The sequence below is a fragment of the Actinomadura sp. KC216 genome, from assembly GCF_004348535.1.
Lineage (GTDB): Bacteria > Actinomycetota > Actinomycetes > Streptosporangiales > Streptosporangiaceae > Spirillospora.
Window position 1 is genome coordinate 1 of record NZ_SMJX01000031.1, and the last position, 44,137, is coordinate 44,137.

At 72.9% G+C, this 44,137-nt stretch carries 33 protein-coding genes; 15 read left to right on the forward strand and 18 right to left on the reverse strand.

All coding sequences use genetic code 11. From position 1 onward, the window contains the following. Positions 1 to 747: patatin-like phospholipase family protein (locus E1264_RS08095; protein WP_132171204.1), on the forward strand; the 747-nt coding region annotated here is incomplete at its 5' end. On the opposite strand, the gene E1264_RS08100 is transcribed toward E1264_RS08095, so the two are convergent. From E1264_RS08100 to E1264_RS08110, 3 genes are read right to left on the reverse strand one after another with little or no spacing between them, the layout of a single operon-like run. Continuing rightward, positions 728 to 1,372: a response regulator transcription factor gene (locus tag E1264_RS08100; protein WP_132171206.1), complete on the reverse strand. Its 645-nt coding sequence runs from the start codon at positions 1,370 to 1,372 to the stop codon at positions 728 to 730. The genes E1264_RS08095 and E1264_RS08100 overlap by 20 nt on opposite strands. A gap of 1 nt (position 1,373) precedes the next feature. Beyond that, on the reverse strand, positions 1,374 to 2,552 hold the full coding sequence (locus E1264_RS08105) for a sensor histidine kinase (protein ID WP_132171207.1): 1,179 nt from the start codon (positions 2,550 to 2,552) through the stop codon (positions 1,374 to 1,376). 4 nt (positions 2,553 to 2,556) lie between these two features. Further along, positions 2,557 to 4,764, reverse strand: coding sequence for an MMPL family transporter (locus E1264_RS08110; protein WP_132171209.1), 2,208 nt, complete (start codon positions 4,762 to 4,764; stop codon positions 2,557 to 2,559). Between the two features lie 126 nt (positions 4,765 to 4,890). Here E1264_RS08110 and E1264_RS08115 point away from each other — a divergent pair, with 126 nt between their 5' ends. Beyond that, the gene (locus E1264_RS08115) at positions 4,891 to 5,379 is read left to right on the forward strand and encodes a MarR family transcriptional regulator (RefSeq protein ID WP_132171211.1); all 489 of its coding nucleotides are present in this window, start codon (positions 4,891 to 4,893) and stop codon (positions 5,377 to 5,379) included. A 21-nt stretch (positions 5,380 to 5,400) separates the two neighbouring features. Here E1264_RS08115 and E1264_RS08120 read toward each other — a convergent pair whose 3' ends face one another. From E1264_RS08120 to rsmA, 6 genes are all read right to left on the reverse strand, one after another. Further along, positions 5,401 to 7,200, reverse strand: a complete 1,800-nt coding sequence (locus E1264_RS08120) for an ABC-F family ATP-binding cassette domain-containing protein (protein ID WP_132171213.1) — start codon at positions 7,198 to 7,200, stop codon at positions 5,401 to 5,403. Positions 7,201 to 7,278: 78 nt separating this feature from the next. Next, positions 7,279 to 7,461 (reverse strand): hypothetical protein, encoded by a 183-nt coding sequence (locus E1264_RS08125; RefSeq protein WP_132171215.1) that lies wholly within the window; start codon positions 7,459 to 7,461, stop codon positions 7,279 to 7,281. 48 nt (positions 7,462 to 7,509) lie between these two features. After that, positions 7,510 to 7,701, reverse strand: a complete 192-nt coding sequence (locus E1264_RS08130; protein WP_132171217.1) for a hypothetical protein — start codon at positions 7,699 to 7,701, stop codon at positions 7,510 to 7,512. Between the two features lie 178 nt (positions 7,702 to 7,879). Next, positions 7,880 to 8,800 carry a 4-(cytidine 5'-diphospho)-2-C-methyl-D-erythritol kinase gene (locus E1264_RS08135; RefSeq protein ID WP_132171255.1) on the reverse strand — a complete coding sequence of 307 codons (921 nt, stop codon included), beginning with the start codon at positions 8,798 to 8,800 and terminating at the stop codon, positions 7,880 to 7,882. Positions 8,801 to 8,853: 53 nt separating this feature from the next. Beyond that, on the reverse strand, positions 8,854 to 10,128 hold the full coding sequence (locus E1264_RS08140) for a hypothetical protein (RefSeq protein WP_243710817.1): 1,275 nt from the start codon (positions 10,126 to 10,128) through the stop codon (positions 8,854 to 8,856). A gap of 49 nt (positions 10,129 to 10,177) precedes the next feature. Then, the gene (gene rsmA, locus E1264_RS08145) at positions 10,178 to 11,062 is read right to left on the reverse strand and encodes a 16S rRNA (adenine(1518)-N(6)/adenine(1519)-N(6))-dimethyltransferase RsmA (protein ID WP_132171219.1); all 885 of its coding nucleotides are present in this window, start codon (positions 11,060 to 11,062) and stop codon (positions 10,178 to 10,180) included. Between the two features lie 141 nt (positions 11,063 to 11,203). On the opposite strand from rsmA, the gene E1264_RS08150 reads away from it, so the two are divergent. Then, the gene (locus E1264_RS08150) at positions 11,204 to 12,193 is read left to right on the forward strand and encodes a hypothetical protein (protein WP_132171221.1); all 990 of its coding nucleotides are present in this window, start codon (positions 11,204 to 11,206) and stop codon (positions 12,191 to 12,193) included. Positions 12,194 to 12,202: 9 nt separating this feature from the next. On the opposite strand, the gene E1264_RS08155 is transcribed toward E1264_RS08150, so the two are convergent. Next, complete coding sequence (locus E1264_RS08155; RefSeq protein WP_132171223.1) at positions 12,203 to 13,027, reverse strand: TatD family hydrolase; 825 nt, start codon at positions 13,025 to 13,027, stop codon at positions 12,203 to 12,205. Continuing rightward, on the reverse strand, positions 13,024 to 14,826 hold the full coding sequence (gene metG, locus E1264_RS08160) for a methionine--tRNA ligase (RefSeq protein WP_132171225.1): 1,803 nt from the start codon (positions 14,824 to 14,826) through the stop codon (positions 13,024 to 13,026). Before metG ends, E1264_RS08155 begins: the two co-directional genes overlap by 4 nt. Positions 14,827 to 14,964: 138 nt before the next feature. Between metG and E1264_RS08165 the strand changes: the two genes are divergently transcribed. After that, entirely contained in the window at positions 14,965 to 16,641 is a 1,677-nt protein-coding gene (locus E1264_RS08165; protein ID WP_132171227.1) for a glycosyltransferase family 39 protein, read from the forward strand. Here the strand turns inward: E1264_RS08165 and E1264_RS08170 are convergent. Next, a complete protein-coding gene (locus E1264_RS08170) occupies positions 16,638 to 18,509 on the reverse strand; it encodes a hypothetical protein (RefSeq protein WP_207935787.1) in 1,872 nt (623 codons plus the stop codon). The genes E1264_RS08165 and E1264_RS08170 overlap by 4 nt on opposite strands. A gap of 159 nt (positions 18,510 to 18,668) precedes the next feature. Further along, positions 18,669 to 20,054 carry a glycosyltransferase family 2 protein gene (locus E1264_RS08175; RefSeq protein WP_243710818.1) on the reverse strand — a complete coding sequence of 462 codons (1,386 nt, stop codon included), beginning with the start codon at positions 20,052 to 20,054 and terminating at the stop codon, positions 18,669 to 18,671. A 407-nt stretch (positions 20,055 to 20,461) separates the two neighbouring features. Here E1264_RS08175 and E1264_RS08180 point away from each other — a divergent pair, with 407 nt between their 5' ends. Then, complete coding sequence (locus tag E1264_RS08180) at positions 20,462 to 22,225, forward strand: glycosyltransferase family 39 protein (RefSeq protein ID WP_243710819.1); 1,764 nt, start codon at positions 20,462 to 20,464, stop codon at positions 22,223 to 22,225. A gap of 17 nt (positions 22,226 to 22,242) precedes the next feature. Here E1264_RS08180 and E1264_RS08185 read toward each other — a convergent pair whose 3' ends face one another. Next, positions 22,243 to 22,545, reverse strand: coding sequence for a hypothetical protein (locus tag E1264_RS08185; RefSeq protein ID WP_207935788.1), 303 nt, complete (start codon positions 22,543 to 22,545; stop codon positions 22,243 to 22,245). A 42-nt stretch (positions 22,546 to 22,587) separates the two neighbouring features. Further along, entirely contained in the window at positions 22,588 to 23,427 is an 840-nt protein-coding gene (gene rsmI, locus E1264_RS08190) for a 16S rRNA (cytidine(1402)-2'-O)-methyltransferase (protein ID WP_132171263.1), read from the reverse strand. Between the two features lie 132 nt (positions 23,428 to 23,559). Between rsmI and E1264_RS08195 the strand changes: the two genes are divergently transcribed. Next, complete coding sequence (locus E1264_RS08195) at positions 23,560 to 25,275, forward strand: phospholipid carrier-dependent glycosyltransferase (protein ID WP_132171231.1); 1,716 nt, start codon at positions 23,560 to 23,562, stop codon at positions 25,273 to 25,275. A gap of 18 nt (positions 25,276 to 25,293) precedes the next feature. Here E1264_RS08195 and E1264_RS08200 read toward each other — a convergent pair whose 3' ends face one another. Beyond that, positions 25,294 to 26,499: an MFS transporter gene (locus tag E1264_RS08200; protein ID WP_132171233.1), complete on the reverse strand. Its 1,206-nt coding sequence runs from the start codon at positions 26,497 to 26,499 to the stop codon at positions 25,294 to 25,296. Positions 26,500 to 26,614: 115 nt separating this feature from the next. Between E1264_RS08200 and E1264_RS08205 the strand changes: the two genes are divergently transcribed. After that, positions 26,615 to 27,664, forward strand: a complete 1,050-nt coding sequence (locus tag E1264_RS08205; protein ID WP_207935789.1) for a LacI family DNA-binding transcriptional regulator — start codon at positions 26,615 to 26,617, stop codon at positions 27,662 to 27,664. A gap of 104 nt (positions 27,665 to 27,768) precedes the next feature. After that, positions 27,769 to 28,746 (forward strand): class A beta-lactamase, encoded by a 978-nt coding sequence (gene bla / locus E1264_RS08210; RefSeq protein ID WP_132171237.1) that lies wholly within the window; start codon positions 27,769 to 27,771, stop codon positions 28,744 to 28,746. A gap of 10 nt (positions 28,747 to 28,756) precedes the next feature. Here bla and E1264_RS08215 read toward each other — a convergent pair whose 3' ends face one another. Beyond that, positions 28,757 to 30,406, reverse strand: coding sequence for a penicillin-binding transpeptidase domain-containing protein (locus E1264_RS08215; RefSeq protein WP_132171239.1), 1,650 nt, complete (start codon positions 30,404 to 30,406; stop codon positions 28,757 to 28,759). A gap of 148 nt (positions 30,407 to 30,554) precedes the next feature. On the opposite strand from E1264_RS08215, the gene E1264_RS08220 reads away from it, so the two are divergent. The 4 genes from E1264_RS08220 to E1264_RS08235 all read left to right on the forward strand — a co-directional run bounded on the left by E1264_RS08220 (position 30,555) and on the right by E1264_RS08235 (position 37,109). Next, positions 30,555 to 31,529, forward strand: a complete 975-nt coding sequence (locus E1264_RS08220) for a LysR family transcriptional regulator (RefSeq protein ID WP_132171241.1) — start codon at positions 30,555 to 30,557, stop codon at positions 31,527 to 31,529. Continuing rightward, on the forward strand, positions 31,526 to 32,473 hold the full coding sequence (locus E1264_RS08225) for a serine hydrolase (RefSeq protein ID WP_132171243.1): 948 nt from the start codon (positions 31,526 to 31,528) through the stop codon (positions 32,471 to 32,473). The genes E1264_RS08220 and E1264_RS08225 overlap by 4 nt, the downstream gene beginning before the upstream one ends. Before the next feature lie 162 nt (positions 32,474 to 32,635). Continuing rightward, positions 32,636 to 35,455, forward strand: coding sequence for an AAA family ATPase (locus E1264_RS08230; protein ID WP_132171245.1), 2,820 nt, complete (start codon positions 32,636 to 32,638; stop codon positions 35,453 to 35,455). Positions 35,456 to 35,510: 55 nt separating this feature from the next. Further along, positions 35,511 to 37,109 carry a toprim domain-containing protein gene (locus E1264_RS08235; RefSeq protein WP_132171247.1) on the forward strand — a complete coding sequence of 533 codons (1,599 nt, stop codon included), beginning with the start codon at positions 35,511 to 35,513 and terminating at the stop codon, positions 37,107 to 37,109. Between the two features lie 18 nt (positions 37,110 to 37,127). Here the strand turns inward: E1264_RS08235 and E1264_RS08240 are convergent, their stop codons facing one another. Further along, a complete protein-coding gene (locus E1264_RS08240; protein ID WP_132171249.1) occupies positions 37,128 to 38,510 on the reverse strand; it encodes an amidase in 1,383 nt (460 codons plus the stop codon). Positions 38,511 to 39,114: 604 nt separating this feature from the next. On the opposite strand from E1264_RS08240, the gene E1264_RS08245 reads away from it, so the two are divergent. The 3 genes from E1264_RS08245 to E1264_RS08255 form a co-directional block, all read left to right on the forward strand. Further along, positions 39,115 to 41,535: a phosphoketolase family protein gene (locus E1264_RS08245; RefSeq protein WP_132171251.1), complete on the forward strand. Its 2,421-nt coding sequence runs from the start codon at positions 39,115 to 39,117 to the stop codon at positions 41,533 to 41,535. After that, positions 41,523 to 42,611, forward strand: a complete 1,089-nt coding sequence (locus E1264_RS08250) for an acetate/propionate family kinase (RefSeq protein WP_347813369.1) — start codon at positions 41,523 to 41,525, stop codon at positions 42,609 to 42,611. Before E1264_RS08245 ends, E1264_RS08250 begins: the two co-directional genes overlap by 13 nt. 333 nt (positions 42,612 to 42,944) lie before the next feature. Then, a partial coding sequence (locus E1264_RS08255) for an HNH endonuclease signature motif containing protein (protein ID WP_132171253.1) occupies positions 42,945 to 44,137 on the forward strand: 1,193 nt, incomplete at its 3' end.

Here is a 44,137-nt window from a genome sequence, read left to right on the forward strand (position 1 = left end):
GGGCTGCGCCGCGCGGGCCTGGATCCGGCCGCCGCGACGCCGATCGTCGGGACGTCCGCGGGCGCGATCGCCGGCGCGATGATCGCGACGGGGCGCGACCTCGCGGAGGTGGCGGAGCTGCCGCCCCGTGGCCGGGAGCGGCCGCCGTCGGACGCCTCGGTGATGGTCCGGGCGTTCGAGCTGACCGCGGACCCGGACCTGGACCCGGACGAGGTCAGGCGCCGCATCGGCCGGCTCGCGCTGGAGGCCGACACGCCGCCCGAGGAGCGTCATCTCGCCGGGATGCGGTACCTCGTCGGGACCGACGCCTGGCCCGGCCGGCGGGAAGGACGGCCGCGGCTGCTCGTCACCGCGGTGGACGTCGCGTCGGGCAGGCCGGTCGTGTGGGACGGGAGCGACGACGGCGTCCCGCTGACCGCGGCCGTCGCGGCGAGCAGCGCCGCGCCCGGGTTCGCCGAGCCGGTGACCATCGGGGGCCGCCGCTACATGGACGGCGCGTTCGGCGGCGGGTCCAACGCGCATCTCGCGGCGGGCGCGGGCGCGGTCGTGCTGGTGGAGCCGCTCCCCCAGATGTCGGACGGATCGGGGGCCGATGTCCGGATCGTCCCCGACGAGGGGGCGCGGGAGGCGTTCGGCGACGACGTCGGCGACATGGCGCGCTGGACGCCCGCCTACCGGGAGGGCCTCCGCCAGGCCCCTGCCGCGGCGGCACTGATCGGGTCGGCGATCAGGGGTCCGGCCGGGTGATGAGGCCGCGGTCGAGGGCGACGATGACGGCGTGGGTGCGGTCGCTGACGTCGAGCTTCGCGAAGACGCGCAGGAGGTGGGTCTTGACGGTCGCCTCGGCGATGACGAGGCGGCGGCCGATGTCGGCGTTGGACAGCCCGTCCGCGACGGCGTTGAGGACGTCGATCTCCCGCGCGGTCAGCGTCACCGGCGCGGGCCGCCGCATCCGGGCGACGAGCTTCTCCGCCACGCGGGGCGCGAGGACGGTCTCGCCGCGGGCCGCGGAGTGGATGGCCTCGACGAGCTGGTCGCGCGTGGTGTCCTTGAGGAGGTAGCCGATGGCGCCGGCCTCGATCGCGTGCTCGATGTCGGCGTCGGTGTCGTAGGTGGTGAGGACGAGGACGCGGGTCCCGGAGCCGCCCGCGACGATCCGCTCGGTGGCGGCGACGCCGTCCAGCACGGGCATGCGCAGGTCGAGGAGCGCCACGTCGGGACGGAGCCGCTCGGCGAGCTCGACGGCCTCGCGCCCGTCGCCCGCCTCGCCGACGATGTCGATGGTGGGCTCGGAGGCGAGCAGCGCGACGACGCCCGCGCGCATGACGGTGTGGTCGTCCACCACGATGATCCGGAGTCTGCCGTCGGTCATGTCATGCCTCTCCGGGACCGGGGTGCAGGGGGATGAAGGCGAGGACGCGGGTGCCGTCGCCGGGGGCGCTGGTGACGGTCAGCTCGCCGCCGAGTTCGGCGAGGCGGCGGCGCATGCCGTCCAGGCCGAACCCGGTGGCCGCGCCGACGACGAAGCCGCGGCCGTCGTCGATGATCTCCAGCTCGACGCCGTGCGGGTGCCGGTCGAGGACGACGCCGACCGTGGTCGCGGCGGCGTGCTTGCGGATGTTCGCCAGGGACTCCTGCGTGCAGCGCAGCAGCGCGATCCGGACCGTCCGGTCGCAGTCGACCTCGGGCAGGTCGGCGGTGACGGTGAGCCCGGTGTCCTCGGCGAACCGGTCGAGGGTGCGGCGCAGCGCCCCGGCGATCGGGGCGGGCGCCGACGCGTCCGGCGCGGCGGGACCGCCGGTGCCCGCGGCGACCAGCACGCGGGCCTCGGCGAGGTTCTCGCGGGCGGTCTGCTCGATCGAGAGGAGCTGCTGGGCGCTGCGGTCCGGGTCGGCGCCGAGCCCGTTCCTGGCCGCCTCCGCCAGGACGACGATGGACGCGAACCCCTGCGCGAGCGTGTCGTGGATCTCGCGGGCCAGGCGTTCCCGCTCCTCGGCGGCGCCCTGGCGGCGCTGCGCCTCGGCCAGCTGGAGTTGCGTGGTCTCCAGGTCGGCGGCGAGGAGGCGGGCGCGTTCGTCGCGCTGCCCGACGACCCGGTGCATCCACAGCCCGAACAGCACGCCGGCCGCGTAGCCGATGAGGGTGGCGATCACGTTGCCGGTGAGGATCTCGCCGCCGCGTCCCTGCTGGACGACGTTCCCGGCGACCGTGGCCGCGGCGGCGGCGCCGCTGAGGGCGACCGCGCGCCGCGGGCCTCCCGCGAAGATCCAGAAGTGCGGGAGCGACACGATCAGCAGGGAGGCGGCGCCGTTCATCAGGTAGGAGACGGCGCCGATCCCGAGGATGAGCACGCCGAGGAACGCGTACCGGCGGACGGCGGGGTCGCCGGGGAACGCTCCGGTGATCGGATAGGAGAGCGCGAGCACCGCCAGCAGCGCCAGCGTGGTGGATTTGGTGCCGTCCGGCTGATCCCACACGCCCATGGCCTGCGGGATCAGTCCGAGGGTCATCCAGAGGGCGGCGTACCACCGGCGGAGTGCCCGTTGCGCCATGCGGTCAGACTACTTTTTCCAGGGACGGCCCGGTGACCATGGGGTCATGCCCTCGGCGGGACGGCCGGGACGGCCACCAGCTCCTCTCGCCGAGGAGCAGCATGAGCGACGGCAGGATCACGATCCGGATGACGGCGGCGTCCAGCAGGACGGCCACCGCCAGCGCGAAGCCCATCTGCTTCATCTCCATGATGTGCAGGGCCACGAAGCTGCCGAACACGGTGACCATCACGAACGCGGCGCTGGTGACGACGCCCGCGGAGGCGCGGATCCCGCCGAGCACCGCGTCCCGCGTGGGCGCGCCCGCCAGCACGGCCTCCCTGATCCGGCTGATCACGAAGACCTGGTAGTCCATGGAGAGGCCGAACAGGATCACGAACAAGAACAGCGGCACGCGGGAGCCGATCGACCCGGTGGAGGTGAAGTCGAGCAGGCCCTCCGCCCACGTCCCCTGGAAGACGAGGGTGAGCAGGCCGAGCGCGGCGCCCGCGGACAGCAGGTTCAGCAGCACGCCGACGAGGCCGAGCGCGACGGAGCGGAACGCCCACACCGTCATCGCGAACGTCACCAGCAGCAGCGACCCGATGATCATGGGCATCCTGTTCTTCTGGTGCTCGGGATAGTCGGTGTAGCGGGCGACGTCGCCGGTGACGGCGGTCTCGACGCCGAGCCTTCCGACGGTGGCGGGCACGTGCTCGCCGCGGACCGCCGTCAGGGACGCCCGCGCCTCGTCCGTGCTGCCGTAGTGCGGGACGGCGAGTTCGAGGACGCTGATCCGGCCGTCCGGCGAGGTGCGCAGCTCGGACGCGCCGTGCAGGAGGGCGCCGGACGGGCCGCGGTCGCCGGACGCGCGGGCGGCGAGGTCGCGGAGCGCGGCGGCGACCTCGTCCGTCTGGCCGGGGTCGGCGCGGACGACGACCTGGTGCGTCGCCTTCAGCTCGGGGAACGCGGCGTTGAGCCGGTCGTAGGTCCGCATGGCCGGGATGTCGCGCGGGTGGGATTCGCGTCCCATGTCGGTGAGGTTGAGGTTCAGCAGCGGCGCGGCCAGGGCGAGCATCACGAGCAAGCCGACGATGAGCGTCGCGGCGGGACGGCGCTCGACGGGACGCAGCATCGCGGTAGTGATCCGCCCGCCGTCCTTCGACCTGAGGCGCCGGGCGGGCCTGCCGCGGCGGGCCCGGCGGGCGGCGCGGCGCTCCGCCCACTGGCCGAGCTTGGCGAGCAGCGCGGGCAGGACGGTCAGCGAGCTGACGACGGCGGCGAGCGTGACGACGATCGCGCCGGTCGCGATGGACGAGAAGATGACGTCGCCGGCGAGGTAGAGGGTGGCGCTGGAGACGGCGACCGCGAGCCCGGAGAGCACGACGGCGCGTCCCGATGTCGCCGCCGCGATCTCCACGACGGCCCGCGGGGAGAGCCGCCCGCCGGACCGGGCCCGCTCCTCCCGTTCCCGCTTGAGGTAGAAGAGCGTGTAGTCGACGCCGACGGCCATCCCGATCAGCAGGATGATGTTGGCGCTGACCCCGGCGTCCGGGAACACGTGCGAGGCGAGCATCGACAGGCCGATGGCCGCCGCGATCGACGTCAGCGCCAGCATGATCGGCACGACGGCCAGCGACACCGACCCGAACACCACCAGCAGCGTGATCAGCGTGATGGGCAGCGCGATGACCTCGGTGCGCGACAGGTCCTCGCCGCGCAGCTTCTCGATGCCCTTGCTGATGGACGGCCCGCCGGTCTCCTCCACCCGCACGCCGGGGTGCGCGGCCCGCACCTCGGCGGTCTGCGCGTGCAGCGGCTCGACGTGCTTCTTGCCTTCGAGCTCGGGGCCGCGCAGGGTGACCTCGACGCGGACGGCCGTCCCGTCGCCCGACCGGATCGGCGCGGACACCGACTCGACCTCGGGGAGGCGCTTCATCCTGGCCGCGGCGTCGCGGGCGGCGGCGCCGGCGGCGCGGGCGTCGAGCCCGGCCGTGCCGGGCTTCGCGGTGATCAGGATGTGCTCGACGGGCTTCTGCTGCAGCCCGCCCTCGGCGGCCATCGACTCGGCCCGGCCGGCCTCGCCGATCCGGAAGTCCGCGGAGGTGGCGGCGTTCCCGCCGACGCCGATCCCGATGCCGAGGCACACGACCACGAACAGGAACCACCCGGCGATCGCCCGCCAGGGGTGCCCGGCGCTCCACCGGGCCATCTTCACAGAGGGGTTCGTCATGCGGAAAATGCTCGTCGCGGGCACCCTTTCCGCATGAGGCCCGTCCGGCTGAACCTCGTGTCCACCGACCGGTGGACCCCGCCGCGGCATCCTCTCTCGATATCAAGATACAGGTAGGGTGGCGGGATGCAGGATGAGGTGGACAGGCTCGTCGCCGCGTGGCGCACCGAGCGTCCGGACCTGGACGTCCGGCCGCTGCAGGTCCTCAGCCGCGTGTCCCGGCTGGCCCGGCATCTCGACCGTGCCCGGCGCGGCGTGTTCGCCGACCACGACCTGGAGTCGTGGGAGTTCGACGTCCTCACGGCGCTGCGCCGCGCGGGCAGCCCCTACCAGCTCAGCCCGGGCCGGCTGCTGCGTGCCACGCTGGTCACCTCCGGCACGATGACCAACCGTATCGACCGGCTCGCGGCGGCCGGGCTCGTCGAGCGGCACCCCGACCCGCAGGACAAGCGCGGCGTCCAGGTCCGCCTCACCAAGGCGGGCATGACCCGGGTGGACGCCGCGATCGCCGACCTGCTCGAACGGGAGCAGGTCATCCTCGAAGGCCTCAGCCCCGCGCAGCACGACACCCTGGCCGACCTGCTCCGCATCCTCCTCATCCCGTTCGACGAGTAGCCCTGCCCATAGCCCTGACCGCTAGCCGATGTCCTCGGCGAGCATCAGCCATTCCTCCTCGACCGTGGCGGCCTCGGCCTGGATCTCCCTCAGCCGCCCGTCGAGTTCCTGGAGCTTGGCGTAGTCGGTGGCGTGCGCCGCGAGCTGCTCGTGCAGCTCGGCCTCCTGCCCGGCGAGCTTCTCCAGGCGGCGTTCGAGCCGGTCGAGCTCCTTGCGGGCCTTCCAGTCCTGCCCGCCCTTCGGCTTCGCGGCGGCTTTGGCGGCAGGTGCGGGCTGTGCCGCTGGGACGGCCGTGCCCTCCGCGCGTGCGGGTTTCGGGGCCGTTCCGGCGGCGCGGCGGTCGAGGTACTCGCCGACGCCGCCGGGCAGCATCGACACGCGCCCGTCGCCGAGGAGGGCCACGACGTGGTCGGTGACGCGCTCCAGGAAGTACCGGTCGTGGCTGACGACGACGAGCGTCCCGGGCCAGCCGTCCAGGAGGTCTTCGACCTCGGTGAGCGTCTCGATGTCGAGGTCGTTGGTGGGCTCGTCCAGGAGGAGGACGTTGGGCTCGGCCATCAGGAGCCGGAGGAGCTGGAGGCGGCGCCGCTCGCCGCCGGACAGGTCGCCGACCGGCGTCCACTGGCGCTCGCGCTGGAAGCCGAGGCGTTCGAGGAGCTGGCTCGCGGTCCAGTCGCGCTTGCCGACGGTGATGCGGCGGCGGATCTCCTCCACCGACTCCAGGACGCGCCGCGACGGGTCCAGGTCTTCGAGGTTCTGCGTCAGGTGCGCGAGCTGGACGGTCTTGCCCTGCACCACCGTCCCGGCCACCGGCGACACCGAGCCCTCCAGCAGGCGCAGCAGGGTGGACTTGCCGCTGCCGTTGACGCCGACGAGCCCGACGCGGTCCCCCGGGCCGAGCCGCCACGTCATCCGCTCGAAGATCGTGCGGGCGGCGCCGTTCCCGCCGACCTCGACGGTCACGTCCTCCACGTCGTAGACGGTCTTGCCGAGCCGCGCGGTCGCGAACCGGGTCAGCTCGACCGAGTCGCGCAGCGGCGGCTCGTCGGCGATCAGCGCCTGCGCGGCGTCCACCCGGAACTTCGGCTTGGACGTGCGGGCCTGCGGGCCGCGCCGCAGCCACGCCAGCTCCTTGCGGAGCAGGTTCTGCCGCTTCGCCTCGGTCGCGGCGGCGATCCGGGCGCGTTCGGCCTTCGCGAGGACGTAGGCGGAGTAGCCGCCCTCGTAGCGTTCGACGCTCCCGTCGACGACCTCCCACGTCCGGTCGGTGACCTCGTCCAGGAACCAGCGGTCGTGGGTGACGACGAGCAGCGCGGACTTGCGGCCCTTCAGGTGCCGGGCCAGCCAGTCGATGGCCTCGATGTCGAGGTGGTTGGTGGGCTCGTCCAGCAGCAGCAGGTCGGACTCGGGGACGAGGAGCCGCGCCAGCGCGACCCGGCGGCGCTCGCCGCCGGACATGCCCGCGAGCGGCGCGTCCAGGCCGAGATCGGCGAGCAGCCCGCCGAGGACGTCGCGGACGCGGACGTCGCCCGCCCACTCGTGCTCGGCGCGGTCGCCCAGCACGACGGACCGGACCGTCGCCTCCGCCGGGAACTCGTCCCGCTGGGCGAGGTGGCCGAGCCGGAGGCCGCGCGAATGCGTGACGCGCCCGGTGTCGGGCTCGGTCTCCCGCGCGAGGACGGACACGAGGGTGCTCTTGCCGCCCCCGTTGCGGCCGACGACGCCGACGCGGTCGCCCTCGTCCAGCCCGAGCGACACGGCGTCGAGCAGCGGCGTGGGCCCGTAGGCCTTGGCGACGTTCTCAAGGTTGATCAGATTCACGACGCCACCAAGCCTATTGGCCCCCGGAGCCCCCGCCGGACGCAGGCCCTCAGACGCGGGCCGTCAGGCGCGCCCCGGTCAGACGCCGGGCGGCGGGCCCTGGCCCGATGGCGGCGGGCCGTGTCCCGGGGCGCCGTAGCCGGGCGGCGGGACGTTCTGGTTCTTCCGGCTCGACGACACGGCGACGACGATCACCACGACGGCGACGACGATCAGGAGCATCAGCAGGAGGAACGCTCCCAGCAGGACGACCATCGACACGGAACAGGCCTCACAGGGGGATGTTCGGAGTCCAACGGTTCCGGAGGATCAACGAACGGCGGAGGGCGGCTTAGGGCCGCCTTCGGGTTGCGCCTCAAGGCTAGCGGCTCGGGCCCGTCCGGCGACGACGGATGCCGGGGCGTTGCGGCGCAGGTCCCGGTCGCGGCGCACGGCCAGCAGGACGAGCGTCGCCATCATCGCGATCGCCATGACGGCCAGCAGGCCGGACAGGTACGTCATCGCTCCACCTCGCCGGAGGGATCAGCGCTCGAGTGAATCGGTGTCACAGGTACAAGACGCCTGCCGTGTGCAAGAAGTTCGCTTGTGTGACGAGCGCATCTACCCTTTTTTATTAGGAAAGCTTCTTGTTGTGAAGCCCCAGGGTATCGGCGTCGTCACACCGCTGCCACACCCGCCGTCACACCACCGTCGCACCCGGAACGGGCCCGTGGGCGCGCAGGATCTGCCGGGCCACACCCGCTCCGTCCAGCGCTTCCGCGAGGTCGCCGGCGTCCTCGTCGGTCTCGGCGAGGAAGGCGCATGTGGGGCCGGAACCGGACACGAGCGCCCCGACGGCGCCGAGATCGCGGCCCGCGTCCAGGACCCGCTCCAGCGACGGCCGCAGCGCCAGCGCCGCCTCCTGGAGGTCGTTGGTGAGGGCCTCGCCGAGCCCCTTGGCGTCGCCGGTCGCGAGCGCGGTCATCAGCGCCTCGGAGACCACCGGCGGTGCCGCCGCCTCGCCCCGGGCGTCGCGGATCCGGTCGCACTCGGCGTAGACGGCGGGGGTGGACAGCCCGCCGTCGGCGGTCGCGAACACCCAGTGGAAGACCCCGCGGGTCAGGGCGGGGGTGAGCCGCTCGCCGCGGCCGACACCGACCGCGGTGCCGCCGAGGACGGCGAACGGCACGTCGCTGCCGAGCTCGGCGCCGAGTTCCACCAGATCGGCGCGGGCGAGGGCGGGGCTTTCGCGGTCGTCCCAGAGCCGGGCGCAGGCGACCAGCGCGGCGGCGGCGTCGGCGCTGCCGCCCGCCATGCCGCCCGCCACCGGGATGGCCTTGCGGATCCGGATCGCGGCGCGGGGCTCGACGCCGAGCCGCGCCGCGACGAGCCTGGCCGCCCTCGCCGCGAGATTGTCGTCGTCGACCGGGACGTCGTCGACGGACACCCGCGAGTACGGGGCGGCCTGGACGCTCACCTCAAGGCCGGGCGCGTCCCGGGCCGTCACCTCGTCGAAGAGGGAGACGGCGTGGAACACGTTGACGAGGTCGTGGTAGCCGTCGTCGCGGATCGGTCCCACGCCGAGCTGCAGGTTGACCTTGGCGGGGACGCGTACGCTCACTGCGGTCACGTCCAAAACCCTAGGGGCAATCCCTGGCAGCGTCGTCCCGGCGGTCAGTCTCCGCTGGTCACTGGCAGGTTTCGGGGGTTGAAGTAGGGGGTCGTGGCGAGTTCGCGCAGGGCCGAGACGGTGTGCTTGTCGCCCGTCACCGAGTAGGCGCGGCGCTTGTCGCGGGCGTTGGCCGCCTGCTCGTCGGAGTTGAAGTAGACGACGGCCTTGACCTGCGGGTCCTGCAGCGTCTTGGCGGCCTCCCTGAGCCATTCGGCGCGCCGCTCGCCGTAGGACTTCGGGACGCCGAACTCGGCGATCATGATGGGCTTCTCGCGGTCCCGCGACCACTGCAGGAACATCTTCACGGCCTCCGACAGGTCGCGGTACTCGTAGTCGGTGCCGGGCTGCGCGTCGGCGCAGACCCAGTCGACCTGGTCGTCGCCGGGATAGTACGCGGGGGCGTCGCCGCCGCCGAAGCCGCGCGCGGTCGGGCACCACACCCACGCGACGTTGTCGACCCGCTCCTGCTCGAAGACCGTCCGCAGGTGCTTCCAGGCCGCGACGAAGGCCGCCGGGTCGTGCACGCGCCTCTTGTTGGACGCCTTGTCCATGTCCGGCGACCAGCGCAGGAAGACCGGCTTGCCGAGGGCCTTGACGGCGCGGGCGCGGCGCTGGACGAGCTCGTCGTACTCGCCCTGGACGATCTTCTTGGTGTCGGCGCCGCCCCAGGTCAGCAGCAGATAGCGGTTGCCCTCGGTGACCGACTTCTCCAGCCCGGCGGGGAACTCCGCCGTCCAGCTCCGGTAGGTCTGGACGATGTCGAGCTGCCGGCCGAGCGCCTGCTCGAAGCCGACGACCGGGGCCATGCCCGGCTTGCCCGCGTCCTTCCCGGTCGGCTTCGGGGCCGGCGACGCCGATCCGGACGCCGAGCCTGACGGCGAAGGCGACTCCGGAGGCGACTCGGACGGGGAGGCCGAGGCCGACCCCGGCTTGGACGCGGACGGCTTGCCCTCGCCGTCCGGCGGCACCCAGGCCCCGAAGTACGCCCCCTCCTTCGGCGGCACCGGCGCCACGCCCGCCCGCGCCGTCGTCGTGATCTTCGGCGCGGCCCCCGCGCCGCCGCCGCAGCCCGCCGCCACCGTCGCGACCATAGCCGCGATGGCGAGCAGGGCCGTCCCCACGATCGGCAATCTCGCCCGCGCCGTCCGCGAACGCCCCTTCACATCGACCTCCGGCTCGTCGTGTCCAGTGTCCCCTGTGGAGCCGTACAGCCCCCGGCTCCCCGCCGCACCCCGCGCCCGGACCACGCTCTGCCCGGCACGCTCCGCTGCGAACATGCCCTGCCGCGAACATGCTCCGCTCTGAACATGCCCGCCGAACCGCGCCCTAGGGGGTCGGGAGCTGATCTCCCCGGCGTGAAGGACCATACTCGGCAATACGGGCGAAGGCGGCCACGTCCAGAGCTTCCCCCCTCGCCCGGGGGTCCACGCCCGCGGCGCGCAGCGCCTCCTCGGCCGCGCCCGCGGACCCGGCCCAGCCCGCCAGCGCCGCCCGCAGCGTCTTGCGGCGCTGCGCGAACGCGGCGTCCACCACGGCGAACACCTCCTCGCGGGTCGCCGCGGTCGGCGGCGGCTCGCGGCGGGTGAACGCGACCAGGCCCGAGTCGACGTTCGGCGCGGGCCAGAACACCGCGCGCCCGACCGACCCGGCCCGGCGCGCGTCCCCGTACCAGGCGAGCTTCACCGACGGCACCCCGTAGATCTTCCCGCCGGGCGCGGCGACCATCCGGTCGGCGACCTCGGCCTGCACCATCACCAGCGCGGTCCGCAGCGACGGCAGGACGGCCAGCAGGTGCAGGACGACCGGCACCGCCACGTTGTAGGGCAGGTTCGCGACGAGCGCCGTCGGCGCGGGCCCCGGCACCGCTGTGATCTTCATCGCATCGGCGTGGACGACCTCCAGCCGCCCCGCGAGCTCCGGCGCGCGCACCTCGACCGTGCCGGGCAGCGCCGCGGCCAGCGCCGCGTCCACCTCCACGGCGACGACCCGCCGCACCTCCGGCAGCAGCGCCAGCGTCAGCGACCCGAGCCCCGGCCCCACCTCGATCACGACGTCATCGGGACCCGACCCGGCCGTCCGGACGATCCGCCGGACGGTGTTGGCGTCGATGACGAAGTTCTGCCCGAGCGTCTTCGTCGGCCGGACGCCGAGCCGTTCCGCCAGCTCGCGCACGTCCGCCGGGCCCAGCAGCGCCGCCTGTGTCTCCCCCACGGCCCCGATTGTTCCAGCTCGATCGCGCGCAGCGACCGGAGCGCGGGGGACCCGTCCCCACAAGGCCCTTGCGGCCGGGTAAGGAGCCGAATCACCTGAATGTCATTAGTCCGCAGCAAGGCCCCATTAGGCTGCCTGATCATGGTGTGGCGGAGAAACGCGTTCTATGCCGCGATGGTGGTGGCCGCCTGCGCGGTCGCGTTCTGGCCGGTCATGATGGTGCTGACGTACACGTCCGGCGAGAAGGCCGACGCCACCGTCACCGAATGCGTCTTCAGCCCCGGGTCGAAGCGCACGGCCAAGGTGGAGCGCTGCGACGCCGTCTGGCGCACCGAGAGCGGGAAGACGGGCAAGGGCCCCATCTACGGGCTCGACACCGACACCCCCGAGGGCACCCGCGTGACCCTGCGGATCGGGCCGATGGGCCCCTACGCGGGCAGCGTCGTCGACCAGTACCAGCTCTTCACGCCCGCGATCCTCCTCGCCGCCGTCGGGGTGCTGGGCGCGGTGCGGACGGGCCGCCGTGTCGCGTCGGGCCGGGCCGTGGCCCGCACGCTGCTGAGCAGGCCGTCCGACACCATGCAGCTCGTCGTCACCCGCCAGAAGGCGAAACGCCCGGACGGCGGCCTCTACGTCTCGCTGGCCAAGGCGCAGGCGCCGGCGGGATACGAGCGGGCCCAGCCGCGAAGCCTCCATCTGGCGCAGGTCAAGCTGCTGCACATGCCCGTCTGGTTCTTCGGGAGGGCGATCGACCCGGCCGGTGTCGCGGCCTGGAAGGGCCCCGGCGGCGAGACGTTCCTCCTCGTCGACCATGTGGTCCGCAGGCGGCTGGAGCCCGAGTACGTGCTGATCGACACCTCGGGCACGGTGCACCTGGTGATCCAGCGGCTCCGCTGGAGGCCGGCCTCCTACACGCTGCTGCGGCCCGACGGCACCGAGGTCGGGCACGCCGGGCCCGGGAAGGGGCGCGGGCCCGGCGTCCTCGAAGTGCGCGACGCCCAGGGCGCCCAGATCGCGGTGGCGGCGTGCCGGTGGCGGTCCTGGATCCTGGAGGTGCAGCCGTCCGCGCCGCCGCTGCTGCGGGACGCGAGCCTCGTCCTCACCTTCCTGCAGCACCGCCTGTCCGACTGACGCGCGCGTTCACCAGGGGCCGAAGGCGCGTTCGCCGTTGGCGGCGATGGCCGTGCACAGCTCCGCCACGTCCACGCCCTTGATCTCCGCCATGGCGCGGACGGTGTGCGGGATCAGGTACGACGCGTTCGGCTTGCCGCGGTGCGGGATCGGCGTCAGGAACGGCGCGTCGGTCTCCACCAGCAGCAGGTCGAGCGGGGCCGCCTTCAGCGCCTCCCGCAGCGGCTCGGCGTTCTTGAACGTGACGTTGCCCGCGAAGCTCATCAGGTAGCCGCGCTCGGCGCAGGTCTCCGCCATCTGCGCGTCGCCCGAATAGCAGTGGAAGACGACCGTGTCGGGCGCGCCCTCCTCGTCCAGGACGCGCAGGACGTCGTCGTGCGCGTCGCGGTCGTGGACGACGAGGGCCTTGCCGGTGCGCTTGGCGATCTCGATGTGGCCGCGGAACGAGCGGTGCTGATCGTCCTTCGGCGCCCAGTCGCGGTAGTAGTCCAGGCCCGTCTCGCCGATCGCGCGGACCTTGCGGTGCGCGGCCAGCCGCGCCACGTCCTCCAGGACGGCGTCGGAGATCCCGGTCGTCTCGTTCGGGTGGATCGCGACCGCCGCGTACACGTCGTCGAACTCGGCGGCGGCCTCCACGGCGAACCGCGACGACGGCAGGTCGCAGCCGATCGTGACGATCCGGGTGACGCCCGCCGCCTTCGCCGACCTCAGCTGCTCCTGCACCGGGGTGTCGACGATGTCGAGATGGCAGTGGCTGTCGAACACGTCCACTGGGAGGCGCTCGGGAAGCGGCGCGAACGAGCGTGAACTCTGCCCGTCCTCGTCCCGGCTCAACGGTTCTCCAGCCTGGCGAGCTCCTCGTCCACCACGGACGCGTCGAGCTTCGTGAACAGCGGGACCGGCTTGGTCAGCGGGACCCCGGGCTTGATCGGCGTGGACTCCCAGCGCGCCTCGGTCGCGTAGTCGCCGGTCAGGATCGTGTAGTCGGGGCCGCCGTCCTCCGAGACGGTCCGCAGCTCCGGCATGCCGCTCCACTCGCCCTCGCCGCCGAGCATCTCGTAGACCTTCTGCGACGAGCGCGGCAGGAACGGCGTCAGCAGCGTCTTCGCGTCGTCGACGACCTGGAGCGCGGTGTGCAGGATCGACTTGACGCGGGCCGGGTCGTCCTTCAGCTTCCACGGCGCCTGGTCGGACAGGTACCTGTTGGCGTCGCGGACGACGTCCAGCGCCTCGGTGATCGAGTTCTTGAACCGGGACCGCTCGAGCTCCGCGCCCACGGCCGCGAACGCGTTGCGGCTGCGCTCCATCAGCGCCCGGTCGGCGTCGGTGAGCTCGCCCGCCTCGGGGATCGCGCCGAAGTTCTTCGCCGCCATGTTCACCGACCGGTTGACGAGGTTGCCCCACGCGGCGACCAGCTCGTCGTTGTTGCGGCGGACGAACTCCGCCCACGTGAAGTCGGTGTCCTGGTTCTCGGGCCCGGCGACCGCGACGTAGTAGCGCAGCGCGTCGACGTCGTAGCGGGCGAGGAAGTCCTGCACGTAGATGACGACCTGGCGGGACGAGGAGAACTTCTTGCCCTCCATCGTCAGGAACTCCGACGACACGACCTCCGTCGGCACGTTCAGCGCGCCCAGCGACCCCGGCGTCCCGCCCTTGTCGCCCTGGCCGCTGTAGCCGAGCAGCATCGCCGGCCAGATCTCGGCGTGGAAGACGATGTTGTCCTTGCCCATGAAGTAGTAGGACAGGGCCTCCGGGTCCTGCCACCAGGCGCGCCACGCCTCCGGGTCGCCGGACCGCCGCGCCCACTCCACCGACGCGGAGAAGTACCCGACGACCGCGTCGAACCAGACGTACAGCTTCTTCGCCGGGTTGTCGCGCCAGCCGTCCAGCGGGATCGGGACGCCCCAGTCGAGGTCGCGGCTGATCGCCCGCGGCTGCATGTCGTCGAGCAGGTTCAGCGCGAACTTCAGCACGTTCGGCCGCCACGCGAGCGCGCCGTTCTGCTTGCCGCGCAGGTACCGGCCGAGGACCTCGGTGAACGCGGGCAGGTCGAGCATGAAGTGCTCGGTCTCCACGAACTTCGGGGTCTCGCCGTTGATCCGCGACACCGGGTTGATCAGGTCGACGGGGTCGAGCTGGTTGCCGCAGTTGTCGCACTGGTCGCCGCGCGCGCCGTCGTAGCCGCAGATCGGGCAGGTGCCCTCGATGTAGCGGTCGGGCAGCGTCCGGCCGGTGGACGGCGAGATCGCGCCCATCGTCTTCTGCGGGAAGATGTAGCCGTTGTCGTACAGGCCCTTGAAGATCTCCTGGACGACGGCGTAGTGGTTCAGCGTCGTGGTCCGGGTGAACAGGTCGTAGGTCATGCCGAGGCCGTGCAGGTCCTGCGCGATGACGCCGTTGTAGCGGTCGGCGAGCTCCCGGGCGGACACGCCCTCCTTGTCGGCCTGCACTTGGATCGGCGTGCCGTGCTCGTCTGTGCCGCTGACCATCAGGACCTGGTTGCCCGCCATCCGCTGGTAGCGGCTGAACATGTCGGCGGGCAGCGCGAAACCGGAGACGTGCCCGATGTGACGGGGCCCGTTGGCGTACGGCCAGGCGGGCGCGGTCAAGATGTGACGGCTTGACGAGGACATGGAATCAAGGGTAGTCGCGTCGGGGACGCCCCGGCACACGACAGGAGTAGCCTGGTCCGGCGGCGCACGATCACCTTGGCGGCACGATCCCCGCGAAGCCCCTCGATCCCCACGGAGCCCTTGGAGGCGGAGCCAGGCATGGCCCAGAGCACGTCCGACCAGCCGGCCGTTGACGAGGTGGCCGGGGAGGCGGCGGCAGCAGGGGGGCCACGGCGAGCTCCGCTGGCCCGCGCGGCCGGGCGGCTGCGGCGGACGCGGCGCGTGGTGTGGCTGTCCCTGCTGGTCGCGGCCGCGACGGTGCTCGCGCAATGGGTGATCATGACGCCGCCGCTGTACTTCGACCCGTACTACGTGTGGCTCGCCGCCCGCGACTGGCCCGACATCCCGCTGAACGTGTGGCCGTTCGACGAGGTCCCGCACCAGGTCACCCGGATCGGGCTGGTGCTGCCCGCGCGGCTCGTCCAGGAGGTCCTCGGGGACGGGCAGGCCGCCTTCTTCGTCGTCGCGGCGCTCGGCGGCTGCGCGTTCTTCGTTGGAACGTACCTGATCGTCAGGTCGCTGTTCGGGGACGTGGCGGGCGTGGCGTCCGCGGCGATCCTGCTGATCCACCCGTTCTTCACGATGACGAACCCGTTCGGCCACGAGATCACCTGGTCGACGGGGCAGGTGCTGCCGGACATGCCCGGCGCCGGGCTGTTCGCGATCGGGATGGCGGGGCTCGTCGTCGCGAGCCGCCGGACCGGGCGCGCCCAGACCCGGATGCTGATCATGGCCGGGGTGTTCATGGGGTCGGCGTTCCTCGTCCGGGAGTTCCTCGCCTTCCTGTTCCTCCCGATCCCGGTGTACCTGGCGCTGCTGAGGATCCCGTGGCGCCGGAACATCACGGTCGGCGCGCCGATGCTCGCGATCCTGGCGGTCAACCTCGTCCACAACCAGATCGTGTGGGGCAGCCCGCTCGCCGGGCTGATGTCCGCGGCGACGCACGGCGGCCAGTCCCGCGACTACGTGACGCGCGAGCTAGCCGCCCGCTCGTTCCTGCGCGCCATGCACGACTGGAACGAGCTCGGGCTGGTGTTCACCGCCGCGCTGGTGCTCACGACCCTCGGCTGGTCGGTCACCCACGACCGGCGGCTCGCGCTGATCCTGGTGTGGTTCGCGAGCCTCGCCGTCCCGCTGACGCTGTTCTCGGGCGTCCTCGACCCGAACGACATCTCGCTGCGGGCCTGGCTGCAGCGCTACTGGTTCGCGGTGCTGCCCGCGCTGCTCGCGGGCGGGTTCGGCTCTCTGATCCTGATGTTCCGGATGCTGCCCGTCAATCTGGGGGGACGACCCCCCAGGCCCCCCGGAGGGGGGATTCGGGCCGATCTCGTCTCCCGCCTCCGGCTGCGCACGCTGGTGGTTCCGGTGCTGGCGGTGGCGCTCGGCGGGACGTACGCGGTCGCCGCCGTCCGGGCCGTCCCCGACCTGCCGCGCGACAAGGCGTGGAGCGAGCTGCGCGGCTACCTCGCCGGGCACCGCGACATCACGCTGATCTGCGCCGACCGGCGGCTCGCGCAGACCCTCACGTTCTACACGCGGGATGTGTGGGGCGACCCGGTCTGGCGCGGCGAGATCCGCGACTTCCCGCACTACCTGGGGCAGGTCCCGCGGAACGCGACCGAGGGGCCGATGCTGTACACGCGGTGGCGGGGCATGGAGTCGCAGATCGGGGGCGGGTGGCGTCCGGACCCGGCGCAGGGCTGGCGCCTCATGTGGCGCTCGTCGGACGGGATCCTCCAGCTCTGGAACCCGCCGCCGCAATCGGCGGAGAACTAGCGGGCCCAGGCGACCCAGTCGCCCTGGATGGTGCGGCGGCTGTCGATGATCCGCCAGCCGGGCGGGGCGCCCTTCGGCCAGGACGCGGAAGCCGGCTTGTCCTTCGGCCACGCCAGGACGACCATGTCCACGTTCTGCGGCGGCGCGTACCAGCGGGCGTCGAAGACGCTGCCGTCCGCCCACCAGGCCCAGTAGTAGTGCGAGAGGCGGATCGTCCACGGGACGTTCCAGTCGACGGCGATGGACCGCTGCCGTCGCAGGTCGATGCTCTGCCGGATGTCGGTGTGCGCGGTCTCGTCGCGGACGAGGGGCCGGGCGATCCGGTCGGTCGCCGTCACCGACATCCCGACCGCGACGGCGGCCAGCAGGCCCGCGAGGAGCAGCGGCCCGCTCCGCCGGAGCCGGGCGACGGCCACGGACGCGCACATGAGCGCGAGCCCGGTGGCGGTGGCGTGCCACAGCTGGAACGACTCCCAGTCCCACGTGAGGAACGACGTCTCCGGGAAGTCGTAGGGCGTGTGCTTGTACAGGGTGAGCAGGTCGCCCGCGTACCACTGGACGACGCACGCGGCGACGACCGTCAGCGTGGCCGCCGCGGCCGACGCCCACAGCAGCGTCCGCGGCGACGCGCGCAGCAGGACCGCGACGCCGACGGCGAACAGCACCGGCGTGATCGAGGCGAGGTAGCGGCCGTAGACGTAGTTGCCGATGCGGTACTCGACCGGCAGCGCCGCCGAGGTGGCGAACGCGATGCCCGCCACGATCGCGATGACGGCGAGGGCGAGCGCGCGCGTCCGTCCCGGTGCGCCCTGCATCGCGGCCTTGACGGACGGGCTGCCGGACGGCCGGACGGCGACGAACGCGACCGCGACGAGGCCGATGGCCGCCATCCCGCCGGTCGCGGCGGCCTGGTACCAGACCTGCCCGGTGCCGAGCGACAGCATCCAGCCCCAGCCGTCCTCGGACGTGAGCCGCCGGACGACGTTGCCGCCGAGGTCGTTGTCGCCCGTCGGGTACATGTGCGGGAGCAGCGAGCGGTTCAGCAGCATCCCGGCGCCGGTCGCGCCGGCGGCGGCGAGCGCGGCGAGGCCCGCCGCGCGCCAGGACCGCCACCGGCACACCAGTGCCGCCGCGAGCAGCGCGAGATGAGCGGCCAGCAGGATCGCGCCGCGCGTGTGGCAGGTGTAGGCGTACGCGACGATCAGCGACGCGCCCGTCCCGGCGAGCGTCAGCCGGACGGACGAGCGGCGATCGGCGGGCGGCGGCGCGTTCAGCCAGGCGTGGACGAGCAGCAGCCAGCCGACCACCATCACCGGCAGGATCGCGTCGGTCAGCGCGAACTCGGAGTAGAACAGCACGGCCGGGAGCACCGCTGTCACGTGCCCGAACACGTACGACCAGCGCCTGCGGACCCGCAGGCGGCGCAGCAGCAGGTAGGCCAGCGGGAGCAGGGCGGCGCTGACCAGCGCGTTGATCACCAGGGCGCCCCGGTAGACGCTCACCGGGTCGTCGCCGAACCAGAACGCGGGCATCAGCAGCAGCGGGTACCCGCCGCGGTAGACGGTCCCGGACGACATGTCGGCGTCGGCGCCGCCGGTCAGGACGCGGGCGGCGAACAGGTAGCCCGACTCGTCCGGGGTCGCGACGGGGATCGTCTGCCCGGAGGCGAGCAGGAGCCGGACGGCGACCTGCGCGGCCCAGCCCAGCACGAACAGCCAGGCCCAGCGGCGGCTCGGTCGGGACGGGGCGGGGCGCCGGTCGGGCGGCGCGACCGGCGGCCGCGCGCTGACGACCGTCCGGCCCGACGTCGGGGAGGCTGTCGAGGCCGGCGGCGCGGTCTCGGCGCCCGCCGGCGTTGGCGTGCTCATCGACGTACGGCCCCCCACCGCCGGGCTGTCAGAGAACGGTGATCCATCGCCGGTCAAGCCTGTCACACCCCCGCCGGGCACCGGTTCGAGGGCCGGGAACGCTCAGCGAGTTCTCGGCTTCCGTGACGGTCTGTCCGGCGTGTTCGTCAGGATGCCCTGCTATGCCCTGGACGCTCCGCTCTCGTCGCCTTCGTCGCTTCCGGACGCCTTCGTCGCGCCGGACTTCCTGGAGGTGCTCTTCCCGGCGGCGGCCTTCCCCGCGGTGCTCTTCCCGGCGGTGACCTTCGCGGGCTCGCCCTTCGCGGACTCGTCCTTCGCGGACTGCTCGTCCTTCGCGACCCGGCGGGCGGCGGCGTCCACGACCCCGGCGGCCTCCTCGGCCGGGTCGATGATCGGCGGGTGCTGGCGGCGGCGGATGCCGAGGATGCTGACGAACAGCGAGGCGAAGATCGCCTGGAGGCTCATCACGAGCGCGGTGGCGGCGGGGACGACGATGCGCAGCGACTCGCGCGGGTCGAGCTCGCCGAAGCTGTTGACCCGCCAGTGCAGCAGCGAGGCGACGAGGCCGCCGAGGCCGGCGACGGCGAGCACCCCGCCGAGCAGCAGCCCGCGTTCCAGGCTCCACCAGTCGATGATCTTCTGGACCCGCTGGTCGTGCGGCAGGAATCCCTCCTGCATCGCGTAGACCTTCGTGAGCAGCGCGAACAGCACCGCCTGGAAGCCGATCACCAGCGCGGCCCCGGCGCCGACGAGCGTGTCGACGTCGAACGCGATCTCCCCGACCGTGACCGGGCCGGTCGACAGCGCGATCCCGGCGAGCAGTCCGAGCGTCATGAACACGAGGCCGGGGATGAGGAACAGCCAGCGCGGGCTGTAGAGCATGAGGAAGCGGAGATGACGCCATCCGTCACGCCAGGTGTTCAGGTGCGGGGCGCGGGAGCGGCCGTCCGGCGACAGCGTGGTCGGCACCTCGCGGATGTCGTAGCCCTGCAGGGTCGCCTTGACGACCATCTCGCTGGCGAACTCCATGCCGCCGGTCTGCAGGCCGAGCCGCAGGATCGCGTCCTTGTCGAAGGCCCGCAGCCCGCAGTGGAAGTCGCCGATCTTGCTGCCGAAGAACAGCCGCCCGACGAAGCTGAGCACCGGGTTGCCGAGGTAGCGGTGCAGCGGCGGCATGGCGCCGTCGGCGATGCCGCCCTTGAACCGGTTGCCCATGACCAGGTCGGCGCCGTCGCGCAGCTCGTCCAGGAACGGGCCGAGGGTGGTGAAGTCGTAGGAGTCGTCGGCGTCGCCCATCGCGACGTACCGGCCGCGCGCGGCGCGGATCCCGCCCATCAGGGCGTTGCCGTAGCCCTTGTCGATGACCGGCACGACACGCGCCCCCGCGTCCCTGGCGAGCTGCTGGCTGCCGTCGGTGCTGCCGTTGTCGGCGATGACGACCTCGCCGTCGATGCCGTTGTCCTCGAAGAACCCGATCGTCTTGCGGACGCAGGTCTCGACCGTCTCGGCCTCGTTCAGACACGGCATCACTACGGAGAGTTCCACGCGATCTCCTTCGTTACCCCTGGTGACGTTTTCCCTGATGGCGTTTCCCCTGATGACCGCCGGCGGGACGATCCACTAATCTCAGTTGTTCTGCGCGGCGGCCCGTCGTCGTTCATGAATCCAGTGGTTCATGATGCCTGCCGGAGACGGGTATTGATGGCCGCTCTCGTCAAGAGCACCCGTATCGTGTTGCCCTATCGCAACCCAAAAAACATCACCGCCACGTTCGCGGGCGGCAGGCTAGGACGTCAAGCATACGGGCACAGCGGCCCGGAAGGGGGTCGCCTGTGACGCGCGCCGAGCAACGCAGTGCTCTGGAACGACGCGGTGCCCTCGAGCAACGCAGTGCCATCGAACAGCGCAGTGCCGCCGGACAGGGGGCCGGACACCGAAGGGGAGGTGCGGCAGTGGCGGGCGAATCGTCGCGGGGCACCGCGGCCGCCACGGGCGGGACTGCCCTGGCCACGGCCGAGGGGGCCGCCGAGGACGCGGAGAGCCGGCCGGGCGCGTCCGGCCAGGGCGACACGCCCGGCGGGACGACGACGACCGTCCCGGTCCCGGACGAGGACCTGGACGAGGCCCTCGGCGGAGACCTCGGCACGGGCCTGAAGGACGACACGGAATCCGGCGACTCGCCTGGTGACGCGGGGGGCGCGCCCGAGGACGAGGCCGCCGACTCCCGGCGCGGCCGGCGCGGACGCGGCCTGTGGGAGCTCGCCCGGCGGCACCCGGCCTTCAGTGTGATCATTGCCACAGCGGCGCTGCTCCGGCTGATCGCGATGCTCGGCTACCAGCCGGTGATGTTCTTCAACGACAGCTTCGACTACCTGCACGTCGCGACCGACCCCTACCCGCATCCGCTGCGGCCGGACGGGTACGCGTTCCTGCTGCTCATCCTCAAGCCGTTCCACAGCTTCGCGCTGGTCGCCGCCGTCCAGCACCTCATGGGCCTCGCCATGGGCGTGATGATCTACGCGCTGCTGCGGCGCCGGTTCCGGCTGCCCGGCTGGGGCGCCGCGCTCGCCGCCGCGCCCGTGCTGCTGGACGCCTACCAGCTCCAGCTCGAGCACCTCGTCCTGTCGGACACGATGTTCACGTTCCTGGTGATGAGCGCGGTCACGCTGCTGCTGTGGCGGGACCGGCCGTCCTGGAAGATCGCCGCCGCGGTCGGGCTGATCGTCGGGCTGGCCTGGCTGACCCGGTCGGTCGGGATGCCGGTGCTGCTCGGCGTCCTGGTGTACATGCTGATCCGGCGCAGCGGCTGGAAGGTCATGGCGGCCACGCTCGCAGCCTGCATGCTGCCCGTGCTCGCCTACATGGGCTGGTACAAGGCCGACAGTGACAAGTTCGCGATCACCGAGAGCAACGGGATCTTCCTGTACGCGCGGGTCTACAAGTTCGCCGACTGCCACCAGATGAAGGACCTGCCGGTCAGCGAGTACCCGCTGTGCACCGAGCCCGCGAACCGGCTGCCGAACTCGCAGGACGGCATCTGGAACGCCCAGTCGCCGCTCAACCGCTACACCGGGACGCGGTTCAGCCCGGAGAACAACGCGCTCGGCAACGATTTCGCCAAGCGCGCGATCATCGCGCAGCCGCTCGACTACCTCCAGGTCGTCGCGCACGACTTCTTCCGGGTGTTCCGCTGGGAACGGACGGTGTTCCCCGACCCGGCGACGTACTCGCAGTACGAGTTCGAGAAGACGAGCAGGCCGCTGCCCGAGTGGCACATGCCCGGCGGCGGGATCGCGTCCGCCGAGGCCAGGGCGTACGAGCGCGGCGAGGCCCGCACCCAGGTCGTCGAGCCGTTCGCCGGGGTCGCCCGCGGCTACCAGGACGTCTTCTACCTGCGCGGCACGATGATCGGCGGCATCCTGCTGATCGGGCTGGCCGGGCTCGTCCCGCTGTGGCGGCGGTTCGGCGGCGAGGCGCTGCTGCCGTGGACGCTCGCGACCGGCCTGCTGCTGGCCCCCGCCGCGACCGCGGAGTTCGACTACCGGTACGTGCTGCCCGCCGTCCCCCTCGCGGCGCTCGCCGCCGGGGCCGCGTTCAGGCCCGAGGCCCGCGCGACGGTCGTCGGCTGGACGCGCCGCCTCCGCGCCCTCCGTAAGAGCGGGAGCGATTCGGACAAGGAGGCACCCCAGGACGCCCTCAAGGCCCCCGTGGCCTGACGCGCTCTAAGGACCAATCACCAGGCGTGCATGCGGCGAAGGTGGAACACCATCGCCACGTCGCCGCCGTCGCGCGCCAGCGGCACCTCGCCCTGCCTGCCCTTCACCGCGGACAGCGCCTTCACGTTCTGGCTCTGGCACGTCGGGCAGGAACGGTCCACCCAGGGCGTCGTGCAGGGCTGGCCGCCGCGCTCGTAGATGACGGCCTCGTTCCCGTGCCCGTCGCCGTAGTGGCGGACCTCCAGCTCTTCATTCCAGGTCGTCGCGCAGTTCAAGCACTCGAAGACCCAGGACTCGTGGCTCGACCATGCGTCCCGCACGGCACTCACCTCCGCATCCGTGGCGACGCCACCAACTCCAGGTTACGGCGCCTTCCTGGCCTGGACGACGGCGTCGTAGACCACCCGCTTGGGGGCGCCGTTCTCCTTGGCGACCTCCGCGATGGCCTGCTTGCGGGGCGTCCCGGCGTCCTCGCGGGCGGCGACGGCGGCCGCCAGCTCCGCCGGGTCCGTCAGCCCCTCCGGCTCGGGCGCCCCGCCGACCACCAGCGTGATCTCGCCGAGGACGCCGCCCTCAGCCCACGCGGCCAGCTCGCCGAGCGTGCCGCGGCGGATCTCCTCGTAGGTCTTGGTCAGCTCCCGGCAGACGGCGGCCGGACGGTCCGCGCCGAACGCGTCCGCCATCACGGCGAGGGTGGCCGGGAGGCGGCGCGGGGACTCGAAGAACACCATCGTGCGGGGCTCGACGGCGAGCGCGTCCAGGCGCCGGGCCCGCTCGCCCGGCCTGCGCGGCGGAAACCCCTCGAAGCAGAACCGGTCGGTGGGCAGCCCGGACGCCACCAGCGCGGTCGTGACGGCGGACGGCCCGGGCAGCACCGAGATCGGCACGCCTTCGGCGACGGCCGCCCGGACGAGCCGGTACCCGGGGTCCGACACGCCCGGCATGCCCGCGTCGGTGATCACCAGGACGTCCCGTCCGGCCTGGAGCTCGGCCAGCAGCTCGTCCGCCCGCGCCTTCTCGTTCTGGTCGTGGTACGACACGATGCGCCCGGTGAGCGCCACGCCGAGGTCGCCCGCGAGCCGCCGCAGCCGCCGCGTGTCCTCGGCCGCGATCACCGGCGCGTCCGCGAGCGCCGACCGCAGCCGCGCCGACGCGTCCTCCGGCCGCCCGATCGGCGCCGCCGCCAGCAGCAGAGTCCCCATCACGCGCCAGTCCCCATCACGCGCCCCAGTCTTCCACCCGCGTTCTCGCCGCGCGCCAGGCCGCGCGGCGGGCGCGCGTTCCGTGCGTTCCACGCGAATCCGGCGGGGTCCGGCCGCCCGTACGATGACTGGATGGCGATGACGGATCTCGTGCACGCGCCGGCCACCGGATCACGGCGAAGGCCGCCCCCGCTGCGGGAGTGGCTCGCGCCCGCGATCCCCGGCAACCCGCTGCTGTCCTGGCTGGGGCCGCTCCTGGTGACGCTGTTCGCCGGCTACCTGCGCTTCGACGGGCTCGGGTCGCCGAAGCAGGTGGTCTTCGACGAGACCTACTACGCCAAGGACGCGCTGGCGCTGCTGGAGTTCGGCTGGGAGCACAACACCGTCAAGAACGCCGACAAGCTGCTGATCGCCGATCCGGACGCGAACATCTGGACGGACGGCCCCTCGTTCGTCGCGCATCCGCCGTTCGGCAAATGGATGATCGCGCTCGGCGAGTGGATGTTCGGCGCGACGCCGTTCGGCTGGCGGTTCGTCCCCGCCCTCGCCGGGACGCTGTCGGTGCTGATCCTGTGCCGGGTCGCGCGGAGGATGACGGGGTCGACGATGCTCGGCTGCGCCGCCGGGCTGCTGCTCGCCGTGGACGGCCTCGCGTTCGTGACCAGCCGGGCCGCGCTGCTGGACATCTTCGTGATGTTCTGGGTCCTCGCCGGGTTCGCCTGCCTGGTGAACGACCGCGACCGCTCCCGCCGGATCCTCGCCGAGAAGATCGAACGGGGGGACACGTCCCTCTACGGGCCGTTCCTCGCGCACGGCTGGCGGTGGGGCGCGGGGATCTGCCTCGGCCTGGCCTGCGCGACCAAGTGGACGGGCATCTTCTATGTCGCCGCGTTCGGGCTGATGGTCGTCCTGTGGGACTACGGGGCGCGCCGCGCGGCCGGGGTCCGGGCGCCGTTCACCGGGACGATGCTGCTGGAGGCCGCCCCGGCGTTCGTGCAAATGGTCGTGGTCGGGCTGCTGACCTACCTGGCGACGTGGTGGGGCTGGATCTTCAGGCCGGGCGCGTGGAACCGCGGCCAGGCGTCCGACCATGTGCTATGGCGGCCGTTCGAGGCGATGCCGGACCTATGGCGCCACCACAAGCAGATCCTCGACTTCCACACCGGGCTGGACGACAAGCATCCCTACCAGTCGTGGCCGTGGGACTGGCCCGTCCTGCGGCGCCCGGTCGCGTTCTTCTACACCGAGCCCAAGGGCGCCTGCGGCGGCGCGGCGCGGTGCTCCCGCGAGATCCTCGGGATCGGCACGCCCGCGCTGTGGTGGGGCGCGCTGGCGGCGCTGATCGCGGTCGCGTTCATCTGGGTCATGCTGCGGGACTGGCGGGCCGGGGCGATCCTGGTCGGGTTCCTCGCCGGCTGGCTGACCTGGTTCCCGTCCGCGTTCTCCGAGCGGACGATGTTCCTGTTCTACGCGACGCCGCTGATCCCGTTCATGGTGCTGGCGGTCGTCCTCGTGCTCGGGTACCTGATGGGGCCCGCGCCCGCCTCGTTCGCGGGCGCGCACGCCGCCCGTCCCGGCAAGAGCGCGCACTACGACGACGCGTCCGAGGGCGTGTCCCCCCTTCCCTCCACGCTTCCCGACTACGGGGAGGGCGGCGCGCACACGGCGGTGCCCGCGGGCCCGTCCCTGCCGGGCGCGGGGCTGCGGCGGCTGGTCGGGGCCGCGGCCGCGGGCGCGTTCCTGCTGGTGGTGCTGGCGAACTTCGCGTACTTCCACCCGATCCTGTCGGCCCAGACGATCCCGTACGACGACTGGCACGAGCGGATCTGGTTCGGCTCCTGGGTCTGACGCCCTCCGGCACCACGGTCAGCAGGCCGGGGCCTTGGCGGGGACGGCCGGGGCGGCGTGCGGGCGCAGCGTCCGGCCGCCGAGCAGGCAGAACGCCAGGGCGAGGACGCCGCCCGCCCCGGCCCCGGCGAACGCGCCGGGAACGCCCGCGAGGTCCTGCCCGAGCCCGGCGGCGAACGACCCGGCCGAGCTGCCCGCGCCGACCGCCGCGACGACCCACGCGAACGCCTCGGTGACGGTCCCGCTCGGCGCGAGCCGGTCGACGAGCGTGAAGCTGCACGCCAGCACGGGCGCCAGGAAGACACCGGACGCGAACGCGAGCACCGACATCGCCGCCAGCCCCGGCGCGAGGACGAGCGGCACGTACCAGGCGGCGAGCGCGGCCAGCAGCCACCGCAGCCGCCGGTGCGGCTCGCCCGCCCACCGCCGGGCGCCGTAGACGATCCCGCCGGTGAGCGCGCCGCCCGCCATGCACGCCAGCAGCAGCCCGGACGCGAGGTCGCTGCCCTGCCGTTCGGCGTAGGCGACGACGGCGACCGCGTACACGCCGAGCGCGATCCCCGCGCAGGCCAGGGACAGCAGCAGCACCCGCAGGCCGGGCGAGCGCAGCGGCCCGGCCCAGTCAGCGGCGCGCGGCTCGCCCGTCCAGCGGCGGGACGGCCCGGACAGCGCGACGATCAGCGTCCCGGCGATGCCGAGCGCGCCGGTCAGCAGCAGCGCGGTCTCGGTGCTCGCGACGGCCGCGGCGACGACGAGCAGCGGCCCGACGGTGAAGAGGAGTTCCTGGGCGGCGGCGTCGAGGGCGTAGGCGGCGTCGACCTGGTCGGGGCCGTCCAGGACGTCCGGCCAGAGGGCGCGCAGCCCGGCCTCCAGCGGCGGGGTGGCGAACCCGGCGACGATCACCGCGATGACGGCGGCGGCCAGCGGGCCCGCACCGACCGCGGCGAGGAGCCCGAAGCCCGCGGCGGACGCGCACGCGGCGGGGAGCAGGACGCGGGGCTGCCCGAACCGGTCCATGGCGCGGCCGAGGACGGGCTGCCCGGCCGCCGTCGCCAGGCCGAGGATCGCGGCGAGCGTCCCGGCGAGGGGGTAGCCGCCGTCGTCGGCCCGGACGTGCAGCACGACGGCGAGCATCCCCATCCCGTTGGGGAGCCGGCCGAGGAGGGTCGCGCCGAGCAGCCGCCCCGCATACGGCCGTCTCAGAAAGACGACATAACCGCGCATGATCCCCCCGCATTGATCCCCGTCATACGTATTACTCGCCCGGGTCATACGTACCACTTCCCGGCTGTGCGGCGCTAGTCTGATTTCGTCCATGATCCGCCAGGGGAGGCGCAAGGTGCCGGCAGTCAGCCGTCCCACCAGCAAAGACGTGGCTCAGGAGGCCGGGGTCTCGCAGTCGACGGTCTCGCTCGTGCTGGGCGGAAAGTGGACCGGCCGGGTGTCCCCCGCCACCGCGAGCAGCGTGCGCAGCGCGGCCGAGCGGCTCGGTTACCGCCCCAACCTGGCGGCCCGGAACCTGCGGCTGGGCACGACCCGGACCGTCCTGCTGATGGTCCCGACCCTGACCGCGCCGTTCTTCGGACCGGTCTACACCGGCGCGGCGCGGGTCGCGTCCCGGCACGGCTTCGGCGTCGTCGTCTCCACCTGGTCGGACGACACGACCGCCGCCCCGGACCGCGCGGCGGCGCAGGGCGGCGACAGCCCGTTCGCCGTGCCGGACGAGGCGATCGACGGCGTCCTCGCGTCGTCGCTGGCCGTCGAGGCGCTCGGCGAGTTCCGGCAGACGCCCGTCGTGATGCTCGACAGCGGCCCGGCCGAACCCTCCGGGCCGTTCTCCCCGGCCTGTGTCCCGACGGTCGACTTCGGCGTCGCGGACGGGATGCGGGACATCGTCGCGCACCTCACCGCCCTCGGCCACCGCCGCATCGGGCACGTCGCCGCCGCCGTCGACCAGTGGACGTTCCGTGCCCGCGCCGACGCCCTCGCCGACGCCCTCGCGCCGCTGCCCGGAACGGTCCTGCTCCGCGCCACCTGCGCGATCGACGTCGGATCGGCCAAGGACGCCGCCGCGCGGCTGCTGGACCGTGCCGATCCGCCGACCGCCCTGGTCTGTGACGACGACCTGATCGCCGCGGGCGCCTACAAGGCGGCGCGGGCGCGCGGGCTCGACGTCCCCGGCGACCTGTCGGTCACGGGGTTCGACGACGTCCTGCTCGCCACCGCGCTGGAGCCGGAGCTGACGACCGTCCGGCTGCCCGCGGAGGAGCTGGGCGCGCAGGGCATGGCGGCACTGCTCGACCTGCTGTCCGGGCGGCGCCCGGCACCGCGCGTGCTGCCGGGAGAACTGGTCGTCCGCGGCTCCACGGCGCGCCCTCGGGCCTTGTGAGAACGCCGCCCCAGGTCAGGGCGCATACATATCGGGAGGAATATCGATGTGCGTCCGATATCAATATTGGACATGACATCTCCGGCTCTGCTCTGCTCTCCTCCATGAAGACCCGCGCTCCCCGATTCAGGACGCCGCTCGGCGCCGCCGTCCTCGCCCTCTCGACCTTCGCCGCCATCGCCGGTTGCGACTCCGAGGCCGCCCCGGCGGGCAGCGCGTCGAAGAGCCCGACGAGTCGGCAGAGCCCGCAGAGCCCGCCCGTTTCCGCGCAGCCCGCGCCGTCCCAAGGCGATGTCACGGCGAAGCTCCGCCGGCTTGAGGAGACCCGCGATGTGCGGATCGGCGCCTACGCCGTCGACACCGCCACCGGCCGTTTCGTCGCGCACCGTGCGGACGAGACGTTCCCGTTCGCTTCCACGTTCAAGGCCTTCGCCTGCGGCGCGGTGCTGCGGAAGGCGCGCGATTCCGACCCGGGGCTGATGGACCGCGTCATCCGCTACAAGAAGAGCGACCTGGCCGCCTTCTCCCCCGTCACCGAAAAGCACGTCGGCACCGGCATGACCGTCGCCGACCTGTGCCACGCGACGATCACCCGAAGCGACAACACCGCCGGAAACCTGGTGCTGAAGGAGATCGGCGGGCCCGCCGGCCTCACCGCCTTCCTCCGCTCGCTCGGCGACACCGTCACCCGCAGCGACCGCTGGGAGCCCGGCCTCAACGACTGGAAACCGGGCGAGAAGCGCGACACGACCGCGCCGCGCGCCTGGGCGGGGAGCCTGCGGGCCCTGACGGTGGGCGACGCCCTAGCGCCCGCCGACCGCGACCGGCTCAACGCCTGGTTGAAGGCCACGGTCACCGGCGGCAAGCGCATCCGCGCCGGGCTCCCCGAGGGCTGGGCCGCCGGTGACAAGACCGGCACCGGCGGCACCTACGGCAGCGCCAACGACATCGCGATCGTCTGGCCGCCGTCCCGCGCCCCGCTGGTCATCGCGATCCTGACGACCAGGCCGGACGCGGGCGCCCGCACCGACGAGCGGGCCATCGCGGAGACCGCCCGCGTCCTCACCCAGGCGCTGCGCTAGTCCAGAACTCTCACAGGCCCTTGAGGAAGTTCGCCGCGATGGGGGCGGCGGCCTCCGCGCCGGTGCCCCCGCCCTCGACGATGACGGCGAACGCGACGTCCTTCTGGTAGCCGATGAACCAGCCGTGGGTCGGCGGGTTCTCGCCCTCGCCGAACTCGGCGGTCCCGGTCTTGCCGGCCGTCCCGGACGGGAACGAGACGCCCGCCGCCGTCCCCTCGCTCACCACGGCGGGCATGATCGTCTGGAGGGCCTTCTTGACGGCGGGTTCCAGCCGCTTCGGCGGCTCGGGCTTGCGGCCGCCGGCGTCCGCGGCGTTCACGGCGTCGGCGGGGCCGACGAGGCGCGGCGACCGCCAGGTGCCGTCGGCCGCGGCGGCGGCGACGGCGGCCATGTTGAGCGGGCTGGTCAGCACCTGGCCCTGGCCGAAGGACGCGGCGGCGAGCGCGGTGTCGTCCTTGGTGTCGGGGAACGCGGCGCGGACGGCCGGGACCCCGGCGATGATCGGCGCGTTGAACCCGAACTGGGCCGCGACCTCGGTGAGCCGCTTCTCGCCCAGCTTGTCCACGGCCATGCGCGCGAACGTGGTGTTGCACGAGTGCGCGAACGCCTGCCGGAACGGGACCGTCCCGAAGTCCTCGTACTTGTAGTTGTGGAACGAGCGGCCGCCGACCGTCGTGGTGGCCGGGCACGGGACGTTCGTGGCCGCGCCGACGCCGTCCGCGACGATCGCGGCGGCGGTGACGACCTTGAACGTCGAGCCGGGCGGGTACTGGCCCATCAGCGCCCGGTTGTAGCCGCCGGGCTTGTTCGCCACGGCGAGGATCTCCCCCGTGGACGGGCGCAGCGCGACCATCGCGGCGGGCTTCTTCGCCGCGCTCAGGGCCTTGCCCGCGGCGGCCTGCACCTGCGGGTCGATGGTCGTCTTCAGCGGGCTGCCCGGAGAGCTGTCGAACCGCTTCAGCGTCTTGACCGGGGTGCCGTCCGCGCCGACGATCTGCACGGCGAGCCCGGGCGTCCCGGCGAGGCGCCGCTCGTACTGCTTCTGGAGCCCGTCCAGGCCGACCGGGTCGTCCTTGCGGTAGGGCGCGCGGAGCTTCTTCGCCGCCTCGGCGGACGCGGGCCCGATCGGCCCGGCGAGCTGCCGCGCGGACCCGGACGGCGATTCGCTCAGCACGCTGCCGTCCGCGGCGAGGACCGGCGCGCGGTCCGGCCACGCGCGACCCGCGCTGAGCCGCTGTCCCTCCTGGAGCTCCGGGTGGAGGAGCTGCGGCGACCACCGGACGCGCCATTCGCCGTCCCGCTCGACGAGCGGCAGCGGCGCCTCGTACCTCCACGTGCGGGTGCCGGCGAGGAGCAGCTCGGCGGCGTAGGACGCGCCCGCCTTCCCGCCGTCGGCGCGGCCCACGGACGCGACGGTGAACCGCTGCGAGGTGAGCCCGAGGTCGTCGTACATGCGGGTGAGGCGCTGCTCGACGTCGGCGGGCGCGCCGTCCGTCAGCGCCTTCATCGCCGCGTGGTCACGGTTCGTCCATGCCGCGAGGTAGCTCTCGGCAGTGTCCCGCGGGTCGTCTCCCCTGTTCAGGAACCACACCGTCCCCGCCCCCACTACCACGACCGCCGTCACGACCACCGCGACGACGATCATCCGGGTTCGGCGCATCGATCTCTCCCCTCCTCCTTCTCGAACTGAACCGCTTCTCGAACTGAACCGCCCTTGAGCGGAGCCACAAGAACACCAGCCCGCCGCCGAAATGTCCAAGAATGATATCTATGTTGCAGGTATATCCGAATTGATATGATCGCTGGTCGTGAACCTCGTCGGCCATCTGCGGTGCTTCGTCATCGTCGCGGAAGAGCTGCACTTCGGGCACGCGGCGGAGCGCCTCGGCATGGCGCAGCCGCCGCTCAGCCAGCGCATCCAGCGGCTGGAGCGGGAGCTCGGCGTCCGGCTGTTCGACCGGTCGAGCCGGCGGGTGGAGCTCACCGCGCCCGGCAGGCTCCTGCTGGACGAGGCCCGTGACATCCTCACCCGCGTGGAGCGCATCTACTCCGTCGCCGAGCGGGCCAGGCGCGGCGAGGTCGGCACGGTCCGGGCGGGCGTGCCGAGCGACCTCGGCGGGACGATCGTCGCCGCGCTCATCGCCGCGTTCCGGGACCGGCGCCCCGACCTGCGGCTCGACCTGCGCGAGACCGGCACGGCCGAGCAGGTCCGCGCGCTCGCCGACGGCGCGCTGGACGCGGGCGTGGTCCGGCACCCCTGCGACTCCCGCGACCTGGAACTCGGCCCGATGCTCGCCCAGCCCCTCGGCGTCCTGCTCCCCACCGAGGCGAACCTGCCCGGCGACGCGCCCCTGCCCGCCGAGGTGCATCTGGCCGACCTCCGCGGGTTCGACCTCGTCGTACCGCCGCGCGAGGAGGCGCCCGGCGCGCACGACGACCTGCTCGCGACCTGCCGGCGCCACGGGTACGCGCCCACCGCGATCCACGAGGCCCGGCATCCGCAGTTCGCGCTGGGCCTCGTCCTCGCGGGGACGGCAGTGGCGCTCGTCCCTCGCACCGACGACTCCGCCGGGGCGACGTGGCGCCCGCTGGTGGGCGAGCCCCTCTCCTGGCGGACGTCGTGCGTCTGGCGGCGCGCCCGCGACCCCGAGCACGCCCGCGCGATCGCCGACTTCGCCGCCGTCGCGACCGCCGTGCTGCGCAGCGAGGCGGGCATGGCACCGCTGGACGGCGCCCCCGCGCGCCGGGTCGTCCCGCGCCCGTCGTCGGGGTTCCTGGCATGAGCGCGGCCCCGGGCGAGGCGAGCCGGAGGCCGGGCACGCCGGGCACCGGCGGGGACGCCGGCGCGGACGTGGCCGCGCGCATCGAGGCGGAGTTCCGGTCCGCGGGCGTCACCGGGTTCCTGCACACCGTCGACATGGACACCGGGCGGGAGGTCGCCGTCCGCGCGGGCGCGCCCGTCGTGCTCGCGTCGGTGTTCAAGGTGCCGCTGCTCGTCACCTTCCACCGGCAGGCCGCCGAGGGGCTGCTCGAGCCGTCCGAGCAGGTCACGCTTCCTGCGGAGGGCCGCACCACCGGGCCCACCGGGGTGTCGGGGATGCTGGACGAGGCGCGCCTGTCCCTCCGCGACCTCACCTTCCTCATGATCACGATCAGCGACAACGCCGCCGCCGACGTCGTGCTGGAACGGGTCGGCCGGGACGCCGTCAACGCGACGGCCGCGGCGCTCGGCCTGCGCGACACCGTCGTCGAGGTCAGCGGGCGCGAGCTGCACGAGACCCTCCTCGCGGACGCCGGGGCCGGCAGCGTCGCCGACGTGTGGGCCAAGCTGGACGAGCCCGGCGTGCAGTCCCGCCTCCGCGCCCTCGACCCCGCCCGGACGAGCCGCAGCACCCCCCGCGACATGACCCGCCTGCTGTCGATGATCTGGCGGGACGAGGCCGCGCCGCCCGCCGGCTGCGCCGCGATGCGGCGGCTGTTCGGGCTCCAGGTGTGGCCGCACCGGCTGTCGTCCGGGTTCCCCTACGACGACGTGGTCGTCAGCGGCAAGACCGGGACGCTGCCGACGCTGCGCAACGAGGTCGGCGTCGTCGAGTACCCGGACGGCGGGCGGTACGCGGTCGCGGTGTTCACGCGGTCGCCGCTGCCCGTCGCCGTCCTGCCGCAGGCCGACGCGGTCATCGGCACGGCCGCCCGCATCGCCGTCGAGCACCTCCGCCGCCCGTAGCCGCCCGTAGCCAGCTGTAGCCGCCCGCGGTCACCCGGGCGGCCGCGGGTGGCGACCGAACGTGACAGCCCCAATACCTCCGATTGGGCGGACCGCTAACCCGGCACTCCCTCGGGAAACGTAGGCTGTACCCCTGCTTTGATCGCTCTTGGGGAGACTTCTTTGCGGCTGCCGGATCATCTGGAGCTATTGCTCACCGACGAGCCGGTGCTCGACGTCTACTCGCACGGCCCGTGGCGCGTCCCGGACGGGCTCTTCGAGGAGATCTCGGCCCGGATCGACGGACTCGCGGCCGACCCGCGGGCCGCGGACCTGACCACCGACGAGCACAAGCTGCTGACGCTGCCCGCGTCGCTGGTCACCGCGGAGGTCTTCGGCATCCTGGCGTTCCTGCCCGGCGGCGGCGCGATCAAGGCGGGCTCGTGGTCGCAGCTCCCCGAGCGGCTGCTGTACAGGCACCTCGTCAACCCCGGCCCGCTCAGCACCCGGATGACCCGCTGGGACGCGCCCGGGGGCCGGTGGCGGCCACCGGTCGACTGGTTGATCGAGGCGCCCGACCGGGAGCTCGCGATCGAGCTGGCGCGCGACTGCCTGTCGGTCCTGGAGGGCGTCGAGCCGCTGGAGGAACGCCGCAAGGCGCTGCTGCGGATGTACGACGACCCGCCCGAATGCGACGTCAACCTGCCCAAGATGGAGCTGCGGGAGCAGTGGCACGCGCACGCGGGCGACGACATCGTCACCGCCGTGCCGGAGCTGCTCGGCCCGGTCGGCTACCTGGAGTGGGTGTGCGGTGGGCTGCTCGCCGCCTACGAGCATCTGACAGAGGTGGCGCCGCGCGAGGAGAGCGTCGAGGTCCACCTGATCCAGTTGCTGCTGCAGGGCAGCATGGAGCACGTCCCGGCGGAGCTGTCCGTCGCGCTGGGCGAGGACCGCTACGGCGACCTCCAGCAGCGGTTTCCGGGCGAGCGGCGCGGGTTCAAGCCGGGCGCGTGGCAGGAGCGGACGCGGGCGTGGCTCGTCCGGGCGCTGGTCGCCGGGGCCGCCGACGCCTGCCGCGGCTGGCTCGACATGGCGATGCGGTTCGTCGCCGTCGTCCAGGGGCTGCCGGGCGACCCGTGGTTCCCGAAGGCCGAGTGGATCCCGGTCGGCCAGTTCCAGACCGACCTGCGCCGCCTGTACGCGCCGCGCCGCCGCGTCGTCAACCCGCTCACCGAGACGCTGAAGAGCGTCCCGGCGAAGGCCGCCCCGCCCGCCGGGTCGCGCTCGCGCGGCCGCCCGGAGATCGCGACGTCGCTGGTCGGGCAGCCGGAGGTGGTCCAGGCGCTGGACGAGCTCACCCGCGGCGACGAACCCGTCCGGCTGCTGCTCGCCGGGCCCGACGCCACCGGCAAGCGCGACGCCGCGCAGGAGCTCGCGAAGGCGCTCGCGTTCGGCCGCGACCCGCACTGGGTCACCGACAACCTGTTCACCGGGCAGCGGCTGTCGGACGCCGTCGCCAAGCTGCACGCCGACGCCCGCGACTGCGCCGGCGACCGGCTGCTCATCATCGAGGGCCTGGACGGCATCGTCACCGACCCCGGCAACGGCGAGGCGATCGCCGCGGAGCTGCACCGGCTGCTGGCCGTCCACCTCGACCTGCACGTGGTGGCGCTGTGCGACGCCGGCGGCGAGGACCGGATCCGCGAGATCAACCCCGTCCTGCCGCAGCGGTTCCGCATCGCCCGGACCCGCCCGTTCACCGCGGAGGGCCACGCCGAGCTGTTCCGCCGCGCCCTGGAGGCGCGCGGCGCCCGCGGCACCCGGCAGGCCGTGGAGGCGGCGGGCGCGCTGCTCGCCGCGACGCCGCCGATGCAGACGCTCCGCAACGCGCGCCTGGCCCCGCATCTCGCCGACCAGGTCGTCGCGGCCGTCCGCGCCCGGACCGCCAAGGACGCGGTCGCGGCGGCGGATCCCACGGGCGAAGGAGCGGTCGAGGAGGCCGGGAACCAGGACGCGAGGCCGGTCGTCCGCAAGCAGGACATCCCGGCGACGCTGGACACCTCGCTCGCCGCCGGGAACCCGCTCGCCGAGCTGCACTCCCTCACCGGCCTCGACACCGTCAAGCACGAGATCGCGCTCATCGTCGCCGGGACGCACGCGGCGCGGCTGCGCAGCGAGTCCGGGCTGAAGATCACGCCGCCGACCCGGCACATGGTGTTCACCGGCAACCCCGGCACGGGCAAGACGATGGTGGCGCGGCTGCTCGGCCGCATCTACAAGCGGCTCGGGGTGCTGTCGTCCGGGCACCTGATCGAGGCGTCCCGCGCGCATCTCGTCGGCGAGTACATCGGGCAGACCGCGCCGCGCACCCGCCGGCTGGTGGAGCGCGCGCTCGGCGGCGTCCTGTTCATCGACGAGGCGTACACGCTGACGCAGTCGCCGCTGAAGGGCGACTACGGGCACGAGGCGATCGCCGAGCTGGTCAAGCTGATGGAGGACCACCGCGACGACCTCATCGTCATCGTGGCCGGCTACCAGCAGGAGATGGCGGAGTTCCTCGCCGCCAACCCGGGCCTGGACTCGCGCTTCCCCAAGCAGATCCACTTCCCCGACTACACCGACGACGAGCTGATCACCGTGTTCGGGCAGCTCGCCGCCGCGGACGGCTTCAAGCTCGCGCCCGGCACCGAGGACGTCCTGCTCGCGATGCTGCGCCGCGCGCCCCGCGGCCCGTCGTTCGGCAACGGCCGCCTGATGCGCAACATGCTGGACGTGGCCGTCGCCAACCAGGCCGACCGCGTCGCGTCCGCCGCGTTCGCCGCCAAGAAGCAGAGCGCCAAGAAGGGCGAGAGCGGGGGCAAGGGCCAAACCGGTGGCAAGGGCGAGAGCGGCGGTAAGAAGGCGCTGCGGACGCCGTCGAAGAAGGAGCTGATCACGCTCACGGCCGACGACCTGCCTCCGCTGCTGGATCATCCCGAGGAATTCTTCGGGCTGTACCTGTAGGCGGGCGGGTATGACGTAGGTGGCTTCCCCGCCCGCCGACGGCGAGGAGGCTTCCATGACCCCGGACGACCGGCGCCTTCTGCTCAGCCAGGCCGACCAGGAGACGGCTCGGCTGCGGGACGGGACGCTCCCCTGGTCGTGGTGGCTGGAGCGCGCCGTCCTGCACGGCCGCCGCCACGGCTACACCGCCATCCTGCTGATCGGCGCGCAGTGGCGCGGCGCCACGGACGTCCGCGGCTACGAGGAGTGGCGCTCCGCGGGCCGCCAGGTCAGGAGGGGCGAGACGGGCATCCGCGTCCTCGGCCGGACGGGCACGCCCCGCGCCGTCTTCGACGTGTCGCAGACGGACGGCCTCCCCCTCCCCGACCGTTCCGGGCCGACGCCCCCGCCCGACGCCGCACACCTCGCGGCCCTCCAGGCCATCACGGCGAAGGCGCCCGAACGTGGCGTGCGGCGGATCGAGGCCGACTCCGTCGCGTTCCTCGTCGCGTCCTGGCTTGGGCTGGAGCCGCCCATGCCCGCCTTCCCGGCGCGGGCGTTCTGGGCGGGTCCGGGATTGGGCGACCGCATCCTCCGGACGGCCCGGCGCCTGCACGGGCGCGTGTCGGGCGCGTCCCAGCACGGCATCATGGCGGACGCCCACCGCTTCTTCCGTGCCCGGCTGGCGGCGAGTTGGGCGCCCGCCTACCTGGCCGGACGCGGATTCCCGCCGGGCGTGCAACGCCGGTGGCAGATCGGATACGCCCCCGCCGGCCCGCGCGCGCTCACCGACCACCTCCGGACGCTCGGCCACGGCGACGAGGAGATCGCCGGCGCCGGCCTCGCGCGTCCGGGCGGCCGGGCCGGACGGCTCCGCGACACCTTCCGGGACCGCGCCATGTTCGCGATCCGGACACCGGACGGCGCGATCGCCGGCTTCATCGGACGCCGCCGCGACGGTCGCCCGGGCTCCGGCGGCGGCGCGGGCCCCGGCGGCGGCGCGGGCCCCGGCGGCGGCGCGGGCTCCGGCGGCGGCCCCAAGTACCTGAACGGCCCCGAGACGCCGCTCTTCCACAAGGGCGAGCTGCTGTACGGCCTGTACGAGGCCCGTGACCGGCTCGCCGCCGGGGCGCGTCCCGTCCTGGTCGAGGGGCCGCTGGACGCGATCGCCGTCACGATGGCGGGCCCCGCCGAGTACGCGGCCGTCGCGACCTGCGGCCTCGCCCTCACCGCCGCGCAACTGGACGCGCTCGCGGACGTCGCCGACCTGGAGAGCGCGGGCGTCATCGTCGCGCTGGACGGCGACCCCGCCGGACGGTCCGGGACCGTCCGGGCGTGGGAGCGGCTCGCCGGGATCGGCGGCCCGGTCGAGACCGCGGGCCTGCCGGGCGGCCGCGACCCCGCGGGCCTCCTCCAGGCCGAGGGCCGCGCCGCCGTCCTGCGCGCGCTCCGCACCCGGACGCCGCTGATCGACGCCGTCGTCGACGCGGCCGTCGAACGGGCGGGCGGGCCGCTCGCCACGCCGGAGGACCGCCTCGCCGCGATCCGCGCCGCGGCCAGGATCATCGCCGCCCGCCCGGCGGAGGCGGCACGGCAGGTCGTCCGCGTCGCGTCGCGCGTCGACGTGCCGCCCGCGCTCATCACCGAAGTGCTGGTGGACACCGTCAGCCCGTGAGGTCCGTGAGGGACACCGTCAGCCAGGGATGGGCGACGGGAGCCGCGCCGCCATGTCGAACAGCAGGCTCTCGGCGCCGCGCCGCGTGACGAGCTGCGCCCCGACCGGCAGGCCGCGGACCGTCCCGGCCGGGACGCTCAGCGCGGGCAGGCCCAGCACGTTCCACGCGCAGGTGAGGGCCACCAGCGCGGGCGCGTACCGCCCGAACGGCCCCTCCACCTCGCCGATCTTCGGGGCCGTCATCATCATGGTCGGCAGGGCCAGCAGGTCGTAGCGCTCCAGGAGCCCGGCCACGTGGCGGGCGAACTCGTCGCGTTCGCGGAACGCCCGGACGTACCGCCAGCCGGGCGTCCGCACCGCCTGCTCCAGGCGTTCCAGCGTCGGCGGCTGGTACAGCTCCGGCGCCGCCTCGACGCGGTCGGCGTGGATGTCGTACGCCTCGCAGTCCTGGATCGCGCGGAAGATGCGCCGCAGCTCGAAGAGGTCGAGCGGTTCGGCCGGGGCGTTCGGGAACAGCGCCCGGACGGCCCGCACGACGTCCGGGTCGGCGGACTCCGGCTCGATCCAGGCGACGCGCGGGGTGTTGTCGGCGGGCGGCGTGGCGGCCCCCGCCGAGGCGGCCTCCGCCGGAGCGGCCTCCGCCGGGCCGACCAGTGCGTGGTAGGCGATCCGGCAGTCGTCCGCGGACCCGGCGAGGAAGCCGACGTGGTCGAGCGACGGCGACAGCGGGAACACGCCGTCGGTCGGGATGGCGCCGTACGGCGGCTTGAACCCGGCGATCCCGCAGAACGACGCCGGGATCCGCACGGACCCGCCCGTGTCCGTGCCGAGCGCGAGCGGGACCATCCCGGCGGCGACCGCGACCGCGCTGCCGCTGCTGGACCCGCCCGACATCCGCTCCCGGTCGTGCGGGTTGCGGACCGGCCCGTTCACCGACACGTCGCCGCTGCCGCCGTACGCGAACTCGTGCGTGCCGGTCTTGCCGACGATCACGGCGCCGGCGTCGCGGAGCATCGTCACGCAGGCCGCGTCCGTGCCCGCCACATGCCCGGTGAAGTGCGCCGATCCCATGCCGGTGGGCAGGCCGGCGACGTCGATGATGTCCTTCACCGCGACCGGGACGCCGTGCAGCGGGCCGCGGTCGACGCCGGACGCGAGGTCCTTGTCCGCCTGCTTGGCCGCCGCCTCGGCGCCCTCGCGGTCGAGTGTGACGAAGGCGTTGAGCTTCTTCGCGTTCTCGTCCGCGTTCTCCCCCGCGTTCTCCCCCGCGCTCTCCCCGGCGGTCTCGTCGGCGTCGATCGACGCGAACGCGTGCGCCAGCAGTTCTGTGGCGGACGTGTCGCCGGAACGCAGATCGCGCCCGACGTCCGCCAGCGTCCGTCCGGTGAAGAACCCGCCCATACCGCCTCCTATCAGTACCGTCTCGTCCAGACGGCGCCTTCGATCTACGTACCATGACAGACCGTCCGGAGACGAGCCCGGTACCGCGCGTCGCACTCCGTGGCTCGTTCATCGCTGAGCGTGAGCCTCTCGTCGCAGATCCCCGACCGCCCGCCGACCGCGCTCCGGAACCCGCGAACCTACGCGCCAGTACACGGCAGGCTGCAACGCACCTGGACAGATGCTTCCGCCGGTTCGCTGGGGGGCGGGGCGGTGGCCGTGCCGCATCCCGGACGCGGTCACCGCCTCTTGTAGCCGGGGACGTCGACAGGTGGGGGGACAAAGCCACGGCGGCTAGGCCAGACACGCACCGCCGCCGTGGCTCTGTCAACCGCTCGACCGTGGAGCAAGCCGGTTGAGGCGGGCAACGGTTGAGGCGGGCAACGGTTGAGGCGGGCAACGGTTGAGGCGGGCAACGGTTGAGGCGGGCAACGGTTGAGGCGGGCAACGGTTGAGGCGGAGCGACGGTTGACGTGGGGCGACGGTTGAGGTGGCCGATCGCGGGGACGTGAGCCTTTCGAGGTCCACTGCGATCCTGCGAGGCGGCACCGAAGGGACGGACCCCATGACGAAGTCCGGCACGATTCCGTCCAGCACCACCGCGTCCGGCACCACCCCGTCCAGCGCGGCCCGCTCCCCCGGTCTGAACGACGACGACGTCCGGCTGATCGACGCGTACTGGAGCGCGGCCAACTACCTGTCCGTCGGGCAGATATACCTGCTGGACAACCCGCTGCTCCGGGAGCCGCTCCGGCCGGAGCACATCAAGCCGCGCCTGCTTGGCCACTGGGGCACCTCGCCCGGCCTGAACTTCTGCTACGCGCACCTCAACCGGGTGATCAACGCGCGCGACCTCGACATGATCTACATCATGGGGCCGGGGCACGGCGGTCCGGCGGCCGTCGCGAACGCCTGGCTGGAGGGCACCTACAGCGAGGTGTACCCGGACGTGTCGCTGGACGCCGACGGCATGCGCAAGCTGTTCCGGCAGTTCTCGTTCCCCGGCGGCATCCCCAGCCATGTCGCCCCGGAGACGCCCGGGTCGATCCACGAGGGCGGCGAGCTCGGCTATTCGCTCGCGCACGCGTACGGAGCGGCGTTCGACAACCCGGACCTCGTCGTGGCGTGCATCGTCGGCGACGGCGAGGCGGAGACCGGCCCGCTGGCGGCGAGCTGGCATTCCAGCAAGTTCCTCGACCCGGTGAAGGACGGCGCCGTCCTGCCGATCCTGCACCTCAACGGCTACAAGATCGCGAACCCGGCCGTGCTGGCGCGGATTCCCGAAGAGGAACTGGTCCAGCTCCTCGACGGCTACGGATACCAGCCGTTCCTGGTGAGCGGGGACGAGCCCGCGTCCATGCACCGGAAGATGGCCGCCGCGCTCGACCAGGCCCTGGACGAGATCGCCGACATCCAGCGGAACGCCCGCGAGGGGAACGTCACCGAACGGCGGCGCTGGCCCGTCATCGTCCTGCGGTCGCCCAAGGGCTGGACGGGCCCGAAGGAGGTGGACGGGCTGCCGGTCGAGAACACGTGGCGTTCACATCAGGTCCCGCTCGCCGGTGTGCGCGACAACCCCGAGCATCTGGCGCAGTTGGAGGCCTGGCTGCGCTCGTACGGTCCCGAGGAGTTGTTCGGCCGCGATGGGAGCCCCGTCGCGTCCTTGCGGGCCCTGGCACCCGGTGGCGAGCGACGGATGAGCGCCAACCCGCACGCCAACGGCGGGCTGCTGCTGAAGCCGCTTCGCCTGCCCGACTTCCGCGACTACGCCGTCCCGGTCGGCAAGCCCGGCACGACGTCGTCCGAGCCGACCCGCGTGCTCGGTGCGTTCCTGCGCGACGTCGTGACGGCCAACCCGTCCAACTTCCGCATCATGGGCGCTGACGAGACCGCGTCCAACCGGCTCGGCGCCGTGTTCGACGCGACCGACCGCGTCTTCCAGGGCGAACGGCTGCCGAGCGATGAGCACCAGGGGCCGTCCGGGCAGGTGATGGAGGTGCTGAGCGAGCACCTGTGCCAGGGCTGGCTGGAGGGCTACCTGCTGACCGGGCGGCACGGGCTGTTCAACAGCTACGAGGCGTTCGTCCACATCGTCGACGCGATGTTCAACCAGCACGCGAAGTGGCTGAAGGTCACCCGGCACCTGGCGTGGCGGCGGCCGATCGCGTCGCTGAACTACCTGTTGTCGTCGCATGTGTGGCGGCAGGACCACAACGGCTTCACCCACCAGGACCCCGGGTTCCTGGACGTGGTGCTGAACAAGAAGCCGGAGATCGTCCGGGTGTACCTGCCGCCGGACGCGAACACGCTGCTGTCGGTCGGCGACCACTGCCTGCGGTCCCGCGACTACGTCAACGTGATCGTCGCCGGGAAGCAGCCCGCGCTGAACTGGCTCTCGATGGACGCGGCCGTCGCCCACAGCGCCCGCGGCATCGGCATCTGGGAATGGGCGTCCAGCGACGGCGGCGCCGACCCGGACGTCGTGCTCGCCTGCGCCGGGGACATCCCGACGCTCGAAACGCTCGCCGCCGCCGACCAGCTCCGGCAGCTCTTCCCCGAGCTGCGCGTCCGGGTCGTGAATGTTGTGGATCTCATGCGGCTGCAACCGTCCAGCGAGCACCCGCACGGGCTGCCTGACCGGGAGTATGACGCGCTGTTCACCACCGACAAGCCCGTGATCTTCGCCTTCCACGGCTACCCGTATCTCGTTCACCGGCTCACCTACCGCCGCACCGGGCACCCCAACCTGCACGTCCGCGGCTACAAGGAGGAGGGCACGACCACCACGCCGTTCGACATGGTCATGTTGAACGACCTGGACCGCTTCCACCTCGTCATGGACGTCATCGACCGCGTCCCGTCGCTCGGCGGACGCGTCGCCCACATCCGCCAGCGCATGGCCGACCGGCGCCTCGCCCTCCGCGCCTACACGCGCGAGCACGGTCAGGACGCACCGGAGATCCGCGACTGGACGTGGCCGTACTGATGCGCGTCCTGACCGTGAACCCTGGGTCGAGCAGCCTGAAGGTGAGCCTGCTCGACGCGGACGACACCCTCCTCGCCGAAGACTCGGGCGCGGGCCATGAGATCGCTGGGATCGTTGCCGAGATGCCCGCTGAGCCGGACGCCATCGGCGTGCGTTTCGTTCATGGGGGCACCGAATACACGGAACCGACCCTCATCGACGCCACGGTCACGAAGCACCTGCAGAGCCTTGCCGACCTGGCTCCTCTCCACCAGCCCGCGTCCCTGCACGCCCTGTCGGAGATCACCGCCGCCCTGCCCGGCGTACCGGCCGTCGCCTGCTTCGACACCGCGTTCCACGCCACCCTCCCCGACGCCGCCGCCACCTACGCGCTGCCCTCTGAATGGCGCGAACGGTTCAACCTGCGCCGCTACGGCTTCCACGGCCTGTCGTTCTCCTACGCCGTCCGCCGTACCTCCGATCTGCTCGGCGCCACCCCGCCCCGCATGGTCGTCTGCCACCTGGGCTCCGGCGCGTCCCTGTGCGCCGTGGCCGAGGGCCGCTCCGTCGACACCACCATGGGCTTCACGCCGCTCGAAGGGCTCATCATGGCGTCGCGGGCGGGCAGCATCGACCCCGGCATCCCGCTGTGGCTGATCAAGCACGGACTCTCCGCCGAGGACGTCAACTCCGCGCTGGAACGCGACTCCGGTCTGCGCGGCCTCACCGGCACCGGCGACATGCGCCGCATCCGCGACCTCGCCGAGCAGCGCGACGTGAACGCCCTCGCCGCCCTGGACGCCTACCACCACCGCCTCCGCGCCTGCGCCGCCGCCATGACCGCCTCGCTCGGCGGCCTGGACGCACTCGTGTTCACGGGCGGCGTCGGCGAGCACGACTCGTCCGTCCGCATGCGCCTGGCCGAGGACCTCGCCTACTTGGGGGTTTCCGTGGACCCTGATCGAAATGTTGCGGTTGACGGCGACAGCGAGATCACGGCAGCGGACGCCTTTGTGCGTACGTTTGTGGTAGCGGCCCGCGAGGACTTGGAAATAGCATCCGGAGTCAGACGCCTCCTTAGTGGGTCATATTCGTAGACCATATTCGTAGATCATTCGTTGATCGTCAGAACGAGGTTGGTAATTCGGGCGGTGGGGGCGGCGCAGCGTACGGGGCCGCCCCTCCAAAGTCAAGGGCGCCTTCGGCGTCGCTTCGCGATGGGACTTCGTCCCACCCTTGACTTCGGAGCCTCTACGGCCCCTCGTGCAGGTTGCGTCGGGCAGGCTCCGCCTGCCCCGCTCCGACGCGCCGCCCCCACCGCCCAGCCACGAAGTAGGCATCCAAAATGGACAATATAGGGGCAAATGGCACCTTTTATTTCGTGCATCCTAGGGCGCATGACGCGGCCTTTAGTGTGTTATCATTAGAACATGAGTTCGATCACCTTGGATTTGGATGGGGCATCCACCGGTGAAATGGTGGGTGTTCTTTCGGTGATCGCCTCCGAACTTGCACGGCGCGATTCCCCGGATTCGGCGGCCTCGTGCAAGGAACTCTCCGAAACCCTCGCTGCCACCACCGACCAGCTTGAAGCCGCCCTGGCCGGATTGGTGGCCGTGGTCGACCGGGCCGGGGAAGTGCGGCGGTGGGGTTACCCGTCCACTCAGGCTTGGCTCCGTCATGAACTGGGAATGCGCGACAACCGCGCCAAAGAGCGCCTCACCCTGGCGCGGCAGCGTGACCGCCTCGCTCAGGTGACGAAGCGATGGACGGGCGGCGACCTGTCCTTCGGATACGCCGCGACCATCGCGGGTGCCGTCGCCCGCCTTGACGACGAAGACTGCCAGGCGGCCGAAGAGATCCTGCTCGGCATGGCCGACCAGGACTTCTCAGCCGGGAAGGTCGCTTCGTTCGGCAAGCGCATCCGCGACGTGATCGCCGAGCGGGACGGCACCGAGAACCCCGACAGCGACGTCAAGCGCGGATACGAGCGCTCCTGGATCGACTCCACCCGCTCCCTGGACGGCGGCCGCTACATCAAGGGCTGGCTCAACGCCGAAGACGCCGCCATCTGGGACGGCACCCTGGCCCCGCTCGCCAAGCCTGCCGGGCCTGATGACCGGCGGGATCTTTCCGAGCGGACGGCGGCCGCGCTAACCTCGGTCCTTGGCGGGGGTCACAAGGCCACCCGGGTCACCGTCATCTGCGACCTGGACACCCTCACCGGCGGTACCACCCCGGCCCGCCTCACCGACGGCACCCCGATCCCGGCCGAACACGCCCGCCGCATCGCGCTCAACGCGGGCCTGTCGCCCTTGCTGCTCGGCCCCGGCCAGCACCCGCTCTACCTAGGCCACACCGTCCGGATCGCCACCGCCGCGCAACGCCGCGTCCTGCAGACCATGTACCCCACCTGCGCCGTGCAGGGCTGCGAGGTACCCGGAATGCTGTGCGAAGTCGACCACGTACACGGCTGGGCCCTCGGCAAGAGCCCAACCGACATCGACAAACTCACCCTCACCTGCGGCTGGCACAACCGCTTCAAACACAGCCACCCCGGTCAGATCCAGATCAATCAAGATCCCTTAACCGGGCGCTACACCTACCGGCTTCGCCCGCCACC

Bases quoted from the DNA above. Each gene is read 5' to 3' on its own strand.
- E1264_RS08100 (WP_132171206.1), bottom strand. From the start codon at position 1,372: ATGACCGACGGCAGACTCCGGATCATCGTGGTGGACGACCACACCGTC.
- E1264_RS08105 (WP_132171207.1), bottom strand. From the start codon at position 2,552: ATGGCGCAACGGGCACTCCGCCGGTGGTACGCCGCCCTCTGGATGACC.
- E1264_RS08110 (WP_132171209.1), bottom strand. From the start codon at position 4,764: ATGACGAACCCCTCTGTGAAGATGGCCCGGTGGAGCGCCGGGCACCCC.
- E1264_RS08115 (WP_132171211.1), top strand. From the start codon at position 4,891: ATGCAGGATGAGGTGGACAGGCTCGTCGCCGCGTGGCGCACCGAGCGT.
- E1264_RS08130 (WP_132171217.1), bottom strand. From the start codon at position 7,701: ATGACGTACCTGTCCGGCCTGCTGGCCGTCATGGCGATCGCGATGATG.
- E1264_RS08140 (WP_243710817.1), bottom strand. From the start codon at position 10,128: ATGTTCGCAGCGGAGCGTGCCGGGCAGAGCGTGGTCCGGGCGCGGGGT.
- E1264_RS08150 (WP_132171221.1), top strand. From the start codon at position 11,204: ATGGTGTGGCGGAGAAACGCGTTCTATGCCGCGATGGTGGTGGCCGCC.
- metG (WP_132171225.1), bottom strand. From the start codon at position 14,826: ATGTCCTCGTCAAGCCGTCACATCTTGACCGCGCCCGCCTGGCCGTAC.
- E1264_RS08165 (WP_132171227.1), top strand. From the start codon at position 14,965: ATGGCCCAGAGCACGTCCGACCAGCCGGCCGTTGACGAGGTGGCCGGG.
- E1264_RS08170 (WP_207935787.1), bottom strand. From the start codon at position 18,509: ATGAGCACGCCAACGCCGGCGGGCGCCGAGACCGCGCCGCCGGCCTCG.
- rsmI (WP_132171263.1), bottom strand. From the start codon at position 23,427: ATGGGGACTCTGCTGCTGGCGGCGGCGCCGATCGGGCGGCCGGAGGAC.
- E1264_RS08195 (WP_132171231.1), top strand. From the start codon at position 23,560: ATGGCGATGACGGATCTCGTGCACGCGCCGGCCACCGGATCACGGCGA.
- E1264_RS08200 (WP_132171233.1), bottom strand. From the start codon at position 26,499: ATGCGCGGTTATGTCGTCTTTCTGAGACGGCCGTATGCGGGGCGGCTG.
- bla (WP_132171237.1), top strand. From the start codon at position 27,769: ATGAAGACCCGCGCTCCCCGATTCAGGACGCCGCTCGGCGCCGCCGTC.
- E1264_RS08215 (WP_132171239.1), bottom strand. From the start codon at position 30,406: ATGCGCCGAACCCGGATGATCGTCGTCGCGGTGGTCGTGACGGCGGTC.
- E1264_RS08225 (WP_132171243.1), top strand. From the start codon at position 31,526: ATGAGCGCGGCCCCGGGCGAGGCGAGCCGGAGGCCGGGCACGCCGGGC.
- E1264_RS08235 (WP_132171247.1), top strand. From the start codon at position 35,511: ATGACCCCGGACGACCGGCGCCTTCTGCTCAGCCAGGCCGACCAGGAG.
- E1264_RS08240 (WP_132171249.1), bottom strand. From the start codon at position 38,510: ATGGGCGGGTTCTTCACCGGACGGACGCTGGCGGACGTCGGGCGCGAT.
- E1264_RS08245 (WP_132171251.1), top strand. From the start codon at position 39,115: ATGACGAAGTCCGGCACGATTCCGTCCAGCACCACCGCGTCCGGCACC.